50 protein-coding genes and 2 pseudogenes (2 of these 52 running past the window's edge) are annotated in these 57,252 nt (G+C 63.0%); 25 read left to right on the forward strand and 27 right to left on the reverse strand.

The genetic code is table 11. From position 1 onward, the window contains the following. From sixA to ACN6NG_RS07780, 12 genes are all read left to right on the forward strand, one after another. Positions 1-93 carry the end of a phosphohistidine phosphatase SixA gene (sixA, locus tag ACN6NG_RS07725; protein WP_016498712.1) on the forward strand. 366 nt of this gene lie to the left of the window's left edge, so only the last 93 of its 459 coding nucleotides appear in the window; its start codon lies off the left edge, out of view; the stop codon is at positions 91-93. A gap of 101 nt (positions 94-194) precedes the next feature. After that, positions 195-581 carry a hypothetical protein gene (locus tag ACN6NG_RS07730; RefSeq protein ID WP_169725152.1) on the forward strand — a complete coding sequence of 129 codons (387 nt, stop codon included), beginning with the start codon at positions 195-197 and terminating at the stop codon, positions 579-581. A gap of 93 nt (positions 582-674) precedes the next feature. Then, positions 675-1,463: an alpha/beta fold hydrolase gene (locus ACN6NG_RS07735; protein ID WP_016498714.1), complete on the forward strand. Its 789-nt coding sequence runs from the start codon at positions 675-677 to the stop codon at positions 1,461-1,463. After that, the gene (locus tag ACN6NG_RS07740) at positions 1,460-2,314 is read left to right on the forward strand and encodes an alpha/beta hydrolase (protein ID WP_197897854.1); all 855 of its coding nucleotides are present in this window, start codon (positions 1,460-1,462) and stop codon (positions 2,312-2,314) included. Before ACN6NG_RS07735 ends, ACN6NG_RS07740 begins: the two co-directional genes overlap by 4 nt. A 109-nt stretch (positions 2,315-2,423) precedes the next feature. Next, positions 2,424-3,218 (forward strand): DUF4892 domain-containing protein, encoded by a 795-nt coding sequence (locus ACN6NG_RS07745; RefSeq protein WP_016498716.1) that lies wholly within the window; start codon positions 2,424-2,426, stop codon positions 3,216-3,218. Between the two features lie 12 nt (positions 3,219-3,230). Next, positions 3,231-4,283, forward strand: coding sequence for an AI-2E family transporter (locus ACN6NG_RS07750; protein ID WP_063424481.1), 1,053 nt, complete (start codon positions 3,231-3,233; stop codon positions 4,281-4,283). 232 nt (positions 4,284-4,515) lie between these two features. Then, positions 4,516-4,605, forward strand: coding sequence for a K(+)-transporting ATPase subunit F (kdpF, locus tag ACN6NG_RS07755; RefSeq protein WP_003251485.1), 90 nt, complete (start codon positions 4,516-4,518; stop codon positions 4,603-4,605). Between the two features lie 9 nt (positions 4,606-4,614). After that, positions 4,615-6,309: a potassium-transporting ATPase subunit KdpA gene (gene kdpA / locus ACN6NG_RS07760; protein ID WP_197897856.1), complete on the forward strand. Its 1,695-nt coding sequence runs from the start codon at positions 4,615-4,617 to the stop codon at positions 6,307-6,309. A gap of 9 nt (positions 6,310-6,318) precedes the next feature. Then, positions 6,319-8,373, forward strand: a complete 2,055-nt coding sequence (gene kdpB, locus ACN6NG_RS07765) for a potassium-transporting ATPase subunit KdpB (RefSeq protein WP_016498719.1) — start codon at positions 6,319-6,321, stop codon at positions 8,371-8,373. 10 nt (positions 8,374-8,383) lie between these two features. Further along, positions 8,384-8,941, forward strand: coding sequence for a potassium-transporting ATPase subunit KdpC (kdpC, locus tag ACN6NG_RS07770; RefSeq protein WP_016498720.1), 558 nt, complete (start codon positions 8,384-8,386; stop codon positions 8,939-8,941). Between the two features lie 132 nt (positions 8,942-9,073). Continuing rightward, positions 9,074-11,728: a sensor histidine kinase gene (locus ACN6NG_RS07775; protein ID WP_063424476.1), complete on the forward strand. Its 2,655-nt coding sequence runs from the start codon at positions 9,074-9,076 to the stop codon at positions 11,726-11,728. Beyond that, positions 11,725-12,420 (forward strand): response regulator, encoded by a 696-nt coding sequence (locus ACN6NG_RS07780; RefSeq protein WP_049277298.1) that lies wholly within the window; start codon positions 11,725-11,727, stop codon positions 12,418-12,420. Before ACN6NG_RS07775 ends, ACN6NG_RS07780 begins: the two co-directional genes overlap by 4 nt. A 103-nt stretch (positions 12,421-12,523) precedes the next feature. Here the strand turns inward: ACN6NG_RS07780 and ACN6NG_RS07785 are convergent, their stop codons facing one another. The 9 genes and pseudogenes from ACN6NG_RS07785 to gloB form a co-directional block, all read right to left on the reverse strand. After that, entirely contained in the window at positions 12,524-13,429 is a 906-nt protein-coding gene (locus ACN6NG_RS07785) for a LysR family transcriptional regulator (RefSeq protein WP_197897857.1), read from the reverse strand. A 362-nt stretch (positions 13,430-13,791) separates the two neighbouring features. Beyond that, positions 13,792-16,722, reverse strand: coding sequence for an aminotransferase (locus tag ACN6NG_RS07790; RefSeq protein ID WP_474313397.1), 2,931 nt, complete (start codon positions 16,720-16,722; stop codon positions 13,792-13,794). Positions 16,723-17,117: 395 nt separating this feature from the next. Continuing rightward, positions 17,118-18,728: an ABC transporter ATP-binding protein gene (locus ACN6NG_RS07795; protein ID WP_059395954.1), complete on the reverse strand. Its 1,611-nt coding sequence runs from the start codon at positions 18,726-18,728 to the stop codon at positions 17,118-17,120. A 1-nt stretch (position 18,729) separates the two neighbouring features. Then, the gene (locus ACN6NG_RS07800) at positions 18,730-19,749 is read right to left on the reverse strand and encodes an ABC transporter permease (RefSeq protein ID WP_016488246.1); all 1,020 of its coding nucleotides are present in this window, start codon (positions 19,747-19,749) and stop codon (positions 18,730-18,732) included. Position 19,750: 1 nt separating this feature from the next. Then, complete coding sequence (locus ACN6NG_RS07805) at positions 19,751-20,824, reverse strand: microcin C ABC transporter permease YejB (RefSeq protein WP_016498730.1); 1,074 nt, start codon at positions 20,822-20,824, stop codon at positions 19,751-19,753. A gap of 1 nt (position 20,825) precedes the next feature. Beyond that, complete coding sequence (locus ACN6NG_RS07810; RefSeq protein WP_063424469.1) at positions 20,826-22,661, reverse strand: extracellular solute-binding protein; 1,836 nt, start codon at positions 22,659-22,661, stop codon at positions 20,826-20,828. Continuing rightward, on the reverse strand, positions 22,658-24,487 hold the full coding sequence (locus ACN6NG_RS07815; RefSeq protein ID WP_474313453.1) for an extracellular solute-binding protein: 1,830 nt from the start codon (positions 24,485-24,487) through the stop codon (positions 22,658-22,660). The genes ACN6NG_RS07810 and ACN6NG_RS07815 overlap by 4 nt, the downstream gene beginning before the upstream one ends. Before the next feature lie 66 nt (positions 24,488-24,553). Then, positions 24,554-25,963: pseudogene (locus tag ACN6NG_RS07820) on the reverse strand (lytic transglycosylase domain-containing protein); the annotation flags it as partial. 100 nt (positions 25,964-26,063) lie between these two features. Next, positions 26,064-26,843, reverse strand: coding sequence for a hydroxyacylglutathione hydrolase (gloB, locus tag ACN6NG_RS07825; protein WP_063424465.1), 780 nt, complete (start codon positions 26,841-26,843; stop codon positions 26,064-26,066). Between the two features lie 85 nt (positions 26,844-26,928). Between gloB and ACN6NG_RS07830 the strand changes: the two genes are divergently transcribed. From ACN6NG_RS07830 to ACN6NG_RS07845, 4 genes are all read left to right on the forward strand, one after another. Then, complete coding sequence (locus ACN6NG_RS07830) at positions 26,929-27,702, forward strand: class I SAM-dependent methyltransferase (RefSeq protein WP_016498735.1); 774 nt, start codon at positions 26,929-26,931, stop codon at positions 27,700-27,702. A 15-nt stretch (positions 27,703-27,717) separates the two neighbouring features. Continuing rightward, on the forward strand, positions 27,718-28,164 hold the full coding sequence (rnhA, locus tag ACN6NG_RS07835) for a ribonuclease HI (protein ID WP_016498736.1): 447 nt from the start codon (positions 27,718-27,720) through the stop codon (positions 28,162-28,164). Between the two features lie 51 nt (positions 28,165-28,215). After that, complete coding sequence (gene dnaQ, locus ACN6NG_RS07840) at positions 28,216-28,974, forward strand: DNA polymerase III subunit epsilon (protein ID WP_474313399.1); 759 nt, start codon at positions 28,216-28,218, stop codon at positions 28,972-28,974. 175 nt (positions 28,975-29,149) lie between these two features. Beyond that, positions 29,150-31,399: an Orn/Lys/Arg family decarboxylase gene (locus tag ACN6NG_RS07845; RefSeq protein WP_474313454.1), complete on the forward strand. Its 2,250-nt coding sequence runs from the start codon at positions 29,150-29,152 to the stop codon at positions 31,397-31,399. Here ACN6NG_RS07845 and ACN6NG_RS07850 read toward each other — a convergent pair. After that, on the reverse strand, positions 31,383-31,601 hold the full coding sequence (locus tag ACN6NG_RS07850) for a hypothetical protein (RefSeq protein WP_016488235.1): 219 nt from the start codon (positions 31,599-31,601) through the stop codon (positions 31,383-31,385). The genes ACN6NG_RS07845 and ACN6NG_RS07850 overlap by 17 nt on opposite strands. 157 nt (positions 31,602-31,758) lie before the next feature. On the opposite strand from ACN6NG_RS07850, the gene chrR reads away from it, so the two are divergent. Further along, positions 31,759-32,319 carry a class I chromate reductase ChrR gene (gene chrR, locus ACN6NG_RS07855; RefSeq protein ID WP_063424463.1) on the forward strand — a complete coding sequence of 187 codons (561 nt, stop codon included), beginning with the start codon at positions 31,759-31,761 and terminating at the stop codon, positions 32,317-32,319. A gap of 120 nt (positions 32,320-32,439) precedes the next feature. Here chrR and ACN6NG_RS07860 read toward each other — a convergent pair whose 3' ends face one another. Next, the gene (locus tag ACN6NG_RS07860; RefSeq protein WP_474313402.1) at positions 32,440-34,512 is read right to left on the reverse strand and encodes a TonB-dependent receptor family protein; all 2,073 of its coding nucleotides are present in this window, start codon (positions 34,510-34,512) and stop codon (positions 32,440-32,442) included. A 220-nt stretch (positions 34,513-34,732) separates the two neighbouring features. Here ACN6NG_RS07860 and ACN6NG_RS07865 point away from each other — a divergent pair, with 220 nt between their 5' ends. The 3 genes from ACN6NG_RS07865 to ACN6NG_RS07875 are packed head-to-tail and all read left to right on the forward strand — an operon-like array spanning position 34,733 to position 35,695. Then, positions 34,733-34,981: a helix-turn-helix domain-containing protein gene (locus ACN6NG_RS07865; RefSeq protein ID WP_063424459.1), complete on the forward strand. Its 249-nt coding sequence runs from the start codon at positions 34,733-34,735 to the stop codon at positions 34,979-34,981. Positions 34,982-34,992: 11 nt separating this feature from the next. Further along, positions 34,993-35,340 carry a head completion/stabilization protein gene (locus tag ACN6NG_RS07870; protein ID WP_353456834.1) on the forward strand — a complete coding sequence of 116 codons (348 nt, stop codon included), beginning with the start codon at positions 34,993-34,995 and terminating at the stop codon, positions 35,338-35,340. Beyond that, positions 35,333-35,695, forward strand: coding sequence for a hypothetical protein (locus tag ACN6NG_RS07875; RefSeq protein ID WP_063424455.1), 363 nt, complete (start codon positions 35,333-35,335; stop codon positions 35,693-35,695). Before ACN6NG_RS07870 ends, ACN6NG_RS07875 begins: the two co-directional genes overlap by 8 nt. Here the strand turns inward: ACN6NG_RS07875 and ACN6NG_RS07880 are convergent. Beyond that, positions 35,692-36,084 (reverse strand): helix-turn-helix domain-containing protein, encoded by a 393-nt coding sequence (locus tag ACN6NG_RS07880; RefSeq protein WP_197897862.1) that lies wholly within the window; start codon positions 36,082-36,084, stop codon positions 35,692-35,694. The genes ACN6NG_RS07875 and ACN6NG_RS07880 overlap by 4 nt on opposite strands. A 179-nt stretch (positions 36,085-36,263) precedes the next feature. Here ACN6NG_RS07880 and ACN6NG_RS07885 point away from each other — a divergent pair, with 179 nt between their 5' ends. After that, positions 36,264-36,527, forward strand: a complete 264-nt coding sequence (locus ACN6NG_RS07885) for an Ogr/Delta-like zinc finger protein (RefSeq protein ID WP_063424451.1) — start codon at positions 36,264-36,266, stop codon at positions 36,525-36,527. An 81-nt stretch (positions 36,528-36,608) separates the two neighbouring features. Here ACN6NG_RS07885 and nuoN read toward each other — a convergent pair whose 3' ends face one another. The 15 genes and pseudogenes from nuoN to ACN6NG_RS07960 form a co-directional block, all read right to left on the reverse strand. Beyond that, positions 36,609-38,078, reverse strand: coding sequence for an NADH-quinone oxidoreductase subunit NuoN (gene nuoN, locus ACN6NG_RS07890; RefSeq protein WP_063424448.1), 1,470 nt, complete (start codon positions 38,076-38,078; stop codon positions 36,609-36,611). Positions 38,079-38,085: 7 nt separating this feature from the next. Further along, a complete protein-coding gene (gene nuoM, locus ACN6NG_RS07895; protein WP_016498748.1) occupies positions 38,086-39,618 on the reverse strand; it encodes an NADH-quinone oxidoreductase subunit M in 1,533 nt (510 codons plus the stop codon). A gap of 40 nt (positions 39,619-39,658) precedes the next feature. Further along, the gene (nuoL, locus tag ACN6NG_RS07900; RefSeq protein ID WP_016498749.1) at positions 39,659-41,512 is read right to left on the reverse strand and encodes an NADH-quinone oxidoreductase subunit L; all 1,854 of its coding nucleotides are present in this window, start codon (positions 41,510-41,512) and stop codon (positions 39,659-39,661) included. Then, positions 41,509-41,817, reverse strand: coding sequence for an NADH-quinone oxidoreductase subunit NuoK (nuoK, locus tag ACN6NG_RS07905; protein ID WP_003251446.1), 309 nt, complete (start codon positions 41,815-41,817; stop codon positions 41,509-41,511). Before nuoK ends, nuoL begins: the two co-directional genes overlap by 4 nt. Positions 41,818-41,820: 3 nt before the next feature. Further along, positions 41,821-42,321, reverse strand: coding sequence for an NADH-quinone oxidoreductase subunit J (gene nuoJ, locus ACN6NG_RS07910; protein ID WP_016488224.1), 501 nt, complete (start codon positions 42,319-42,321; stop codon positions 41,821-41,823). Positions 42,322-42,331: 10 nt separating this feature from the next. Continuing rightward, positions 42,332-42,880, reverse strand: a complete 549-nt coding sequence (gene nuoI, locus ACN6NG_RS07915) for an NADH-quinone oxidoreductase subunit NuoI (RefSeq protein ID WP_003251442.1) — start codon at positions 42,878-42,880, stop codon at positions 42,332-42,334. A gap of 11 nt (positions 42,881-42,891) precedes the next feature. Next, on the reverse strand, positions 42,892-43,899 hold the full coding sequence (gene nuoH / locus ACN6NG_RS07920) for an NADH-quinone oxidoreductase subunit NuoH (protein WP_012273297.1): 1,008 nt from the start codon (positions 43,897-43,899) through the stop codon (positions 42,892-42,894). Next, positions 43,896-46,610 (reverse strand): NADH-quinone oxidoreductase subunit NuoG, encoded by a 2,715-nt coding sequence (gene nuoG / locus ACN6NG_RS07925; protein ID WP_474313404.1) that lies wholly within the window; start codon positions 46,608-46,610, stop codon positions 43,896-43,898. The genes nuoH and nuoG overlap by 4 nt, the downstream gene beginning before the upstream one ends. A gap of 133 nt (positions 46,611-46,743) precedes the next feature. Beyond that, positions 46,744-48,123, reverse strand: coding sequence for an NADH-quinone oxidoreductase subunit NuoF (gene nuoF / locus ACN6NG_RS07930; protein WP_063424442.1), 1,380 nt, complete (start codon positions 48,121-48,123; stop codon positions 46,744-46,746). After that, positions 48,120-48,617 (reverse strand): NADH-quinone oxidoreductase subunit NuoE, encoded by a 498-nt coding sequence (gene nuoE / locus ACN6NG_RS07935; RefSeq protein ID WP_019470486.1) that lies wholly within the window; start codon positions 48,615-48,617, stop codon positions 48,120-48,122. The genes nuoF and nuoE overlap by 4 nt, the downstream gene beginning before the upstream one ends. Before the next feature lie 2 nt (positions 48,618-48,619). Next, positions 48,620-50,401: an NADH-quinone oxidoreductase subunit C/D gene (gene nuoC, locus ACN6NG_RS07940; protein ID WP_016498752.1), complete on the reverse strand. Its 1,782-nt coding sequence runs from the start codon at positions 50,399-50,401 to the stop codon at positions 48,620-48,622. A gap of 79 nt (positions 50,402-50,480) precedes the next feature. Then, entirely contained in the window at positions 50,481-51,158 is a 678-nt protein-coding gene (locus ACN6NG_RS07945) for a NuoB/complex I 20 kDa subunit family protein (RefSeq protein ID WP_012313769.1), read from the reverse strand. 10 nt (positions 51,159-51,168) lie between these two features. Beyond that, positions 51,169-51,582, reverse strand: coding sequence for an NADH-quinone oxidoreductase subunit A (locus ACN6NG_RS07950; protein WP_003251427.1), 414 nt, complete (start codon positions 51,580-51,582; stop codon positions 51,169-51,171). A 381-nt stretch (positions 51,583-51,963) separates the two neighbouring features. Then, positions 51,964-52,626: a lysoplasmalogenase gene (locus ACN6NG_RS07955; protein ID WP_474313405.1), complete on the reverse strand. Its 663-nt coding sequence runs from the start codon at positions 52,624-52,626 to the stop codon at positions 51,964-51,966. Positions 52,627-53,090: 464 nt separating this feature from the next. After that, positions 53,091-53,450: pseudogene (locus ACN6NG_RS07960) on the reverse strand (isocitrate lyase); the annotation flags it as partial. Between the two features lie 358 nt (positions 53,451-53,808). Between ACN6NG_RS07960 and ACN6NG_RS07965 the strand changes: the two are divergent. The 4 genes in view from ACN6NG_RS07965 to ACN6NG_RS07980 are tightly spaced (at most 23 nt apart) and all read left to right on the forward strand, a layout consistent with a single transcriptional unit that may run on beyond the window. Then, positions 53,809-55,056, forward strand: coding sequence for an aminotransferase class I/II-fold pyridoxal phosphate-dependent enzyme (locus ACN6NG_RS07965; protein ID WP_403007925.1), 1,248 nt, complete (start codon positions 53,809-53,811; stop codon positions 55,054-55,056). Next, the gene (locus ACN6NG_RS07970; protein WP_474313407.1) at positions 55,053-55,883 is read left to right on the forward strand and encodes an HpcH/HpaI aldolase/citrate lyase family protein; all 831 of its coding nucleotides are present in this window, start codon (positions 55,053-55,055) and stop codon (positions 55,881-55,883) included. The genes ACN6NG_RS07965 and ACN6NG_RS07970 overlap by 4 nt, the downstream gene beginning before the upstream one ends. An 11-nt stretch (positions 55,884-55,894) precedes the next feature. Beyond that, entirely contained in the window at positions 55,895-56,419 is a 525-nt protein-coding gene (locus tag ACN6NG_RS07975; RefSeq protein ID WP_403007919.1) for a MaoC family dehydratase, read from the forward strand. Between the two features lie 23 nt (positions 56,420-56,442). Beyond that, positions 56,443-57,252, forward strand: the 5' portion of a protein-coding gene (locus tag ACN6NG_RS07980) for an ornithine cyclodeaminase family protein (protein ID WP_474313408.1). 192 nt of this gene lie beyond the right edge of the window; only the first 810 of its 1,002 coding nucleotides appear in the window; the start codon lies at positions 56,443-56,445; its stop codon lies off the right edge, out of view.

Here is a 57,252-nt window from a genome sequence, read left to right on the forward strand (position 1 = left end):
GCCGCCATGAGCACCGCCAGCCTGGCGGAGCTGGAAGGGGAGTGGCCCTTGGCTGGGCTGATGACCCTCCGAGCGATCAGCCCACCGGTGTGATTCCCCGGCAAATCGATAAGGCAACTGGCATTTTTGTCAGTTGCCGCACTTGATGGCCCCTTGCTAGCGTTGCCTCAAAGCAATCAGGCAGGGAGCAGCGGATGAGCGGTGAAATGCGGGAGCTGTTGAGTTCCCTGGACCTGCAACCCACCGTAGACAAGGTGGAGCAAGGCATTACGCTGGACTTTGCCCAGTACAGCCTGCTGCGCGATTCGGCCGACGCCAAGCTCTACCAGTTGCTGCACAAGGTCAACCGCAACGGCAACCTGGAGCCTGCTACCAGGCAGCAAAGCGAGCGGGACCTGCGCACGCTGCAGGACGCCTGCCTGCGAGTCTCCCACCTGCTACAAACCAGTTGCCTGGCCTTGCGCCGTCTGCAACTCGACTTTCAGGACCAGCGCCTGGCCCGTGAGGCGCTGGAAAGCCAGTTGGCCTACATGCAGGCCTGCTTGCGCCGGTCTTTGGCCAGTTTCGACCGCTCGGCGTGACCTGATAGCCCTCGTTGATGACCTTTCCGAATGTTGCTGAATCGCGCCCCGATGCCGACAATGAGCCATCATCTTCCGTCCGGACCAGGCGCCATGTCGCAGCAGATCTTCTTCGCTCATGCCAACGGTTTCCCTTCGGCCACGTATGGCAAGCTGTTCGCTGCCCTGGCGCCGGACTACCAGGTGCGGCACCTGGCCCAGCACGGCCACGATCCGCGCTTTCCGGTAGACGACAACTGGCAGAGCCTGGTCGATGAGCTGCTGCATCACCTGGCGCAGCAGGACCAGCCCATCTGGGGTGTCGGGCATTCGCTGGGAGGAGTGTTGCACCTGCATGCTGCCTTGCGTCGCCCCGAGTACTACCGCGGGGTAGTGATGCTGGACTCGCCGGTGCTCACCCGTGCCGACCAGTGGCTGCTGCGCACCGCCAAGCGTTTCGGTTTCATTGACCGCATTACCCCGGCCGGCCGCACGTTGGGGCGCCGCGAAGTTTTCAATGACCGCGACAGTGCCCGGGACTATTTTGCTGGCAAGTCACTGTTTCGCCATTTTGACCCCGACTGCCTCGAAGCCTATGTAGAACATGGCCTGCAGGCGATGGAGCAGGGGCTGCAACTGCGCTTCGATCCGGCCACCGAAATCAGTATCTACCGCAGCATCCCGCACACCAGCCCCGCGCCCGCACGGCAGTTGCAGGTGCCGCTGGCCATGGTGCGCGGCGAGCGCAGCAACGTCATTCGCCGTCACCACACCCTGGCGGTGCGCGGTATGCCCAAAGGCGAATACCACAGTGTGCCCGGCGGCCACATGTTCCCGCTGGAGCGCCCGACCGACACCGCCAGCCTGATCAAGGGCCTGTTCGACCGCTGGAGCCAGGCATGAGCGCGCAGGTGCAGGAAGTGCGCCTCAGCCTGGGCCATATCGAACTGGCGGCTCACCTGTTCGGCCCCGAGGACGGGCTGCCGGTAATTGCCCTGCATGGCTGGCTGGATAACGCCAACAGTTACGCCCGCCTGGCGCCGGAACTGAAGGGCCTGCGCATCGTCGCCCTGGACCTGGCCGGGCACGGTTACTCGGAACACCGTCCGCCTGGTGCCGGCTATGCCCTGGCCGACTACGCCCACGACGTGCTGCGGGTTGCCGAGCAGCTGGGTTGGCAGCGTTTCGCCCTGTTGGGCCACTCGCTGGGCGCAATCATTTCGGTACAACTGGCCGGCGCCTTGCCCGACCGGGTCAGCCACCTGGCGTTGATCGACGGCGTCATCCCGCCGACCGGTGCCGAGCAGGACGCAGGCGAGCGCTTGGGGATGGCACTGCAAGCCCAGTTGCGGCTGGATGGCAAACGCAAGTCGGTGTACGCAACGCTGGAAGAAGGCGTGCATGCGCGGATGAAAGGCATGGTCGCGGTCAGCCGCGAGGCTGCAGAATTGCTGGCGCAACGTGGCCTGATGCCGGTACCCGGTGGCTACAGCTGGCGCAGTGACAGCCGCCTCACCCTGCCATCGCCGGTGCGCTTGAGTGAAGCCCAGGCCATGGCCCATGTGCGCCGGGTGAGTTGCCCGGCGCTGTTGGTGGTGGCCGCCGACGGCATGCTGGCGCGCCACGCCGCGTTGCTTGAGCAGCTACCCTTTGAGCAGGTGACGCTGCCCGGTGGCCATCACCTGCACCTGAATGATGAGCAGGGCGCGGCCCTTGTCGCAGACTGTATCAATCGCTTCTTTGGCTTTGCTTGACTTGCACCGGACAAGTGTCGAGGCTTGGCGGGTTGAACAGGGAGACAACCATGCAACTGCCAGACATCCTGGAGCTTCACTTCGGCGCCGCGCGCCGCCTGGTTCGCCAATGAGCGCGCCTGTTGCCATCCGTACTGCTGTCGCCGCCTGCCTGGCGCTGGCCAGCCCTTTGTTGTGGGCGGGCAGCCTGCCGGTGCCGGTGGACGCAAAGGTCGTTGACCAGCGCCCGGCCGTGGAGCAGGAGCGCGTCTACCCCATGGGCCCGCTGCGCAAGATCAGCGGCCGCCTGCGGGTCGAAAACAAGGTCGAGAGCCGCGGCCAGGTCAGCTCGGTAACCTACGAACTGCCAGTCGAACGGACTGCCCGTGAAGCCTTCACCAGTGCCCGCGAAGAGCTGCAGCGTGACGGCGGTTACCCGTTGTTCTGGTGCCAGGGCCGCGATTGCGGCGAGGCCAGCCTGTGGGCCAACGATGTGTTCGCCAATGCCCGCCTTAACGGTGGCGACGAGCAGCAGGCGTTCATCCTGCTGCGCCGCTCGGCAGAAGAGGCCGACACCCTGGTCGCGCTCTACAGCGTCACCCGTGGCAACCGCCGCGCCTACCTGCATGTGGAGGAGTTCGTCGCCGGCAGCCCGCTGGGCGAGCTGCTGCCAACCGCCGCCACGGTGCTGCGCGAAATGCGTGACACCGGCAAGCTCGACTACCCTGACCTTGCTGCACCGCAAGACACCTGGGTGAACCTGCTGGCCCGTAGCCTGAACCTCGACAGCACCTTGCGCGCCAGCCTCAGTGGCGCCCAGGCCGAAGCCTGGCGCGAGGCGCTGGTCAAGGCCGGTGTGCGCAATGGCCGCCTTGAGGTCGGCAGTGCGCCTACAGACGGCCTGCACCTTGAACTGATCCGTTGAACGAGCGCCCCCATGGTTAACAACGATCGCCTGCTGGTCCAGATTCTGCTGCTGGCGTTACTGGGCGCCGGCCTGTGGGTGATGGCACCGTTCATTTCGGCATTGCTGTGGGGGGCCATCCTGGCCTTTGCCAGTTGGCCGTTGATGCGCTTGCTGACCCGTGTGCTGGGCGGGCGTGAAACCCTCGCGGCAAGCCTGCTGACCACGGCCTGGATCCTGATCGTGGCACTGCCGCTGGTGTGGCTGGGGTTCAACCTGGCCGATCACATTCGCGATGCCACGGCGTTTGTACGTGACGTGCAGGTCGATGGCCTTCCCGATGCGCCGGCCTGGCTGGGTGGCATTCCATTCGTGGGCGAGCGGCTGGTCAACGGGTGGCAATCGCTGGACCAGCAGGGCGCGGCCTTGCTGGCCTCGGCCAAGCCCTACTTCGGGCAAGTGGGCAACTGGTTGCTGGCGCGCAGTGCGCAGATCGGCAGCGGTGTACTGGAACTGACCCTGAGCCTGGTGTTCGTGTTCTTCTTCTACCGCGACGGGCCGCGTCTGGCAGCCTTCGTGTTGCGCTTGCTGCACCGCCTGATGGGCGAGCGCGGCGAGTATTACCTGGAGCTGGTAGCCGGTACCGTGCAGCGGGTGGTCAACGGGGTGATCGGGACGGCGGCCGCACAGGCGCTGCTGGCGCTGATCGGCTTCCTGATTGCCGGGGTGCCCGGGGCGATCGTGCTGGGCCTGGTGACCTTCATGCTCAGCCTGATCCCCATGGGCCCGCCACTGGCCTGGATCCCGGCCACTGCCTGGCTGGTGTGGAAGGGCGAGTACGGCATGGCGGTGTTCCTGGGTATCTGGGGCACCTTCGTCATCAGTGGCGTGGACAACGTGCTCAAGCCGTACCTGATCAGCCGTGGCGGCAACCTGCCGCTGGTGATCGTGCTGCTGGGTGTATTCGGTGGCTTGCTTGCCTTTGGCTTCATTGGCCTGTTCATCGGGCCGACCTTGCTGGCGGTCGGTTACAGCCTGCTGCTGGACTGGAGCCGTAACGCCGCACAGCAGCCGCCACAGCAGTAAGCCTGTAACGGCCTCTTCGCGGGCACGCCCGCTCCCACAGGTACTGCACAGTCTTCATGGCCTGGGTTGCACCGGTGGATTCACCGGCGAAGAGGCCAGCACAGGCAGCCCAACAAGCTGATTTTTACGCATTCTTTATACCTCCCCCCATCCCCAGATCTCGCCCCTTTACGCCCCTCCCTAAGACAATTTCCTCAAAGCGGCCCAAGCCGTAACACGGGGAGAACCACTCATGAACATGCTCGACGGGCTGTCACTGCTGCTGGCAGTGGCCTTGGCGTTTTATCTGCTGGTGGCGCTGCTGCGCGCCGATCGCAGCTAGGGAGCGACCATGCACAGTTACGATTTCGCCTTGCTCCTGGCGTTCTTTGCCATCGTGCTGCTACCGGCACCCTGGCTTGGGCGGTTCTACTTCAAGGTCATGGAAGGCCAGCGCACCTGGCTGTCGCCACTACTCGGCCCGGTCGAGCAAGCTTGCTACCGGCTGGCGGGGGTGAACGCCAGCCAGGAGCAGAACTGGCGGCAGTACACCCTGGCCCTGCTGGCCTTCAACCTGGTCGGGTTCCTGCTGCTGTTCGCCGTGCTGTTATTGCAGGGCTACCTGCCGCTCAACCCGCAGCACCTGCCGGGCCAGGAATGGTCGCTGGCGTTCAATACCGCCGTCAGTTTCGTGACCAACACCAACTGGCAGGCCTACAGCGGTGAGGCCTCGGTCAGCTATTTAAGCCAGATGCTCGGCCTGACCGTGCAGAACTTTGTCAGTGCTGCCACCGGCCTGGCCGTGCTGGTTGCGTTGTGCCGTGGCATTGCCCGGCGCAGCACCTCGACGCTGGGCAACTTCTGGGTCGACATGACCCGTGCCACCCTCTACTGCTTGCTGCCGCTGTGCTTGCTGTTGGCGCTGTTGCTGGTATGGCAGGGCGTGCCGCAGACCTTTGCCGACTATGCCCATGCGCTGACCTTGCAAGGTGCTGACCAGACCATTCCACTGGGGCCGGCTGCCAGCCAGATCGCTATCAAGCAATTGGGTACCAATGGTGGCGGCTTCTTCGGCGTCAACTCGGCGCACCCGTTCGAAAACCCCACGGCCTGGAGCAACCTGTTCGAGGTGGCTTCGATCATCCTCATTCCGGTGGCCTTGGTGTTCACCTTCGGCCACTACGTGAAGGACCTGCGCCAGAGCCGCGCCATCCTCGCCTGCATGCTTGCCCTGTTCCTGATCGGTGGCAGCACGGCGTTGTGGTCCGAGCATCAACCCAACCCGGCGCTGCAGAGCCCGCAGGTGCAGCAGACCGCCCCACTGGAGGGCAAGGAAAGCCGCTTCGGCACCACCGGTTCGGTGCTGTGGACGGTCACTACCACCGCGGCCTCGAACGGCTCGGTCAACGCCATGCACGACAGCCTGAACCCGCTGACCGGCATGGTGGCGATGGTCAACATGATGGTCGGCGAGGTGATCTTCGGCGGCGTCGGGGCGGGCCTCTACGGCATGCTGCTGTTCGTCCTGATCGCGGTGTTCCTGGCCGGGCTGATGATTGGCCGCACCCCGGAATACCTGGGCAAGAAACTCCAGGCCCGTGAGGTGCAGTTGCTGGTGGCGACCCTGCTGGTGATGCCGGTCGGCGTGCTGGTGCTTGGCGCCATTGCTGCCAGCCTGCCAGGCCCGGCGGGGGCGGTCACCAATCCGGGGGCGCATGGTTTCAGCCAGCTGCTGTACGCCTATACCTCGGGCACGGCCAACAACGGCTCGGCGTTCGCCGGTTTTGGCGCCAATACGGTGTACCACAACCTGATGATCGGCCTGGCCATGCTCATCGGCCGCTTTGGCTACATCCTGCCGATCCTGGCCTTGGCCGGCAGCCTGGCGGCGAAGAAAAGCGCGCCGCAGGGGCAGAACAGCTTCCCCACCCACGGCCCGCTGTTCACCGGCCTGCTGCTGGTGACCATCCTGCTGGTCGGTGGCCTGACCTTCCTGCCGACCCTGGCCCTTGGGCCAATCGCCGAACACCTGAGCCTGGGTTTTTGAGGACCGATCATGAACATGCCCATTCCTGAAGTGAATACCCGGCACACTGCCAAGGACCAGACCCGCTTCGCCGCGCTGTGGCGCCCGGCGCTGGTGCAGGCGTTTGTCAAGCTCGACCCGCGTCAGCTCAAACGCTCGCCGGTGATGCTGGTGGTGGCCCTGACCGCAGTGCTCACCACCGTGCTGTGCTTCGCCCCCGGTAACGGCGTGAGCACGGGTGTTGCCGTGCAAATCGCCCTGTGGCTGTGGTTTACCGTGCTGTTCGCCAACTTCGCCGAAGCCCTCGCCGAAGGCCGTGGTAAGGCCCGCGCCGACAGCCTCAAGGCCGGTAGCCAAGGCCTGACTGCCCAGCGTCGCCAGCGTGATGGCAGTTACGAGACGGTTGCTGCCAGCGCGCTGCGCAAGGATGACGTGGTACGCGTGGTAGCCGGCGAGATGATCCCCGGTGACGGCGAGGTGCTTGAAGGTATCGCGGCGGTCAACGAGGCCGCCATTACCGGCGAGTCTGCACCCGTGATCCGCGAGTCCGGCGGCGACCGCTCGGCGGTCACCGGCAACACCCGGTTGGTCTCCGACTGGCTGCTGATCCGTATTACCAGCAACCCGGGCGAGTCGACCCTGGACCGCATGATTGCCCTGGTCGAAGGTGCCAAGCGACAGAAGACTCCCAACGAGATCGCCCTCGACATCCTGCTGATCGGCCTGACCCTGATCTTCCTGATCGTGGTGGTGACCTTGCAGCCGTTCGCCCAATTTGTGGGGGGCAGCCTGCCGCTGATCTTCCTGGCTGCGCTGCTGGTGACGCTGATACCCACCACCATCGGCGGGCTGCTGTCAGCCATCGGCATCGCCGGCATGGACCGGCTGGTGCGGCTGAACGTCATTGCCCGCTCGGGCCGTGCAGTGGAAGCCGCCGGTGACGTGCATACGCTGATGCTCGACAAGACCGGTACGATCACCTTCGGCAACCGCCGCTGCAGCGCGCTGCATGCAGCACCGGGCATCGCTGCCAAGGAACTGGGGGAGGGCGCCTTGCTGGCCTCGCTGGCTGACGATACCGCCGAGGGCAAGTCGATTGTCGAGTACCTGCGCCAGTTGCACGACTTCGTCGAGCCTCCCGCCGGTCAGTTCGAAGCCGTGGCCTTCAGCGCCGAAACGCGCCTGTCGGGCATCGACTACCAGCAGCACCGCTACCGCAAGGGCGCGGTAGATGCCGTGCTGGCGTTCGTCGGCATGCAACGCCTGGAAATGCCCCCGGCGCTGGCCCGCGAAGTGGAACGTATTGCCCAGAGTGGCGGCACACCACTGCTGGTGTGTATCGACAAGCGCCTGCTTGGCGTGATCCACCTCAAGGACGTGGTCAAACCCGGCATCCGCGAGCGCTTCGCCGAACTGCGCAAGCTGGGCATCCGCACGGTCATGGTGACCGGCGACAACCCGTTGACTGCCGCTGCCATCGCCGCCGAAGCGGGCGTGGATGACGTACTGGCCGAGGCCACCCCCGAGAAGAAGCTGGCGCGCATTCGCCAGGAGCAGAACGACGGTCGCCTGGTGGCCATGTGCGGCGACGGCGCCAACGACGCCCCGGCACTGGCCCAGGCCGATGTGGGCATGGCCATGAACGACGGCACCCAGGCCGCGCGCGAGGCGGCCAACATGGTCGACCTGGACAGCGACCCGACCAAGCTGCTGGATGTAGTACAGGTCGGCAAGGAGTTGCTGGTGACCCGCGGTGCGTTGACCACGTTCTCTATTGCCAACGACGTGGCCAAGTACTTCGCCATCCTGCCGGCACTGTTTGCGGCCATCTACCCGCAGCTGGGCGTACTCAACCTGATGCACCTGGCCAGCCCACAGAGCGCGATCCTGTCGGCCATCGTGTTCAACGCGCTGATCATCATCGTGCTGATCCCGCTGGCGTTGCGTGGCGTGCGGGTGCAGGCGGCCAGTGCGGCGCACCTGTTGCGGCGCAACCTGCTGATCTACGGGCTGGGCGGCATTCTGGTGCCGTTTGCCGGGATCAAGCTGATCGACCTGCTGCTCAACGCCCTGAACCTGGTCTGAGGAGGCCGCCATGAATGCTTATGTACGCCCGGCGTTGAGCCTGGCCCTGTTGATGACGCTGGTGACCGGCGCACTGTATCCGCTGGCAGTGACCGGCATCGCCCAGGTTGTTTTTCCGGACCAGGCCAATGGCAGCCTGGTGCGGGATGACCAGGGCCAGGTGCGCGGTTCGGCACTGATCGCCCAGGAATTCAAGGGTGATGGCTGGTTCCATGCACGGCCGTCGGCAGGCGCTTACGCCACGGTGGCCAGCGGTGCCAGCAACCTTTCGCCAAGCAACCCGGCGCTGGCCGAGCGGGTCAAGGGGGAGGCGGCTGCGCTGTATCAGGTGCAGCAGGGGCCGGTGCCGCAGGCGTTGCTGACCACCTCGGGCAGCGGCCTCGACCCACACCTGCCACCGGAGGCCGTTGCCTATCAGATCCCACGTGTGGCGGCGGCGCGGAAACTGCCGGTGGAGCGCTTGCAAGCCTTGCAGGAAGAGGCCACCCTCCACCCATTGATCGGCCCACCAGTGGTCAATGTACTGGCGTTGAACAAGGCCTTGGAAAAGCTCGCAATTACCAAATGAAATTGAAGCGGTAGCAGGGACCCTGTGGGAGCGGGTCACCCGCGAATGCGATAGTGCTGCCAGCAACGCATTCGCGGGTGAACCCGCTCCCACAGTTACGGTGCTTGCCCCTGAAATAGCAAAGGATGAAACATGAGTGATTCCGCCCGCGCAGATGCGCTGTTGGCTAACCTACCGCGCACCGGCCGGGGTCGGCTGAAGGTGTTCCTTGGCGCCGCCCCCGGCGTCGGCAAGACCTTCGCCATGCTCCAGGCCGCCCACGGCCAGCAACGTCAGGGTGTGCAGGTACTGGCCGGGGTGGTGGAAACCCACGGCCGTGCTGAAACCGAAGCGCTGCTCGCCGGCCTTCAGCAGCAGCCGTTGCTGCGCAGCCAGTACCGTGGCGTCACCCTTGAGGAAATGGACCTCGACGGCCTGCTCAAGGCTGCGCCGGCCTTGGCTCTGGTCGACGAACTGGCCCACACCAACGCCCCCGGCAGCCGCCACGCCAAGCGCTGGCAGGACGTGCAGGAGCTGCTGGCCGCCGGCATCGACGTGTACACCACGGTCAACGTCCAGCACCTGGAAAGCCTCAACGACAAGGTGCGCGACATCACGGGCGTACAAGTGCGTGAAACCCTGCCGGACTGGGTGCTGCAGGAAGCCTTCGAACTGGTGCTGATCGACCTGCCACCCCGCGAACTGCTCGAACGCCTGCGCGAGGGCAAGGTGTACGTGCCCGAGCAGGCGCGGGCGGCCATCGATGCGTACTTCTCGCAAACCAACCTCACTGCCTTGCGCGAACTGGCCATGCAAACTGCCGCCGCGCAGGTCGATGCCGACCTCGCCGACGGCTATCGCCAGCGTGGCCAAGAGGCCCCGGCCTTGCGCGGGCGGCTTCTGGTAGGCGTGGACGGCGACGACCAGGCCGAACGCCTGGTGCGCCATGCCAGCCGCGTGGCGCAACGCCGCCACCTGCCTTGGAGCCTCGTGCATGTGGACAACGGCCGCCTGCGCGACGAAACCGCGCGTCACCGCTTGCAGGCCGCGCAGCAGCTGGCCGAGCGCCTGGGCGGTGAGGTGGTGCTGCTAAGGGCTGGCGAAGTGGCGCGCACGTTGATCCAGCATGCCGCCGAACGGCGGGCCAGCCTGGTGCTGGTGGGGCAGTCCCGTGACCGCCTGCGTCGTCGCCTGTTCGGTGCCGGTGTGGCTGCGCGGCTGCTGCGCGAAAGCCATGGGCTGGAAATCAACGTGCTGGACCGCGACGTGCAGCCGCACGCACCGCGGTCGGCGGTGCGGCGGGTGTGGGTGTGGCGCCACTACCTGCTGGCGCTGCTGGCCACGGTCATGGCGGCGGGGCTGGCCTGGGCGGTGTCGAGTGTGCTGGCGCTGCCAAACATCTCGCTGGTGTTTCTGGCTGCGGTGTTGCTGGTGGCGGTGCGCAGCAGCCTGGGGCCTGCGCTGGCGTGCGCCGCGTTATCGTTCCTGACTTACGATTTTCTGTTCATTCCACCCAATTTCTCGTTCAGCATCCAGCGCGAAGAAGACGTGCTGACCTTGGTGTTCTTCCTGCTGATGGCCGCGCTTACCGGCAACCTGGCCGCGCGCCAGCGCCGCCAGTTGCAGGCGCTGCGCGAAACTCAGGCGCAGACCAGCCAGTTGCTCGACCTGTCGCGCCGACTGACCGTGGCCACCGACCGCCAGGCCGTGTTCAATGCCGCCGGCCAGCATCTGGACGGCTGGCAAGACATGCAGGTGTGCCTGCTGGAGCGCAACGCTGAAGGCCAGCTGCAGGTGGCCAGCGGCGAAGCCTACGCCTTCAGCGACACCGAACGGGCTGCCGCCGATTGGGCCTGGCAGCACGGCCAGGCCGCTGGCCATGGCAGCGACACCTTGCCCAATGGCCGCTGGTGGTGGTGGCCGCTGGCGGTGGACGAACAGCCTTTGGCACTGCTGGGGGTGCGCCCGCGCAACGGGCAGCCGCTCAACGACCCACGCCGGCGTCTGCTGACGGCCTTGGGCCAGCCACTGGCTCAGGCCCTGGCCCGCGCCCGTCTGGCCGAGCAGTTGGAGGCTGCGCGCCTGCATGGCGAAACCGAGCAGCTGCGCAGCGCCTTGCTGGCGTCAGTCTCCCACGACCTGCGCACGCCGTTGACCGCCATGCGCGGCAGTATCGACAGCCTGCTGGCGTTGGGCGAAGCGATCCCGCCTGAAGACCGCCGCGAGCTGTTGGAGGGCACCCGCAACGAGGCCGAACGCCTCGACCGCTATATCCAGAACCTGCTGGACATGACCCGCCTGGGCCATGGTGGCCTCAAGCTTGCCCGCGACTGGGTAGCCCCGGGCGATATCGTTGGCAGTGCGCTGAACCGCCTGCGCGTCGTGCTGGCGCCGCTGCGGGTGCACACCGACGTACCGGCCGAGCTGCCGTTGCTGTTCGTGCATGCGGCGCTGATCGAACAGGCGCTGGTCAACGTGCTGGAAAACGCCGCACGCTTTTCCCCGGGCAATGGTCGGCTTGAGCTGCAAGTGGCCGTGCATGAAGACCAGTTGCGCTTTACCGTCAGCGACCAGGGCCCGGGTATTCCAGTCGCCGACCGCGAGAAGATTTTCGACATGTTCTATACCGCTGCCCGTGGTGACCGCGGCGGGCAGGGCACAGGCCTGGGCCTGGCAATCTGCCAGGGCATGATCGGCGCCCATGGCGGGCAGATTCTGGTGGGCGAAGGCATCGATGGCCAGGGCACCGGCATCACTTTATGCTTGCCGCTACCCCCTCAACCTGAAGCCGAAAGCGAAACCCCATGAGCCAGTCCGCTACCCTGTTGGTCATCGACGATGAACCGCAGATCCGCAAGTTCCTGCGCATCAGCCTGGCCTCGCAGGGCTACAAGGTGCTCGAAGCCGCTACCGGCCAGGAAGGGCTGGCCCAGGCTGCACTGGGCAAGCCGGACCTGGTGGTGCTCGACCTGGGCCTGCCGGACATGGACGGCCAGCAGGTGCTGCGTGAACTGCGCGAATGGAGCGCGGTGCCGGTGATGGTGCTGTCGGTGCGCGCCAGTGAAGTGCAGAAGGTGGATGCGCTGGACGGCGGGGCCAACGACTACGTGACCAAGCCGTTTGGCATCCAGGAATTTCTGGCGCGGGTGCGGGCCTTGCTACGCCAGGTGCCACAGGCCGGGGGCTCGGAAGTGGCAGCCAGCTTTGGGCCGCTGACCGTGGATTTTGCCTTTCGCCGGGTGACCCTGGACGGTGTGGAGGTGGCGTTGACGCGCAAGGAGTATGCCTTGCTGGCGCTATTGGCCGGGCACCCAGGGCGGGTGATTACCCAGCAGCAACTGCTCAAGGATGTCTGGGGGCCTACCCATGTAGAGAATACCCACTACCTTCGGATCGTGGTCGGGCATCTGCGGCAGAAGCTGGGCGATGACCCCACGGCGCCACGGTTCATCATCACCGAGGCAGGGGTGGGGTACAGATTGGTGGCGCCGATAGCCTGACCCGCTTCCACAGCAACGAGCTCATTGCCCCTGTTCTATACGTGACAGCGCAGCCTAAAGGCCTGGGCAATCTCCAAAAGGGCAGCGACGCCTGGAAGGGGCTTCACGCCCTGGGTGGCTCCTTCTCGAACAGCTGGCGCATTACCTCCAGGTAGCGTCGAGCGCCCAGGCCCAACGGGCGTGACTTGATCCAGATGATGTCTACCCACAGGCGCAGGCGGCTGGCCATGTTGTCAAAGCGCACCTCGGCCAGTGCACCGGAAGCAATCAGCGGTTCAACCAGCGGCTGCGGCAGATAGGCCCAGCCCAGCCCGGACTGCACCAGGTCCAGCGTGGCCAGGTAGCTGTCGGTCAGCCAGATGCGCCGCGACAGCACCATGCGCGGGTCCGACCCGGTGGCCTTGCCTGAGGCCACGATGATCTGCCGTTGTTCGGCAAAGGCCTCTTCAGGCAGTGGCGTTCCGCTGTTCTGCCCGGCCGGATGGCGCGGTGAGGCGACGGCCACCAGCAGTTGGCTGCCTGCTTCGAGGAACGACTCACGTTCGTCGATGCCAGGCCGTTCGAACACCAGTGCAAGTTGCACACTGCCGTCATGCAACAGGCGAATGGCTTCGGTCTGGGTGGCGGAGCGCACTTCGATTTCCAGGCTGGGAAATTCCTGGGCGAGGGTTTCCAGTGGCTGGCTCCAGCGGCCAGTCTGTAGCTCGGGCGCCACGGCGATGGTCAGGCGTTTTTCCAGGCCCTTGTGCAGTTGCAGGGCCTGGGCATCCAGCAGGTTGAGCTGGCAGATCACCTGCCTGGCCTGGGGCTCAAGCGCCAGGGCGGCGCTGGTGGGCAAGGCTTTGCGCGTGGCCCGGTCGAACAGCGGCAGGTCCAGCTCCGCTTCCAGTTGGGCGATTGCCATGCTTACGGCCGAAGGCACGCGGCCCAGCTTGCGCGCGGCGGCGGAGAACGAGCCGGCATCCAGCACCGCGAGGAAAATTGCCAAGGAGTCGCTGGAGAAGGCCATGGTCGGTGAACCTGATGTTGGGGCGCTGTGAGCGAATAGTAATGGATGGAATTGCCAAGGGTAGGGCTTGAAGTATTCGGTGTTTGTGAGATCGAGCGCCGCCCGCGCGGCGCATCGCGAGCTGCGCTCGCTCCTACGTTTGTTTCGGGCCAATAATACCTGGGGCACTTGCGCGCGAACGCTTTGGTGTATGACTCAGTATTGCGTCGTACGAGCAAGGCGGTCGCGCGCGCTTGTCACAGGCGTTACTGGCCAGAAACTAATGTAGGAGCGAGCGCAGCTCGCGATGCGCCGCGCGGGCGGCGCTCGACCTCACAGGCGACGAACTTCCAAGGGCCAACGCTCCAGCCTCACCCAGATCTCTACAGCCCTTCGCCCAGCACTCGGTCAATGCAGTCGACAAAGTAGTCCACGCTCGCCCGGGTGGTGCACATCGGTGGCTTGATCTTGAGGATATTCAGGTAGTCCCCGGTCGGCTGCATGAAGATGCCCAGGTCACGCAGGCGATTGCACAGCGTCATGGTCTCTTCGGTGGCCGGCTCCAGGGTTGCGCGGTCGCGCACCAGCTCCAGCCCCAGGTAGAAGCCCGAGCCATGTGCCGCCCCGGCCAGTGGGTGCTTGTCGACCAGCGCCTGCAGGCGGGCCTTGAAGTAGCGCCCGGTGTCGCGGGCGTTGTCCCACAGGCCTTCTTCCTGCATCACGTCCAGCACCGCCATGCCGATGCGGCAGCTGACCGGGCTGCCACCGGCCGAGGAGAAGAAGTAACCCTCGGCCTCCAGCGCCTCGGCGATTTCGCGGCGGGTGATGACCACGCCCAGCGGCTGGCCGTTGCCCATGCCCTTGGCCATGGTGATGATGTCGGGCACCACACCCTGCTCCTCGAAACCCCAGAAGTATTCGCCCAAGCGGCCATAACCCACCTGCACTTCGTCGGCGATGCATACCCCGCCACGGGCGCGGACCTTGGCATATGCATCGCTCAGGTAGCCGGCTGGCAACGAGATGCCGCCAGCATTACCGTACACCGGCTCGCAGATGATGCCCGCCAGCTGGCGGTCACGGGCATCCAGGTCAGCCAGTTTGGCGTCGACGTCCTGCAGGTAGTCCGCGGCGCTGTCGGCACCGCGGAAACGCCCGCGGAAGGTGTTCGGTGCCTCGACCGGGTGCACCCAGTCCGGGCGGGTTTCCAGGGCTTGCGGGTTGTCGGCGATGGACGTGGAGATGGCATCGGTGGCCACCGACCAGCCGTGGTAGGCCTCCAGCACGCTGAGCAGGTCACGCCCGCCGCTGTAGGCCCAGGCCAGGCGAATCGCCAGGTCGTTGGCTTCGGTGCCGCTGTTGACCATGAACACCCGGTCGAAACCTTCGGGTGCCAGCGCCAGCAGGCGCTCGGAGAACTCGGTGATGGCGGCGTAGTGGAAGCGCGAGTTGGTGTTCAGCAGCGACCACTGCCGCGCCGACTCGGCGACCATGCGCGGGTGGCCATGCCCTAGCACCGCGACGTTGTTGAGCATGTCCAGGTATGAACGGCCCTGCATGTCGATCAGGTAGTTGCGCCAGCCGCGTTCGATGTGTGGCGGCTGCGCGTAGTAGTGCTTCTGCGAGCGGGCGAAGCTGGCGTCGCGGCGGGCCAGCAGGGCTTGCGGATCGGGTAGCGGCTCGGCATCGCAATCGAAGCCCAGCAGCGCGGCTGGCGACGGGCACAGGGCCAGCCAGGCGGCAGCGTGTGATGGGGTGGCGAAGAACGGCGGTTGGATGCCGATGTCCAGGCACAGCTGTACGCTGAGGAAACCACAGCTGCTGCCCAGGGGCTGGCCTTTTTCCATGGCCTGGCCGTCTGCCGGTACGTTTTCCAGGCCCTGCAGCCACAAAGCCCAATGCGCGGTGCGCAGGCAGCCACGGCCGTCGCCATGGCGCTGCCAGGTGCCGGGTGCTGGCGCTTGCACCAGGGTACCGTTGGGCAGGTGCAGCTCCACGCCGAGGGCGCAGGTGGCGGGCTCTTCGGGGCGGTCGATGTGGGTTTGCGACAGGCGATATTGCCCGTGCAGGCTGCAGGCCGGAGCGGCTTGCGAAGCCAGCAGACGCTGGTCGAAACCGGGCTGCTCCCAGTTGCCGGCCTCGCAGTGTGTGCTGAGTACCCCCAGGTCCACCCGTGTTACGGCCTGCCCGGCCAGCTCGGGGAGCAGGGGTGCGCAACCGTTGAAGTCCGGCGCCTTGGGTTGCAGGCCCGCAGCCTGCAGGATGGCCGCCTCCATCAGGGCGATGGGCACGGCGGTGGCAGTGTCGAAAATTTCCCATTCGTGAGCAATGTTGTCGCGGGTGTACTGGTTGCCCGGGTCGACGGTGAGCTGCTTTTCACTGCTCAGCACCAGTACGGCAGCGCGGTTCAGCACCAATGGCCACAGCGCGCGCAGTTCGGCCTCGGTCAACGGGTTGAGCGCCTGGTAGGCCTGCACGGCTGGCAGGATGCGCAGTGGGTCGCCCTCGGCGTGGTGCAACAGCGCAGCGCAGCTTACCGACAGGTCGGCGATGCGCCAGGTGCGCAGCAGGTCGCCGAAATCGATCACGCCTTGCAATTGCCACTGGCGCTGGGCATCACGGGCCCACACGGTGTTGTCGTCGGTGATGTCCAGGTGCACGGCCTGGCTTGGCAAGTGATCAACCAGCGGCATCAGGCGCTCTCGGGCCTGGCGGGTGGCGTGTTCGATGCGGGCGCGCTGCCCGCTGTCCTGCAGTACCGGCAGCAGATGATCGATCAACGCCTGGGCATGCTGCGGGTCCCATTGCAGGGTGCGCGCAAGGCCTGGGTGGTCGAAATCGGCCAGCGCCTTGTCCAGCTTCGCACAGAGCCCGCCCAGCTCAGCCATCAGGTGTGGCTCCATGTGCTTGAGACGGGTCAGCGGCTGGCCTTCGATGTAATCGAGCAGCCGCAGGCGCAGTGGTTGTTCGTCGATGTCCAGTTCCAGCAACCCCATGCCGTTGTGGGCCAAGCGTACGGCGGGTACCGGCAAACCCTGCTCGCGCAGGAAGGCCAAGGCGGCGTGCTGCGCTTCAAGTTCCAGCTGGGCATAGCTGCCATGGCAGGCCTTCAGCACATAGCCACCCTTGGGCGTGGTCACGCGAAAGTTCAGGTCTTGCTGGCTGCCCAGCACCGAAAGGTTGCCGGCAACGCCGTAGTGGGCCTGAAGCACGGCGTGGGCCTGGGTTTCGCTCAGCGTTGGGCTGGGCCGGCCGGAGCGCTGTATCAGCGTGGCCAGGGCAGGGGAAGCGGGCGGGTGTTGTGGGCTGGACATGGCTCTACCGTTGGTACTTGGGGTTGACGGTGAAGAATTTATGCCCGAATCGATTGATGATGGAAGACGATTGTTGTCAGAAAAATTGATAACTAGGCTGAGTTGTAGAAAATCAATGGGGCCGCTTTGCGGCCCTATCGCGACACAAGGCCGCTCCCACAGGTACTGTGCAAGTCTCGAAACCTGGGATGATCCTGTGGGAGCGGGCATGCCCGCGAAGGGGCCGGCCTTTGCAGCACGTTGATCAGCCTTAGGGCGAAGTTCTGGGCTCAGCGGGCATCTGTACCTGGAGCAATGCCGACTCAAGCAAAACCCGCAGCGCCTCCAGCTCATGCATCGAGGTCATCACCAGGATCGAAGCCGGGGATTTTGGCCGAAGCAGCAGCCCCCCAAAGCTAACCAACGGCATTCACCTCTAAAAACGCCGCCTCCAGCAACTGCCGTGTATACGGATGCTGCGGCGCATGGAAGATCGCCTGCGCATCCCCTTGCTCCACCACCTGCCCATGCTTGATCACCATCAACTGGTGACTCAGCGCCTTGACCACCGCCAGGTCATGGCTGATGAACAGGTACGTCAGGTTGTACTTCTGCTGCAGGTTACGCAGCAATTCCACCACTTGCCGCTGTACGGTGCGGTCCAGCGCGGAGGTGGGTTCGTCCAGCAGGATCAGTGCGGGCTTCAGCACCAGCGCCCGGGCAATGGCGATGCGCTGACGTTGCCCGCCGGAAAACTCATGGGGGTAGCGATGGCGCGTGCGCGGGTCCAGGCCTACTTCCTCCAGGGCCGCGATAATCGCCGCTTCCTGTTCCTGCGCGGTGCCAATGCCGTGAATGCGCAGCCCTTCACCCACAATGTCCGCCACGCACATGCGCGGGCTCAGGCTGCCAAACGGGTCCTGGAACACCACCTGCATTTCCCGCCGCAGCGGCCGTACGGCCTTCTGGTTCAGCCCTTGCAGGTTCTGCCCATGGAAGCGGATGCCGCCCTGGCTGGAAATCAGCCGCAGGATCGCCAGGCCGAGCGTCGACTTGCCCGACCCGGACTCCCCGACTATCCCCAGTGTCTGCCCTTGCGGCAAGCTGAAGTTGACCCCGTCCACAGCCTTCACATGGTCAACCGTGCGCCGCAGCAGCCCCTTCTTGATCGGGAACCACACCTTGAGGTCATCCACCTCCAGTAGTGGCGCGCCCACCGGGTTGTGCGCCGGCAGCCCGCTGGGCTCGGCATTTATAAGCATTTGGGTGTAGTGGTGCTGTGGCGAGCTGAACAGCGTGGCGCATTCGGCTTGCTCTACAATTTGCCCGCGCTGCATCACGCACACGCGGTGGGCGATGCGACGCACCAGGTTCAGGTCATGGCTGATCAGCAGCAGCGCCATGCCCAAGCGCGCCTGCAGTTCCTTGAGCAGGTCGAGAATCTTCAGCTGCACGGTCACGTCCAGCGCCGTGGTCGGCTCATCTGCAATCAGCAGTTCCGGCTCGTTGGCCAGTGCCATGGCGATCATTACCCGTTGGCGCTGCCCGCCCGACAGCTCGTGGGGCAGGGCCTTCAAGCGCTTGTGCGGCTCGGGAATGCCGACCAGGTCCAGCAGCTCCAGGGTACGTGCGGTCGCTTCCTTGCCGGTCAGGCCCTTGTGCAGCAGAAGGATTTCGTTGATCTGCTTCTCGATGCAGTGCAGCGGGTTGAGCGAGGTCATCGGCTCCTGGAAGATCATCGCAATGCGGTTGCCGCGAATGCGCTGCAGGGTCTTCTCGTTCTGCTGCAGCAGGTCCTTGCCTTCGTAGCGGATGCTGCCGCTGGGGTGGCGGGCCAGGGGGTAGGGCAGCAGGCGCAGGATCGAGTGCGCGGTGACCGATTTGCCCGAGCCACTTTCGCCCACCAGCGCCAGCGTCTCGCCTTTGCGGATGTCAAAGCTGATGCCATCCACCACCCGGTTGACCTGGTCCCCGGTCACGAACTCCACGGCCAGGTCCCGCACTTCGATCAGGTTCTGTTCACTCATGTCACTTCCTCGGGTCGAAGGCATCGCGGGCGGATTCGCCGATGAACACCAGCAGGCTCAGCATCAGCGCCAGCACGGCGAAGGCGCTGATGCCCAGCCACGGCGCTTGCAAGTTGGACTTGCCCTGCGCCACCAGCTCGCCCAGCGATGGCGAACCGGCAGGCAGGCCGAAGCCGAGAAAGTCCAGGGCGGTGAGGGTGCCGATCGCGCCGGTGAGAATGAATGGCATGAAGGTCATGGTCGAGATCATGGCGTTGGGCAGGATGTGCCGGTACATGATCGCGCCGTTGCGCATGCCCAACGCACGGGCGGCGCGCACGTATTCAAGGTTACGCCCACGCAGGAATTCGGCGCGTACCACGTCCACCAGGCTCATCCACGAGAACAGCAGCATGATACCCAGCAGCCACCAGAAGTTGGGCTGCACGAAGCTGGCCAGGATGATCAGCAGGTACAGCACCGGCAGGCCCGACCAGATTTCCAGAAAGCGCTGCCCGGCCAGGTCGACCCAGCCGCCATAGAAACCTTGCAAGGCACCGGCGATGACGCCGACGATGGAGCTGGCCACGGTCAGGGTAAGGGCGAAGAGTACCGAAATGCGGAAGCCGTAGATCACCCGCGCCAGCACGTCGCGGCCCTGGTCGTCGGTGCCCAGCCAGTTGTCCGTGGAGGGTGGCGCCGGGGCGGGCACGCGCAGGTCGTAATTGATGCTCTGGTAGCTGAACGGGATTGGCGCCCACAGCACAAAGCTGTCTTTCTTGGCCAGCAGTTCGCGGATGTACGGGCTCTTGTAGTTGGCCTCCAGCGGGAATTCGCCGCCGAAGGTGGTTTCCGGGTAGCGCTTGAACGCCGGGAAGTACCATTCGCCGTCGTAACGCACGGCAACGGGCTTGTCGTTGGCGATCAGCTCCGCGCCCAGGCTCAGGCCGAACAGGATCAGGAACAGCCACAGCGACCACCAGCCACGGCGGTTGGCCTTGAAGCGCTCGAAGCGCCGGCGGTTGAGGGGGGACAAGGCCATGTCAGTGCTCCCGGCTGGCGAAGTCGATGCGTGGATCGACCAGGGTGTAGGTCAGGTCGCCGATCAGTTTCACCACCAGCCCCAGCAGGGTGAAGATGAACAGGGTGCCGAAGACCACCGGGTAGTCGCGGTTGATGGCCGCTTCGAAACTCATCAGGCCTAGGCCGTCGAGGCTGAAGATGACCTCGATCAGCAATGAGCCTGTGAAGAAGATGCCGATGAACGCCGACGGGAAGCCGGCTATCACCAGCAGCATGGCGTTGCGGAACACGTGGCCGTACAGCACCCGCGGCCGGCTGAGGCCCTTGGCCTTGGCGGTGACCACATATTGCTTGTTGATCTCGTCGAGGAAGCTGTTCTTGGTCAGCAGGGTCATGGTGGCGAAGTTGCCGATGACCAGCGCGGTGATCGGCAGTACCAGGTGCCAGAAGTAGTCCAGCACCTTGCCGGTGGTGCTCAGCTCGTCGAAGTTGTTGGAGGTGAGGCCACGCAGCGGGAACCAGTCGAAGTAGCTGCCTCCGGCGAACAGCACGATCAACAGGATGGCGAACAGGAACGCCGGGATGGCGTAGCCGACAATGATCGCCGAGCTGGTCCACACGTCGAAGTGGCTGCCGTGGCGCACCGCCTTGGCGATCCCCAGCGGGATCGACACCAGGTACATGATCAGCGTGCTCCACAGCCCCAGCGAGATCGACACCGGCATCTTCTCGACAATCAGGTCGATCACCTTGGCATCGCGGAAGAAGCTGTCGCCGAAGTCCAGCTGGGCGTAGTTCTTGATCATGATCCACAGGCGCTCGGGCGGCGACTTGTCGAAGCCGTACATGCGCTCGATTTCGGCGATCAGCGCCGGGTCTAGGCCCTGGGCGCCGCGGTAGTTGGAGCCGGCCACGGAAACCTCGGCGCCGCCACCGGCAATGCGGCTGGTGGCGCCCTCGAAGCCTTCGAGCTTGGCGATCATCTGCTCTACCGGGCCACCGGGGGCGGCCTGGACGATGATGAAGTTGATGACAAGGATACCGAACAGGGTCGGGATGATCAGCAGAAGGCGCCGCAGGATATACGCCAGCATGTTAGTTGGCCTCGTCCGCAGGGGCGTCGTTCACCGCCGGGGTTACCCCGGGCTTGATCCACCAGGTGTCGATGCCGATGTCGTACTTGGGCGACACTTTCGGGTGGCCGATGTGGTTCCAGTAGGCCACGCGCCAGGTCTTGATGTGCCAGTTGGGAATCACGTAGTAGCCCCATAGCAACACGCGGTCGAGGGCGCGGCAGTGGTCGATCAGGCTCTGGCGAGAGTCGGCGTTGATCAGCTCTTCCACCAACTGGTCGATGGCCGGGTCGCGCAGGCCGATGAAGTTGCGGCTGCCGGGGTTGTCGGCGGCGGCACTGGACCAGAATTCGCGCTGCTCGTTGCCCGGCGAGTTGGACTGTGGGTAGCCGCCCACGATCATGTCGTAGTCCCGTGAACGCAGGCGGGTGATGTACTGGGAAACGTCGACCCGGCGGATGCTCAGGTCGATGCCCAGGTCGGCGAGGTTGCGCTTGAACGGCAGCAGAATGCGTTCGAACTCGGTCTGCGCCAGCAGGAACTCGATGCTTACCGGCTTGCCTTGGGCGTCGACCATCTTGTCGTCGACGATTTTCCAGCCGGCTTCCTGCAGCAGCTTGTAGGCCTGGCGCTGCTGCTCGCGGATCATGCCGCTGCCGTCGCTGACAGGGTTCTTGAAGGCCTCGGAGAATACCTGGTCAGGGACTTTGCCACGCAGGGGCTCGAGGATTTTCAGCTCGTTGGGGCTGGGCAGGCCGTGAGCGGCCATTTCCGAGTTGTCGAAGTAGCTGCCGGTGCGGGTGTAGGCACCGTTGAACAGCTGCTTGTTGGTCCACTCATAGTCCAGCAGCAGGCTCAGCGCCTGGCGCACACGCACGTCCTGGAACACCGGGCGGCGGATGTTGAAGATGAAACCCTGCATGCCGGTGGGGTTGCCGTTGGGCAGCTCTTCCTTGATCAGGCGGCCTTCCCGCACGGCGGGCACGTTGTAGGCGGTGGCCCAGTTTTTCGCACTGACTTCCAGCGCATAGTCGAACGCCCCGGCCTTGAGCGCCTCCAGGGCAACGGTGGTGTCACGGTAGGAGTCGAAGGTCATGGCATCGAAGTTATAGAACCCGCGATTGATCGGCAGGTCCTTGGCCCAGTAGTCCTTGACCCGCTCGTAGCGCACCGAGCGCCCGGCCTTGACCTCGGCAACCTTGTACGGGCCGCTGCCCAAGGGGATTTCCAGGTTGCCGCGGTTGAAGTCGCGGTTTGCGTACCAGTGCTTGGGCAGTACGGGCAACTGGCCGAGAATCAGCGGCAGCTCGCGGTTGCCCTTGTGCTTGAACCTGAACAGCACCTTCAGCGGGTCTTCGGCGACCACTTCGGCGACGTCGGCGTAGTACTGGCGGTACAGCGGCGCACCGTCCTTGATCAGGGCATTGAAGGTGAACACTACGTCTTCGGCACGCATCGGGTGGCCGTCGTGGAAGCGGGCTTCGGGGCGCAGGTAGAAGCGCACCCAGCTGTTGTCCGGGGCTTTCTCGATCTTGCCGGCCACCAGGCCGTACTCGGTGAACGGCTCGTCCTGGCTCTGGCGCATCAGGGTGTCGTAGATGCTGCCGATGTTCTCGGCCGACACGCCTTTGTTGATGAACGGGTTGAGGCTGTCGAAGCCGCCGAAGCTGGACTGGCGGAAGGTGCCGCCCTTGGGGGCGTCGGGGTTGACGTAGTCGAAGTGCTTGAAATCGGCAGGGTACTTGGGTGGCTCGTCGTACAGAGTGAGCGCGTGCTGCGGTGCGGCCAGGGTGGGAAGGCTCAGGCAGGCGAGCAACAGGCTGCATGCCAGCCGGCGCAGACGGTGCGTTGGCGTCATTGGGCTTTCTCCGAAGTCTTGATCCACCAGCTGTTCAGCCCAAGGGTGTAGGGCGGTGTGGTGACGAAGGCGAACCGGTTGCGGTAGGCCAGGCGATGGTTGTCGAGGTACCAGTTGGGGATCATGTAGTACTGCCATGAGAGCACGCGGTCCAGGGCGCGGGCGGCGGCGACCTGGTCGTCGCGGCTGCGTGCGGCAAGCAGGGTGTCGAGCAGGTGGTCGACCACCGGGTCCTTGACCCCAGCATAGTTCTTGCTGCCCTTGGTGGCGGCCTGGCTGGAATGGAAGTACAGCCACTGTTCAAGGCCCGGGCTCAGGGTCTGGTTCAGGGTCATCAGAATCATGTCGAAATCGAACTGGTCCAGACGTTGTTTGTACTGGGCACGGTCCACGGTGCGCAAGCGTGCATCGATGCCGATGCTGGACAGATTTTCGACATAAGGTTGCAGGATGCGTTCAAGGTTGGGGTTTACCAACAGCAGTTCCATGCGCAGTTGCTGGCCCTTGCTGTCGACCAGGCGCTGGCCGTTCAGCTTCCAGCCAGCCTCGGCAAGCAGGCCCAAGGCCTGGCGCAGGGTCTGGCGGCTGATGCCGCGGCCATCGGTGTGGCTGACCTTGTACGGTTCGCTGTACAGCTTGGCCGGTAACTGGTCACGGAACGGCGCCAGCAACAGCCACTCCTTGCCGGTGGGCAGGCCACTGGCAGCGAACTCGCTGTTGGGGTAGTAACTGGTCGAGCGGCGGTAGGCGCTGCTGAACAGGGCGCGGTTGGTCCACTCGAAGTCGAGCATCAGCCCCAACGCCTGGCGCACCCGCGGGTCGCTGAAGGTGGCCCGACGGCTGTTCATGAACAGGCCCTGGGTTTGCGTGGGGATCTGGTGCGGGATCTGCGCCTTGATCACTTCGCCACGGCGCACGGCCGGGAAGTTGTAGCCGTTGGCCCAGTTCTTCGCCTGGTGCTCGATGTAGATGTCGAATTCGCCAGCCTTGAACGCTTCGAAGGCCACCGTGGCGTCGCGGTAGAACTCGTATTCCACGCGCTTGAAGTTGTACTTGCCACGGTTGACCGCCAGGTCCTTGCCCCAGTAGTTCTTGACCCGCTCGAACACCAGACGGCGCCCGGGTTGTACCTGGGTGATGCGGTAGGGGCCGCTGCCCAAGGGGGGCTCGAAGGTGGTGGCCTTGAAGTCGCGTTTTTGCCAGTAGTGCTTGGGCAGCACCGGCATTTCGCCCAGGCGCAGGATCAGCAGCGGGTTGCCGGCGCGCTTGAACACGAAACGGATGCGCAGCGGGCCGAGGATGTCTACCCGTTGCACTTCCTGCAGGTTGGTGCGGTAGATCGGGTGGCCGTCCTTGAGCAGCGTGCGGTAGGAAAAGGCCACGTCTGCCGAGGTGATCGGCTGGCCGTCGTGCCAGCGGGCTTCCGGGCGCAGGTTGAACACCACCCAGCTGCGGTCCTCGCTGTATTCGACCGAACGGGCGATCAGGCCGTAGCTGGAGGTCGGCTCGTCACCCGACGGGTCGTACTGACCGGTGCCGACCATCAGCGGCTCGTTCAGCTCGCTGATGCCGTACTGCTGGAAATTGGGCGTGGTGATCGGGCTCGACCCCTTGAAGGTGTAGGGGTTGAGGGTATCGAAGGTGCCAAAAGCCATGGCGCGCAAGGTACCGCCCTTGGGCGCTTGCGGGTTGACCCAGTCGAAATGGGTGAATGTGGCTGGGTACTTGAGCGTGCCGAACTGCGCGTATCCGTGGCTTTCGCTCACCATCGCGGCTACGGGGAAGCTCAAGGCCAGGCTGATTGACAGCAGGAGGGGACGTATCAAGTCGGCATCCGATCCAGAGGCGTTGGGCTTTGATCGGGTACAGTAACAGCTTGGTGGGGTTGGAAAAAGAGTGCGGCCAGAGGATTGCAAAGGGCCGCTGCGTGGGTTCCAGCGCTTGAGGTGCTGCATTTCCACGTTGAAGCGTTTGGCCACCAGGTACAGCGAGTCGCCCTTGCGCACCTTGTACTGGGTGGAGCGCTTGCCGGATGCCGCTACCCGGTTACCGGCGGCGCTCGGCCCTTTGCCACCGCGCAGGGCCAGCACCTGGCCGGCCCGCAGGCTGTTGCCGGACAAACGGTTCCAGCGCTTGATGTCACTGACCGAGACGCGATTGGCCTTGGCGATCGCGCCCAGGTTGTCGCCGCGTTTGACCCGGTAGCTGCGCGCCGCCACCGGTGCCTTGGCTTCGGCCACGGCGCGGGCGAACACGGCCTTGTTCGGTTGCAGGCTGACCAGTTGCTCGGGCTTTAGGTTGGACAGGCTGTCGCTCAGCAACTGCGCCTTGGCCGTCGGCACCAGCAGTTGTTGCGGGCCGTCCACGGTCATGCGCTTCTTGAAGGCCGGGTTGAGCTGGATCAGCTCGTCCTCGTCGATGTTGGCAAAGGCCGCCACCCGCGACAGGTCCAGGCGATCATTGATGGCGACCGCTTCGAAGTAGGGCTCGTTGGCAATCGGGTTAAGGTTCACGCCATAGGCTTCAGGCGTGAGCACCACCTGCGACAGGGCCAGCAGCTTGGGCACATAGTCGCGGGTTTCCTGAGGCAGCGGCAGGTTCCAGTAGTCGGTTGGCAGGCCGAGCCGTTCGTTGCGCTCCATGGCGCGGCTCACCGTGCCTTCGCCGGCGTTATAGGCGGCCAGGGCGAGCAGCCAGTCACCGTTGAACATGTCGTGCAGGCGGGTCAGGTAGTCCAGTGCGGCGTTGGTCGACGCGGTGATATCGCGGCGGCCATCGTAGAAATTGGTCTGGCGCAGGTTGAAGTGGCGGCCTGTCGCTGGCATGAACTGCCACATGCCGGCAGCACTGGCGCGTGAATAGGCCATCGGGTTGTAGGCACTTTCGATGGCGGGCAGCAGGGCAAGCTCCAGCGGCATGTCGCGCTCTTCAAGACGCTCGACGATGTAGTGCAGGTAGAGGCTGCCGCGCTCGCCGGCACTTTCGATGAAGGTCGGGTTGCTGGCGAACCACAGGCGCTGCTGCTCGATGCGCGGATTGACGTCGATGCTGTCCTGCAGGGCAAAGCCCTGGCGCATGCGCTCCCAGACATCCTGCGGTGCCTGCTCGGCCGGCTTGACCAGCAGCGGTGCAGGCTTGTGCTTGATCCGCGCCTGGTAGTTGTGCGCGCGAACGCTTTCGGATTCGTCAAGCTGACGGGTGCTCTGGCAGCCCACCAGGGTGGCGGCCAGAGCCAGCGCACTGATTTGGGCCAGGCGCGTCAGGGCGACGGAATGAGAGGTTCTGCGGCTACGGGAAGACATCGGCTGAGACAGGTATCCGGGCGAAAAATTTCGGCGATTCTAGAAACCGCTCCGGGCCTGGTCAACCTTTGACCATCGATTGCGATATATCTTGAGGTTATCAGAAGGTGTCCTTCCAAGACCTCAAGGCAGCAAAAACAGTGACCTGCGAGTCGTTTGGATGTCCCTTCCATTCGTCTGCTTTTTGTTTAACTAATGTTTCAGAGGTACGCAGGAAGGGGTTGGTCAGGCGTTCCAGGCCGATCGTTGATGGCAAGGTGATGCGATTGTCGGCGCGTAAACGGGTAACGTCCTCGAACCGCTTTAGAACGTGCTGGTTGGTGGGTTCCACCGCCTTGGCAAAACGGAGGTTGCTGAGGGTGTATTCGTGGGCGCAGTACACTTCGGTATGGGCCGGCAGTGCCGCCAGGCGGGCGAGAGCCGGTTGCATCTGTTCGGGTGTACCCTCGAACATGCGCCCGCAGCCGGCGGCGAACAGGGTGTCGCCACTGAACAGCACTGGCGTTGCCGGTTGGTCGCTGAAGAACGCGATATGCCCCAAGGTGTGGCCAGGGACTGCCAGTACCTGGAACGTCACGCCTAGCACCGTCACCTGGTCGCCTTCGTCCAGGGCCACGTCGCGGCAGGGAATCCGCTCGTTGGCAGGGCCGCACACCCGTGCGTTGGTCAGTTGCCTGAGCCGTTCCACGCCGCCGACATGGTCGTTGTGGTGGTGGGTGATCAGGATGTCGCTGAGCACCCACTCGGGGTTGGCCGACAGCCAGCGTTCCACCGGGCCGGCGTCACCCGGGTCGACCACCGCGCAGCGGCGTTTGGCAGTATCCTGTAACAACCAGATGTAGTTGTCGGAGAAAGCGGGGAGAGCATCGATCTGTATCATGGTGCGGATCCGATTCGCCAAGCGTGGCACATGAAGGCATCTTAGCCGCGATGGCGCGGTGGGAGAACCTTCGAGGGAGAGCGCAATGACCGACCAAGCTTTTGCCCAGGCTGACCCGGACTGGGTCAAGCTGATCAGCCTGGCCCGTGAGTGGTTCAATGGCCCGATCGGCCAACTGATGCTCAAGGAAGAGGAAAAGCTGCTGGAAGAAGAGCTCGGCCGCTTCTTCGGGGGCTACCTTGTGCACTACGGCCCCTGTGCGGAGCCGCCGCCCAGTGCCCCCCAGGTGCAACGCAACGTGCGCCTTGGGGCGCCGCTCCCGGGCGTGGAAATTGCCTGTGAAGAGCAGGCCTGGCCGCTGAGCGAGCACGCCGCCGATGTGGTGGTGCTGCAGCATGGCCTGGATTTCAGCCTGTCGCCCCATGGCTTGCTGCGCGAGGCCGCCAGCGCCGTGCGCCCGGGCGGGCACCTGCTGATCGTCGGGATCAACCCGTGGAGCAGTTGGGGCATGCGCCATTTCTTCAGCCATGGAGCCTTGCGCAAGGCGCGCTGCATCTCGCCGTCGCGGGTAGGCGACTGGCTCAACCTGCTGGGCTTCGCGCTGGAGAAACGCCGCTTCGGGTGCTATCGTCCGCCGCTTGCTTCACCGGCCTGGCAGCAGCGCCTGGCGGGTTGGGAGCGGATGGCCGGCGGCTGGCAGAGCTCCGGTGGCGGGGTGTACCTGCTGGTGGCGCGCAAGATGGTGGTGGGCCTGCGGCCGTTGCGCCCGGAACGCCGCGAGCCGATGGGCAAGTTGCTGCCGCTGCCGCTGGCCAAGGTGAACCGCACGGCGGTCAACCCTGAAACTGACAAGCACTGAATTCAAGAGTGGTACATGAGCGATAGCGTCGAAATGTTTACCGATGGTGCCTGCAAAGGCAATCCTGGCCCAGGTGGCTGGGGGGTCCTGATGATCTACAAGGGCGTCGAGAAGGAACTGTGGGGCGGCGAGCGTGAAACCACCAACAACCGCATGGAGCTGATGGCGGCGATCCAGGGCCTGATGTCGCTGAAGCGCGAATGCGAGGTGGTGCTGACCACCGACTCGCAGTACGTGATGAAGGGCATCAACGAATGGATGGTCAACTGGAAGAAGCGCGGCTGGAAGACCGCAGCCAAGGAGCCGGTGAAGAACGCCGACCTGTGGCAGCAGCTCGATGAGCAGGTCAACCGCCACAAGGTGAGCTGGAAGTGGGTGCGCGGCCATATCGGCCACCCTGGCAACGAACGCGCCGACCAGCTGGCCAACCGTGGGGTCGATGAGGTGCGCGCCCAGCGTTGAGCTGGGGTACAATCGCGGCCTTTGTAACTGATGCAAGTTGGAGCGCCCCGCGTGGAGCAGCAGCAAGATAAACGGTTTGTCATTCTCGATACCGAAACCACGGGTATGCCGGTCAGCGAAGGCCACCGGATCATCGAGATCGGCTGTGTCGAGGTGCTCGGCCGGCGCCTTACCGGGCGGCACTTCCATGTCTACCTGCAGCCGGACCGCGAGAGTGACGAGGGCGCTATCAACGTCCACGGCATCACCGACACCTTCCTGGTCGGCAAGCCACGCTTTGGCGATGTAGCCGAGGAATTCTTCGAATTCATTCAGGGCGCCACGCTGGTCATCCATAACGCGGCGTTTGACGTTGGCTTCATCAACAACGAATTCGCCTTGTTGGGCCAGCAGCATCGCGCTGATATTTCGCAGCATTGCACCATTCTCGACACCCTGTTGCTGGCGCGCTCGCGCCACCCAGGGCAGCGCAACAGCCTGGATGCTCTGTGCAAACGCTACGACATCGACAACTCAGGCCGTGAGCTGCACGGCGCATTGCTCGACTCGGAACTGCTGGCTGACGTCTACCTGGCGATGACCGGTGGCCAGACCAGCCTGTCGCTGGCGGGCCATGGCGCAGACGCCGAGGGTGATGGGCAGGGCGCTGGCGGCAGCGAGATCCGCCGGATTGTCGGGCGGACGCCGGGGCGGGTGATCATGGCCACTGCTGAAGAGCTGGAGGCGCATGCCGAGCGGTTGGCGGCTGTTGCCAAGTCGGCGGGTGGGCCATCGATGTGGCAGGCCCTTACCGAGGCAGCGGCTGGCTGATTTATAGCCTGTACCGGCCTCTTCGCGGGTGAACCCGCTCCCACAGGTACTGCGCAAGGCTTGAGTGCAGTGGGGTTCCCTGTGGGAGCGGGCGTGCCCGCGAAGAGGCCGGCCCTGAGAACACAGGTTCAACTACCCTGAAATGGACGCCATGTCCTTCGGAGGTAGCCACCTGATGTACAAGGACCTCAAGTTCCCGATCCTCATCGTCCACCGCGCCATCAAGGCGGACAGCGTTGCCGGCGAGCGCGTGCGGGGCATCGCCGAGGAGCTGCGCCAGGATGGCTTCGCCATTCTCGCCGCCGCCGACCACGCCGAGGCCCGGCTGGTTGCCGCCACCCACCACGGCCTGGCCTGCATGCTGATCGCTGCCGAAGGCGTTGGCGAGAACACCCACCTGCTGGAGAACATGGCCGAGCTGATCCGCCTGGCCCGCCTGCGCGCACCCAGCCTGCCGATCTTCGCCCTGGGCGAGCAGGTAACCCTGGAAAACGCCCCCGCCGAAGCCATGAGCGAGCTCAACCAGCTTCGCGGAATTCTTTACCTGTTCGAAGACACCGTGCCGTTTCTCGCCCGCCAGGTGGCGCGCGCCGCACACACCTACCTCGACGGCCTGCTGCCGCCGTTCTTCAAGGCCCTGGTGCAGCACACTGCGCAATCCAACTATTCCTGGCACACCCCAGGCCATGGCGGCGGCGTGGCCTACCATAAAAGCCCGGTGGGCCAGGCTTTTCACCAGTTCTTCGGGGAAAATACCCTGCGCTCGGACCTGTCTGTTTCCGTGCCGGAACTCGGCTCGTTGCTCGACCACACCGGGCCGCTGGCAGAAGCCGAAGCCAGGGCGGCGCGCAACTTCGGCGCTGACCACACCTTCTTCGTCATCAACGGTACTTCCACCGCCAACAAGATCGTCTGGCACGCCATGGTCGGTCGCGACGACCTGGTGCTGGTGGACCGCAACTGCCACAAGTCGGTAGTACACGCGATCGTCATGACCGGCGCCATTCCGCTGTACCTGTGCCCGGAGCGCAACGAACTGGGCATCATCGGCCCGATCCCGCTCAGTGAATTCAGCCCCGAGGCAATCGCGGCGAAGATACTGGCCAACCCCCTTGCCCGCGATCGTGGGCAGCGAATCAAGCTGGCGGTAGTGACCAACTCCACCTATGACGGCCTGTGCTACCACGCCGGGATGATCAAGCAGAGCCTGGGTGCAAGTGTGGAGGTGCTGCATTTCGACGAGGCCTGGTTCGCCTATGCGGCGTTTCATGACTTCTTCACCGGGCGCTATGCCATGGGCACTGCCTGCACGGCAGACAGCCCGCTGGTGTTCAGTACCCATTCCACCCACAAACTGCTGGCCGCCTTCAGCCAGGCCTCGATGATCCATGTGCAGGACGGGGCCAGGCGTCAGCTGGACCGTGACCGCTTCAACGAAGCGTTCATGATGCATATCTCGACCTCGCCGCAGTACAGCATTCTCGCCTCGCTGGACGTGGCCTCGACCATGATGGAAGGGCCGGCCGGGCATTCGCTGCTGCAAGAGATGTTCGACGAGGCGCTGAGTTTTCGTCGTGCCCTGGCCAACCTGCGCGAGCACATTGCTGCGGATGACTGGTGGTTCAGTATCTGGCAGCCGCCGCGCACCGAAGGTACCCAGCGCCTGGCCGCGCAGGACTGGTTGCTGCAACCGGGGGCGGAGTGGCATGGCTTTGGCGAGGTGGTGGACGACTATGTGCTGCTCGACCCGCTCAAGGTGACCTTGGTGATGCCGGGCCTGAGCGCGGGGGGTGTGCTGGGCGAGCATGGCATCCCGGCGGCGGTGGTCAGCAAGTTTCTCTGGGAGCGGGGGCTGGTGGTGGAGAAAACCGGCCTGTACAGCTTCCTGGTGCTGTTCTCCATGGGCATTACCAAAGGCAAGTGGAGCACTTTGCTTACGGAGTTGCTGGAGTTCAAGCGCCACTATGATGGCAATACAGCCCTGAGCAGTTGCCTGCCGAGTGTGGTGGCAGCCGATGCTTCACGCTACCAGAGGATGGGGCTGCGCGACCTGTGTGAGCAATTGCATGACTGCTACCGCGCCAATGCCACGGCCAAGCAACTGAAGCGGCTGTTCACGCGCTTGCCGGAGGTGGCTGTGAGCCCGGCCCGGGCCTATGACCAGATGGTGCGTGGCGAGGTGGAGGCGGTGCCGATCGAGGCGCTGCTGGGGCGTGTGGCAGCGGTAATGCTGGTGCCGTATCCGCCTGGTATTCCATTGATCATGCCGGGCGAGCGGTTCACCGAGGCGACCCGCTCGATACTCGATTACCTGGCCTTTGCCCGGGCATTCAACCAGGGCTTCCCCGGTTTTGTCGCCGATGTGCATGGCCTGCAGAACGAGAGCGGCCGTTACACCGTGGACTGCATCACGGAATGCGAATGATCTCGACGCCGCTGCGCGCCAGTTCGAAACGGTTTTCACCGAGGTGGTTGACCTTGTCGCCGATGGCCAGGCGGTAGGTGGTGATGGGGGCGCCCAGCGTGCTGCCGTCAAGTTGCAGGGTTGACTCCTGGAACTCGTGCACGGGGTAGATACGGCCTTCGGCGTCACGGGCGTGGAATTGGCCGACCATTACTGCTGCCATTTGGGTGGAAACCTCTGAATTACGTAGAAAATGTCTGAAGGCATAGACCGTGGAACAGCCTCGGAAGTTTTCACCCTGCGGAAAAAAAACCAAAGCGCCGAGGAACGGTCATCTATAACTACAACGTCCCTTTACCCAGCAAAGGTTGGAAATTGCCATGAGCCAGGTGTATTCGGTAGCGGTTGTCGTGGGTAGCTTGCGCAAGGAGTCGTACAACCGCAAGGTCGCCCGCGCACTTTCGGAGCTGGCGCCGTCCAGCCTTGCCCTGAAGATCGTCGAAATTGGCGATTTGCCGTTGTACAACGAGGACGTCGAGGCCGAAGCGCCGCCGGAGGCGTGGAAGCAGTTTCGCGAGGAGATCCGTCGCAGTGATGCGGTGTTGTTCGTCACGCCAGAATACAACCGATCAGTGCCTGGCTGCCTGAAAAATGCCATCGATGTGGGCTCGCGGCCGTACGGGCAAAGTGCCTGGAGTGGCAAACCGACGGCGGTGGTGAGTGTATCGCCCGGGGCCATTGGCGGCTTTGGCGCCAACCATGCCGTGCGCCAGTCGCTGGTGTTTCTGGACATGCCGTGCATGCAGATGCCCGAAGCCTACATTGGCGGTGCCGCAAGCCTGTTCGAGGACTCGGGCAAGCTCAACGACAAGACCCGGCCGTTCTTGCAGGCGTTTGTCGACAAGTTTGCTTCGTGGGTGAAGCTGAACAGGGCGGTTTGACGCGGTCTTTGCAGGAGCAGTGCGCTGCGAAGAGGCCGGCACAGACGCATACTGATGCGTGATCTGTACCGGCCCTTTCGCAGCACAAGGCTGCTCTTACAGAACGGTGCGCTGCATGCTCTAGCGGAAGCTGTAGGAAACGCCGGCATAAACGCCAAACCCTTCGCCCGGCGTAGAGCGGGCGTTGTCCTTGCCGGCATCGTTGTAGGTGGGTGTCACCGTGGCCGCATAGCGCTTGTTGGTAAGGTTGCGCAGGTCCAGCCAGGTCTGCCAGTCGTTTTTGGGTGAATCCCAGCCCAGGCGCGCGCCGAGCAAGGCATATTCATCGGCGTGGTAGCTGTTGGCATAGTCCACCTGCACCTTCGACGCCATTTGTGTGTTGACCCCGGCATAGAAGCCACTCGGCCAGTCATAGCGCAGTTCGGCCTGGTAGTAGTGCATGGGGATGCCGGGCAGGCGGTTGTCGCCAAACTTGTCGTCATTACGGTAGTGGAAGTCGCTGAAGGTATAGGCCTGGCGCAAGCTCAGCTTGCCGGTGCCGGCGCTTTCCCAAAGGGTGCTGTCGAGGCCGGCCTCCACGCCCTGGTGCACGGTAGCGCTGGCGTTGAACTCCGAGGTGAAGTTAGGCACCACCTCCACGGCCAGCAGTTCGTGGCGCACTTGCGAGTAGTACCAGGCAAGGTCCCAGCGGCCAAGCGCCGAGTCGCCACGCGCGCCCAGCTCCAGGGTAGTGGCAGTCTGGTTCTGCATCTCGATCGGCTGGATCTGTTTGCCGCCTGTGCTGGGCGCGCTCCAGATCAGCGACCACGGGTGTGGCGGTTCTACCGAGCGGCTGAGGTTGCCGTACACCTGCAGGTCCGGGCGGATGTCGTAGCGCAGCCCCAGGCGCGGTGCGTAGTCCCAGTCATGCATGCTCACCTTGCCACCTTCGGCCGGGTAGGTCACGGCACTTTCGCGGCGGGTGTAGATCATCGCAAGACCCGTGGTCAGCCACAGGTCCGGGACCAGTTCCAGGTCGTTGCCGACATGCAGCACGGTGTCCGAGCCCTGGTAGGTGAAGTCACGGGTGCGCGCGCCGAATACATCGCCATCGCGGGTAAATTGTGAAGCGCCACTGTTGGGCAGGTGCTTGGTGGTGCGCCAGCCGATGGTGGTCTTGCTTTCGTGACCAAGCAGCGTGTCGCGGCGGAAATAGTTCAGCGTGCCGCTGACATCGGTATAGGCCACCTTCAGGCGCATCGGACCTTCACGCAGGTCCATCGGGTAGTCGTGATAGACCAGGCCGGCTTCCAGGCGCGCATCGTCGTCGAGGTAGAAGGTGGTCTTGTTGCCCACCCAGGTGCTGCCTGGTTGCGGGCGGCTGTCGTCGCGGGCCAGGTAAGCCGGGTTGGCCGCACGCGGGTGGTGCTTGATCTGGTCTTTGGTCAGGCGCCCGGCCAGTTCGTTTTCGGTCTCCCGGTAGCGCAGGTAGAAGCGGGTTTCCAGGTTCGGGTTGAAGCGGTAGCCGACATTGGCAGCAATGCCCTTGGCACTGCCGCTGCTGTGCGCCTGATAGCCGTCATATTCCGAGTCGGTCAGGGCCACGTAGTAGTCGAGATTGCCCAGCACTTGCCCCGAGCTGATGTGCCGGTGCTGGTAACCGCGGCTGCCGACCTCGTAGCGCACCTGCAGCGGCGCGGCGTCGTAGCCGGTGTGGGTGACGTAGTTGATCGCGCCGCCCAGCGCCAGGGCACCCTGGTCGAAACCATTGGCGCCCCGCAGCACTTCGGCACGGCTCAGCCATAGCGGCTCGAACAACTCGTAGGGTGTACCGCCCGGGCCAGTCAGTGGCAGGCCGTCGAACATCGTGTACACCCCGGAGCCATGGGCCCCCGGCGCGCGGTTGATGCCCGAGCCGCGGATCGACAGTTTGATGCCATCGTTGCCCGCCGATTGGGCGAATACGCCGGGCTGGTAGGCCAGCACGTCCTGGTTGCTGGCCACTCGGCCTTGCCCCACGCTTTGCATGTCCACCAGGTTGCTGGCGCCTGGCACCTCCCGCAGGCGTTCGCTGGCAGCTGTCAGGTCGTTCTGCTCCTCATCGGTGATCAGCACCTGGCCCAATTCGACCGAGGATGCTGCCAGGGCGGGCTGGGCGGCAACAAAGGCAGCCAGCAGGCCAAGGCAGGACGATGGGGAAAAAACGGAACGCATTGTACGACTCCAGGCGAAAGACGAATGGACAACGGCGTTGAGACGAGCGAAATGCCGCTTGGAGCACGAAGAAACTCAGCAAATCTTGCACTGCTTTCGTCAGACGCTTTTGTACGAAAGTTCTTTACAAGCCGGACCGGTGGAGCGAGGCGGCATGGGCTTCGTAAGGTGGTTGCAGACCGGCAGCGATGCCTCGCTCAATCACCCGTGGAGTACCAGCATGACTGACAACGCACTACACCCACAGCAACCCCCGGCGCACGCCCCGGTTCGCCTGACGCCACGTGAACGGCAAGTGCTGTTGTGGTGTGCCTACGGCAAGAGCTCGTGGGAGATCGGCCAGATCCTTGAATGCAAGGAGTCGACGGTTAACTTCCACGTGTCCAACATCCTGCGCAAGTTCGATGTGCCTACCCGGGTGGCGGCAGTGATCAAGGCCATTCGCTACGGCATGCTGGCCGAGCAATGAGGGGGTGAGGTATGAGCAACGACCCTCGGTTACCGCGTTATGCCGACAGCCATGACCCGTTCTGGCCACGGGTGGACCTTGGCAGGCTGCGTGAGCGCCTGAACCTGACATGGCCCGTAAGTGAGGCCGCCCTGGAAGTCGCCGCACGTTGTGCCGCCATCGATGCAGCACGGGAATTTGCGCGCTGGCGCGCGGTGTTGCGAGAGCGGGGCTACAAGCGCCTGGAGGATGTGGCCGGGCATGACCAAGGGCGCGCTTTGCGGGTGTGCTACATCCGCTTTGTCGAAGCCGCGGTTATGTACAGCCTCGGCGTAAGCTCATATCTGCGCACTGTGCGTCGGGGGGCGGCTCATGCCTGAGGCATCTGTTATCGACAGCTTGGCCCTGGGGCTGATTGAACTGCTGAGCGTGGATGGCAGTGTGTTGTTTGCCGCGCTGCTGGGGGCTTTGCTGGTGGGCGCGGCGCGCGACCGCTTGATCACCAGTGCGACCAGTCGCCTGACGCTGGGCAAGAAGCTGTTGCTGGTGTTCGTGACCGTGGGTGTGGGGCACCTGTTCGAGCCGCTGGTTTCGTCATTGGCGCCCTTGTTGACCCGTGGCATGGCGGCATTCGTTGCTGCCGTGGTGGTGATCCCCATCAGCCTCAAGGTCATGGTCTGGCTGGATACGCTCGATCCGCGCGAACTCATGCAGCGCTGGCGGCGCCGAGGTTAGCCGCTGGCGGCTTTGGGCAAGTGACTGGTCAGTTCGCTCAATTGCTGTTCCAGCTGCTGGATGCGTTGCTTGTCCTTGATGAGCAGCAGGATGGCCTGGCGATCACCTGGCGCCAACGTGCGCAGGCGGTCGAGCATGTCGAACTCCCAGCCTGCCTCACTTTGGCATACCGAGCGTTGGTCCCCTTCGCCCAACAGCAACCAGTCCAGTGAGCACGCATGCTGTCTGGCTAGATCTATGCAAATTGAGTATGGAACGCTGTCGCGAACTTTCCAGCTGCTCAGTGTCTGCGGGCTGACCGACAACGCACGAGCCAGCTCGGCATCAGTCTGGGTGCCAGTAAGAAGCTTAAGGCGCGTGAGCACCTCAGCAAGTACGTGAGTACTCATAACAAATATCCATGACTGGTTTAATGATATTCCATGGGCTTAAACTACTCGTTATGAATACAGCCCTGCGTTTTAAGGAGCACTTCTGCAATGAGAACCATCAAATTGAAGAATACACCCACAGTTGCAGCCAATACTGACACACAGGTTGGCCTGGGCAATGCTAGCAGGTACTTGTCGTGAGTACTTACAAGCTGGTTTGCCCGCATTGCCATAGCCGGATGCGCATACGCACTAGCGAAGGGCGCCATATTTTCTTGCGCATCGCTTATTTGCAATGCACCACTGAAGCGTGCGGCTGGTCAGTACGCGCCGAATTCGAAATGACCCATGAACTATCCCCCAGCGGGATGCCCAATCCGGAAGTGTACCTGCCTTCGGCCAATGGCGATTTGCGCAAGGCCGCTCTGCCTGGGGCAGGCCAGGCCAGCGCGGGTGAGTGAGGCTTCATAGGGGGCAGGCAAATAAATGCGCCGATAAAAAAACACCCCGCATAGGCGGGGTGTTTTGTATTGCCGAGGCGATCAGCCGATCAGTTGCAGGCCGGCTTGCTGAACCAGTTCCAGCAGCGGCTGCGGGTAGACGCCGAGCACGAAGGCAACAATGGCGATGGCCAGCAGCATGACGCCACCGGTGCGCTGTTCCCACTTCAGCGGGGCGTCGTGGCGACGCAGGTTAGGCTCGACCAGGTACAGGGTGACCATGACGCGCAGATAGTAGTAAACGCCGATGGCGCTACCGATCACCAGGGCACCGACCAGCCACCACAGGTGCGACTCGACGCCGGTGGCGATGATGTAGAACTTGCCGATGAAGCCAGCGGTCAGCGGGATACCCGCCAGCGACAGCATCATCACGGTCAGTACCGCGGTCAGGTACGGACGGCGCCAGAACAGGCCGCGGTACTCGTACAGGGCATCGGCGTCACGCCCGCCATAAGGCGAGGACATCAGGGTAATGACACCGAAGGCACCCAAGCTGGTGATCACGTAGGTGACCAGGTACACGCCCATGGCTTCCAGGGCCAGGCCCTTGCTGGCAACCAGGGCAATGACCAGGTAGCCAAAGTGGGCGATGGACGAGTAACCCAGCAGGCGCTTGAGGTTGCTCTGGGTCAGCGCCAGCAGGTTACCGACCAGGATCGAGGCCACGGCAATCACCGCCAGTACGGTGCTCAGCACGCCGCTGCTGGCAGCAGGGGAGAGCATGAACAGGCGCACGACAACGGCGAATACTGCAACCTTGCTGGCGGTTGCCAGGAACGCGGCGACCGGCGCCGGGGCGCCTTCGTATACGTCAGGGGTCCACAGGTGGAACGGTACCAGCGACAGCTTGAAGGCCAGGCCGACCAGCATCATGCCCAGGCCCAGCTGGGCCACCAGGCTTGGCATGCTGGTGGTTGCCAGGGCTTTGCCGATCTGGTCGAAGCTCAGGCTACCGGCATCCGCGTACAGCAGGGCCATGCCGAACAGCAGGAAAGCGGAGCCTGCGGCCGACAGCACCATGTACTTGATGCCGGCTTCCAGTGATCGCTTGTTGAAGAAGGCGTATGCCACCAGGCCGTAGACCGGTACCGACAGCAGCTCCAGGCCGATGAACAGTCCGGCCAGGTGGTTGGCGCTGACCAGCACCAGGCCACCGAGGGCCGACATCAGCAGCAGCAGATACAGTTCTTCACGGTTGCCCGGGAAGCCCTTGGCGCCTTCGCCGAGGTAGGCGTGGGCCAATGTCACGCACGCTAGCGTCGCCACCAGGATGATCGCCATGTACAGGCAGGCGAACTTGTCGATGGTGATCAACGGGGTGACCGCCAGCGGCGCTACTTTCAGCGCCGGCAGGATCGACAGCAGGGCCAGGTTCAGGCCCACGGTGGACAGCAGGAAGGTCTGCGAGTGGTTGCGCTTCCAGGCGATCGCCAGCATCACCACCACCGTGGTGATGGTGGTGATCAGCATCGGCGCCAATGCGATGAAGTGTTGAGTGGTGAATTCCATAGCGCTCTTACCGGGCCGAAGCGAGTTGAGTGAAAGCGGAACCGAGCCACTGCTGCACACCACTCATGGTGGCGGCAGAGGTGTCGAGGAACGGCTGCGGGTACACGCCCAGCAGGATCAGCAGTACCGCCAGGCCCAGCACCATGATCAGTTCGCGACCGTCCATGCCGGCCAGTACGGTATCGGCCTTGGCCGGGCCGAAGTAGGCGCGGTGGATCATGATCAGCGAGTAGACCGAACCGAATACCAGGCCGGTGGTGGCGATCACGGTGATCCATGGTACGTGCGCGAAGCTGCCGATCAGGATCAGGAACTCGCCGACGAAGTTGCCGGTACCCGGCAGCCCCAGGGATGCTGCGGCGAAGAACAGGCTGATCGCCGGCAGGTAGGCGATGCGGTGCCACAGGCCGCCCATCTGGCGCATGTCACGGGTGTGCAGGCGTTCGTACAACTGGCCGGACAGGATGAACAGCGCGGCAGCCGACAGGCCGTGGGCCAGCATCTGAATCACCGCACCTTGCAGAGCCTGCTGGCTGCCGGAGTAGATACCGATCAGCACGAAGCCCATGTGCGAGACGCTGGAGAAGGCGATCAGGCGCTTGATGTCGGTTTGCGCAAAGGCCAGGAAGGCACCGTAGAAGATACCGATCAGGCCCAGGGTCATGGCGATGGGCGCGAACTCGGCCGAGGCGTTCGGGAACAGCGGCAAGGCGAAGCGCAGCAGGCCGTAGGCCGCGGTCTTCAACAAGATACCGGCCAGGTCGACGGAGCCTGCGGTCGGTGCCTGGGCGTGCGCATCAGGCAGCCAGGAGTGGAACGGTACCACCGGCAGCTTCACCGCAAAGGCGATGAAGAAGCCCAGCATCAGCACGTATTCGACACCGGCTGGCAGCTCGGCCTTGAGCAGGTCGCTGTAGTTGAAGGTGAGCACGCCGGTGGTGTTGTAGTTGACCAGCACCAGGCCAAGGATCGCCACCAGCATGATCAGGCCGCTGGCCTGGGTGAAGATGAAGAACTTGGTCGCCGCGTAGATCCGGGTCTTCTTGCCGTCTGCCGAGCTGTGACCCCAGAGCGCGATGAGGAAGTACATCGGCACCAGCATCATTTCCCAGAAGAAGAAGAACAGGAACAGGTCCAGTGCCAGGAACACACCGACCACGCCGCCCAGAATCCACATCAGGTTGAGGTGGAAGAAGCCGACGTGGCGCTGGATCTCTTTCCAGGAGCACAGTACCGACAGCACACCGAGCAGGCCGGTCAGCAGGATCATCAGCAGCGACAGGCCGTCGAGGGCCAGGTGGATGCTGATGCCGAACCGCTGGATCCACTGGAGTTTGTATTCCAGGGCCCAGGCCGGCTCGGCGCCCGGAGCGGGGGCGAGGGTGTAGTCGCCGGTCGCCCACAGCCACAGGCCGATGCCGAGCAGCAGGGACATGGTCAGCAGCGCAATCCAGCGCGGCAAGGTGGCGCCGAAGCGCTCACCCAGCCAGCACAGGAAGCCGCCGATGAAGGGGATCAGGATCAGCCAAGGCAAAATCATGACGGGTTGGTTTCCTTTGGCAAAGTCGCAAGATTCATTGTCATACCGCAGCCACTAGCACGGCACCGAGCACCAGCACGGCGCCCACGGCGATAGAGGCGGTGTACCAGCGCAGTTGGCCAGTCTCGGTCTTGCTCATGGCGACATGACCGCCACGCGCCATCCGCGGAATCAGGCCGATGCTGCGGTCTACCGGGTCCTTGCGCAGGATGTGGCAGATCAGCAGGTACGGTTTGACGAAAAGCTTGTCGTAGATCCAGTCGAAGCCCCACGCGGCGAACCACCAGGCCGATAGGGCGCGACCGATGCCGCTGTTGGCGACGGCGCTGACGAAGCTGCGCTTGCCTAGGAACAGCAGGGCCGACAGCAGGATACCGGCGATGGCGATGGCACCCGAGGTGATCTCCAGCGCGTGCTTGGCTTCGCCACCGGCGTGGCCGGCGCTTTCAGGCAGCACGCCTGCCAGCGGCGGGGTGATCCAGGCACCCACGAAGGTCGACAGCACGATCAGCACGCCCAGCGGCAGCCAGTGGCTGATGCCGTGGCCCGCGTGAGCTTCGGTCTTGGCTTCGCCGTGGAAGGCGATGAAGATCAGGCGGAAGGTGTACAGCGAGGTCATGAACGCACCGACCAGGCCGGCGTACAGCAGGCCGGTGTTGCCGCTGGCGAAGGCTTCCCAGAGGATCTCGTCCTTGGAGTAGAAGCCCACGGTCACGATCGGCAGGGCGGCCAGGGCAGCACCACCGACCACGAAGCTGGCGTAGGCCAGTGGCAGTTTCTTCCACAGGCCGCCCATCTTGAAGATGTTCTGCTCGTGGTGGCAGGCAACGATCACCGCACCGGAGGCAAGGAACAGCAGGGCCTTGAAGAAGGCGTGGGTCATCAGGTGGAAGATCGCCGCGTCCCAGGCGCCAACGCCCAGGGCCAGGAACATGTAGCCGATCTGGCTCATGGTCGAGTAGGCGAGGATACGCTTGATGTCGGTCTGTACCAGAGCGGCGAAGCCGGCCAGTACCAAGGTCACGCCACCGACAACACCTACAAGGTGCAGGATGTCCGGCGCCAGCAGGAACAGGCCATTGGTACGGGCGATCAGGTACACGCCCGCGGTCACCATGGTTGCAGCGTGGATCAGTGCCGAAACCGGGGTTGGGCCTGCCATTGCGTCGGCCAGCCAGGTCTGCAGTGGCAGCTGGGCCGATTTACCGACCGCACCGCCCAGCAGCATCAGCGTTGCCAGCACCATCCAGGTGTCGCCAGCCTGGAACTTCTGCGGTGCCAGCACCAGCAGTTCCTGCACGTTCAAGGTACCCAGCTGGGCAAACAGGATGAACAGGCCGATGGCCAGGAACACGTCGCCGATGCGGGTAACGATGAACGCCTTCAGTGCCGCGTTGCCGTTGTTGCGGTTGCTGTAGTAGAAACCGATCAGCAGGTACGAGCACAGGCCTACGCCTTCCCAGCCGAAGTAGATGAACAGCAGGTTATCGCCGAGGATCAGGAACAGCATGCTGGCGATGAACAGGTTGGTGTACGAGAAGAAGCGCGAGTAGCCGGCTTCGCCACGCATGTACCAGGACGCAAACAGGTGGATCAGGAAGCCGACACCGGTAACCACGCCGAGCATGGTGACCGACAGGCCGTCCAGGTACAGGGTGAAGTTCGGCGCAAAGCCGTCCACCGACATCCACTGCCACAGCAGTTGGCTGTACGCGCCGCCTTCAGGTGGCGCGACATTGAACTGCCAGATGACATAGGCGGCGGTAGCCGCCGACAGGCCCACCGAGCCGACGCCGATCAGGGCGGACAGGTTCTCCGAGAACCGCCCGCGCGAGAACGACAGCAGCAGGAAGCCGACGAGGGGGAAGACGAAAGTCAGGAAGAGAAGGTTCATCCGCGCATCTCACTGGCAGCATCGATGTCGAGAGTGTGGAAGCGGCGATACAGCTGCAGCAGGATGGCCAGGCCAATACTGGCCTCGGCGGCTGCCAGGCTGATCACCAGAATGAACATCACCTGGCCGTCGGGCTGGACCCAACGGGCCCCGGCGACGACGAACGCCAGGGCAGAGGCGTTCATCATGACTTCCAGGCTCATGAGTACGAAGAGGATGTTGCGGCGGACCATCAGGCCAACCAGACCTAAGCAGAACAGGATACCGGCGACCGCCAGGCCATGCTCGAGAGGGATAGCACCCATGATTTACTCCTTCGCCTCGTTGCGGCCCAGGTGGAAGGCGGTGACGGCTGCAGCCAGCAGCAGCATCGAGGCCAGTTCGACCACCAGCAGGTACGGCCCGAACAGGCTGATGCCCACTTCTTTAGGGCCCACGGTAGTGCCGCTGATGCCAGCGCCGCTCGGGGCGACGAACAGCACGTACAGCAGTTCCAGCAGCAACAGGGTGCCGAGGATCACCGGCCCTGCCCAGATGCCGGGCTTGAGCCAACCGCGCTCCTGGGCCACCGAAGCCGGCCCCAGGTTAAGCATCATCACCACGAACACGAACAGCACCATGATGGCGCCGGCGTAGGCGATCACTTCCAGGGCGCCGGCGAACGGCGCACCCAGGGAGAAGAAGATCATGGCCACGGAAATCAGCGAAATGATCAGGTAAAGCAAGGCGTGCACGGGGTTTGTGCCGGTCACCACCCGAAGGGTGGAGACCACGGCAATCCCGGATGCGAAGTAGAAAGCGAATTCCATCTTTCTGTCCTTATGGGAGCAAGCTCTTCACGTTGATCGGTTCGGCTTCGTTCTGCGCAGAGCCTTTCGGCTTGCCAGCGATTGCCATACCCGCAACACGGTAGAAGTTGTAGTCAGGGTTCTTGCCGGGGCCGGAGATCAGCAGATCTTCTTTCTCGTACACCAGGTCCTGACGCTTGAACTCGGCCATTTCGAAATCCGGAGTCAGCTGGATCGCGGTGGTCGGGCACGCTTCTTCACACAGGCCGCAGAAAATGCAACGCGAGAAGTTGATGCGGAAGAATTCCGGGTACCAGCGACCATCCTCGGTCTCGGCCTTCTGCAGCGAGATGCAGCCAACCGGGCAGGCCACCGCGCAGAGGTTGCACGCTACGCAGCGCTCCTCGCCATCGGGGTCGCGGGTGAGGACGATGCGGCCGCGGTAGCGCGGCGGCAGGTACACGGGTTCTTCGGGGTACTGCAGGGTGTCGCGCTTGCGGAACCCGTGGGAGAACACCATTGCCAGGCTGCGCAGCTGAGTGCCGGTGCCCTTAACGATGTCGCCGATATACTTGAACATGGGTCAAATCCTCACTGGGCCGCGACGGCTGGCGTGTTGTAGAGCACGATCGCAGCGGTCACCAGCAAATTGATCAGGGTCAGCGGCAGGCAGAACTTCCAGCTGAAGTCCATCACCTGGTCATAGCGCGGGCGCGGGATCGAGGCGCGCAGCAGGATGAACAGCATGATGAAGAACGCGGTCTTCAGGGCGAACCACAGGAACGGCACTTGCGGCAGGATGCCGAACGGGCCGTGCCAGCCACCGAAGAACAGGGTTACCAGCAGCGCCGAGATGAGGATGATGCCGATGTACTCACCGACGAAGAACATGCCCCATTTCATGCCGGCATACTCGATGTGGTAGCCGTCGGCCAGTTCCTGTTCTGCTTCCGGCTGGTCGAACGGGTGACGGTGAGTCACGGCGACGCCAGCGATGAAGAAGGTGCAGAAGCCGAAGAACTGCGGAATGATGAACCACAGGTTCTGCGCCTGGTACTCGACGATGTCGCGCATGTTGAACGAGCCTACCTGCACCACCACGCCCATCAGCGCCAGGCCCAGGAACACTTCGTACGACACGGTCTGTGCCGAAGCACGCAAGCTGCCCAGCAGGGCGTACTTGTTGTTCGACGACCAGCCGGCGAACAGCACAGCGTAGACCGACAGGCCGGCCATGGCGAAGAAGAACAGCAGGCCGATGTTCAGGTCGGCAACGCCCCAGCCCGGTGTGATCGGGATGATCGAGAAGCCGATCAGCAGGGCGCTCATGGCCACGACCGGCGCCAGGGTGAAGATCATCTTGTCGACGAAAGGCGGGTTCCAGTCTTCCTTGAAGAACATCTTCAGCATGTCGGCAGCGATCTGGAACATGCCGAACGGGCCAACGCGGTTCGGGCCGTAGCGGTCCTGCCACCAGCCCAGCAAGCGGCGCTCGACGAAGCTGAGCAGGGCGCCGCAGACCACCACGGCCAGCAGCACCACGATAGCCTTGACGACCTGGATGATCACGTCGATCACTTCGGGGGTGAACCAGCTCATTGTGCTGCCTCCTGCAGACCTTCGACGGATGCACCGAAGATGGCAGGCGGGATGCCGGCCAGGCCTTTCGGCAACGCGACCAGGCCAGCGCCCAGTTCTTCATTGATGCGCAGCGGCAGGCGCAGGGCCACACCGGCAACGTTCAGGCTCAGCAGAGCACCGTCGTTGACACCCAGACGGTCGGCTTCGGACTTGGCCAGGGCAACGTAGGCAGCCGGGATGCGCTGTTGCACCGGGGCGGCGCGCGACGAGCTTTCTTCGCTGCCGAACAGGTGGAAGAACGGCACGGCAGTCCAGGTGCCACGGGTCGGGTTGAACGCACCTGGAATGGCGTTGAACCAGCTCAGGCGATCGCCTTGCGATTCGATCAGGCGCACGCCCGGGTCACCGGCACGCAGGTGGCCACCGACCTCGTCCTGGAACTTGTTCCAGGCTTGCGGCGAGTTCCAGCCCGGCGACCAGGCAAACGGCACTTGCTGGCGCGGTTCAACGGAGCCCGAGTAGCCTTCCATCGAGAAGGCGAACGCGGTGTCCTTGTCTTGCGGGGTACGCGGTTCGTGCACGCTGATGTTGGCGCGCATGGCGGTACGGCCGGAGTAGCGCAGTGGCTCACGCGCCAGCTTCATGCCCTTGATGCGGAATGCGGCGCTGGGTGCGGCATTGACGATACCGGCCAGTTGCGGCGCGGCTTCGGCGCAGGCGCTGGTAACGTGGTCCAGCTGGGTCCAGTCGACCGGCTTGTTTAGCAGGGTGGCACGCAGGGCGTGCATCCAGCGCCAGCCTTCGTGAATCTGGATGCTGCTGTCCAGGTATTGCGGGTCGAACACCTGGAAGAAGCGCTGGGCACGGCCTTCCTGGCTGACCAGGGTACCGTCGCCCTCGGCGAACGAGGCCGCTGGCAGTACCAGGTGGGCACGGTCGACAGTGGCGGTCTTGGAGTGGTCGGCAACGATCACCACCTTGGCTGCAGCCAGGGCAGCGTCGACCTTGGCGGCCGGTACGCGGGCGTACAGGTCGTTTTCCAAAACGACGATGGCGTCGGCCTTGCCGCTGATGACCGCGTCCAGCGCGGCGTCGACGGATTCGCCACCGAGCATGGCCAGGCCGATGCTGTTGGCCTCAGGCACCACCAGGCTCAGCGAGCCGTTCTTCTCACGCAGCTTCAGGGCTTTGGCGATGTTGGCGGCGGCTTCGATCAACGCCGGGTCGGCCAGCGAGGTGCCGGCTACAACCAGTGGGCGCTTGGCGGCGACCAGGGCATCGGCGATGCGTTGGGCCAGGGCCTTGGCTTCGTCGTCCAGGCCGGCGACTGCCGGTGCACTCGGGTCGATGGCGTGGGCCACGGCGAAACCGATGCGGGCCAGGTCGGCCGGGGCGGCGTGCACGCATTCTTCGGCGACGTCGTCCAGCTTGGTTTCAGCCAGGGAGGCGATGAACAGCGGGTACAGCGCGTGCTGGCCGATGTTCTTCACCGCGGCGTCGAGCCACGGCTGCACTTTCATGGCTTCGGCCATGGCCTCGGCCTTGCCTTTGGTGGCCTGGCGTACAGCCAGAGCGACGCGGGCAGCGGTCTGGGTCAGGTCTTCACCGAGCACGAACACGGCGTCGTGGTCTTCGATGTCGCGCAGGGTAGGCACCGGCAGCGGGCTGTTGTTCAGCACGTTCAGGGCCAGGCGCACGCGAGCCAGTTCGCCAGCTTCCATGCCGGAGTAGAAGTACTCGGCACCGACCAGCTCACGCAGGCCGTAGTTGCTTTCGAGGCTGGCGCGTGGCGAGCCGATACCGACGATGGTACGGCCGCGCAGCAGGTCGGAGGCCTTGTCCAGGGCGGCGTCCAGGCCCAGCTTGGTGCCGTCGGCCAGGTGTGGCTGGCGTGGGCGGTCCTTGCGGTTGACGTAGCCGTAGCCGAAGCGGCCGCGGTCGCACAGGAAGTACTGGTTGACCGAGCCGTTGAAGCGGTTTTCGATACGACGCAGTTCGCCGTAGCGCTCGCCGGGGCTGATGTTGCAGCCGCTGGAGCAGCCATGGCAGATGCTTGGGGCAAACTGCATGTCCCACTTGCGGTTGTAGCGCTCGGAGTGGGTCTTGTCGGTGAACACACCGGTCGGGCAGACCTCGGTCAGGTTGCCGGAGAATTCGCTTTCCAGCACACCGTCTTCGACGCGGCCGAAGTACACGTTGTCGTGGGCGCCGTATACGCCCAGGTCGGTGCCACCGGCATAGTCCTTGTAGTAGCGCACGCAGCGGTAGCAGGCAATGCAGCGGTTCATCTCATGGGCGATGAACGGGCCGAGGTCCTGGTTCTGGTGGGTACGCTTGGTGAAACGGTAGCGGCGCTCGTTGTGGCCGGTCATTACCGTCATGTCTTGCAGGTGGCAGTGACCGCCTTCCTCGCACACTGGGCAGTCGTGCGGGTGGTTGGTCATCAGCCATTCGACTACGCTGGCGCGAAACGCCTTGGACTCGTCATCTTCGATGGAAATCCAGGTGCCGTCGGAGGCAGGGGTCATGCAGGACATGACGATGCGACCACGGGTGTCGTTCTCGTCGGTGTACTGCTTGACCGCGCACTGCCGGCAGGCGCCAACGCTACCAAGCGCCGGGTGCCAGCAGAAATAAGGGATGTCGAGGCCTAGCGACAGACACGCCTGTAACAGGTTGTCTGCACCGTTGACTTCGAGCGCTTTGCCGTCTACGTGGATAGTGGCCATTGTTCAAAGTTCTTCGTTGGCCCGCGTGAGCGGGCGTGGCTAATGGAAATCGGTGAGCTTGCGACACGCCGCGAATGAATCGGGCCTGCCGGCAAGCTGGCGAGTGGCACGGACCACCTGCCTAATCATCTTGTTATGCGCCGACCACGATCGGCCCGGCCTGGATTGGCTTGGCCAGGTCTGGGCGGAGGGTGTCACCCGCGGATGCTGGAGCGACACCGGCCTCGAACTCGGACCGGAAGTATTTGATGGCACTGCCCAGCGGCTCGACGGCACCCGGTGCGTGAGCACAGAAGGTACGGCCTGGGCCGAGGAAGTTGACCAGACCCAGCAGCGTCTCGATGTCTTCGGCGCGGCCTTGCCCGTTTTCCAGTGCACGCAGCATCTTCACGCTCCACGGCAGGCCGTCACGGCATGGCGTGCACCAGCCGCACGACTCGCGGGCGAAGAACTCTTCCATGTTGCGCAACAGCGAGACCATGTTGACGCTGTCGTCCACCGCCATGGCCAGGCCTGTGCCCATACGGGTGCCGACCTTGGCGATACCACCGGCGTACATCTGCGCGTCGAGGTGCTCGGGCAGCAGGAAGCCGGTACCGGCGCCGCCTGGCTGCCAGCACTTGAGCTTGAAGCCGTCGCGCATGCCACCGGCGTAGTCTTCGAACAGCTCGCGGGCGGTGACGCCGAACGGCAGCTCCCACAGGCCCGGGTTCTTCACCTTGCCAGAGAAGCCCATCAGCTTGGTGCCGTGGTCTTCGCTGCCTTCACGGGCCAGCGACTTGTACCAGTCGTTGCCGTTGGCGACGATGGCCGGCACGTTGCACAGGGTTTCGACGTTGTTCACGCAAGTCGGCTTGCCCCACACGCCGACGGCGGCAGGGAAGGGCGGCTTGGAGCGCGGGTTGGCGCGGCGGCCTTCCAGCGAGTTGATCAGTGCGGTTTCTTCACCGCAGATGTAGCGGCCGGCACCGGTGTGCACGAACAGCTCGAAATCAAAACCGGAGCCCAGGATGTTCTTGCCCAGCAGGCCGGCGGCCTTGGCTTCATCAATGGCGCGGTTGAGGTTTTTTGCAGCGGTGGTGTATTCGCCACGCAGGAAGATGTAGCCACGGTAGGCCTTCAGGGCGCGGGCGCTGATCAGCATGCCCTCGACCAGCAGATGGGGCTGTTGCTCCATCAGCATGCGGTCCTTCCAGGTGTTGGGCTCCATTTCGTCCGCGTTGCACAGCAGGTAGCGGATGTTCATGGATTCGTCTTTGGGCATCAGGCCCCACTTCACGCCAGTGGGGAAGCCTGCGCCGCCACGGCCCTTGAGGCCGGAGTCCTTCACGGTCTGCACGATGTCGTCTTGCGACATCTCGCCCAGGGCCTTGCGGGCAGCAGCGTAGCCGTTCTTGGCCTGGTACTCGGCCAGCCATACAGGCTCGCCGTCGTCACGCAGGCGCCAGGTCAAAGGGTGGGTTTCGGCCGAGCGCGCAATGCGGTTGGCCGGGCCGAAGGAAGTAATGGTCATACGTAACCCTCCAGCAGTTTGGTGACGCCAGCGGGCTGCACGTCGCCAAAGGTGTCGTCGTCGATCATCAGCGCCGGGGCCTTGTCGCAGTTGCCCAGGCAGCACACCGGCAGCAGGGTGAAGCGGCCGTCGGCGGTGGTCTGGCCGAGGCCGATGCCCAGCTCGCTCTGGATCTGGCTGACGACCGATTCATGGCCGCCGATGTAGCAGACCATGCTGTCGCACACGCGGATGATGTGGCGGCCGACCGGCTGCCGGAAGATCTGGCTGTAGAAGGTGGCTACACCCTCGACATCGCTGGCCGGGATGCCCAGCACGTCGCCGATGGCGTGGATGGCGCCGTCCGGCACCCAACCACGTTCCTTCTGGACGATCTTCAGGGCTTCGATGGACGCCGCGCGCGGGTCCTCGTAGTGATGCATCTCGTGCTCGATGGCCGAGCGCTCTGTTTCGCTCAGGGCGAAACGGTCTGTCTGGATAAGCGTGCTGTTCATGCTTAGCGGTCCACGTCAGCCATAACGAAGTCGATACTGCCCAGATACGCAATGAGGTCGGCAACCATGCTGCCTTTGATCACCGAAGGGATCTGCTGCAGGTGCGGGTAGCTCGGAGTACGGATCCGGGTGCGGTAGCTCATGGTGCCGCCATCGCTCGTCAGGTAGTAACTGTTGATGCCCTTGGTCGCCTCGATCATCTGGAACGACTCGTTGGCCGGCATCACCGGGCCCCACGAGACTTGCAGGAAGTGCGTGATCAAGGTTTCGATGTGCTGCAGGGTGCGCTCTTTCGGCGGCGGCGTGGTCAGCGGGTGGTCCGCCTTGTACGGGCCTTCCGGCATGTTGCGCAGGCACTGGTCGATGATGCGGATACTCTGGCGCATCTCCTCGACACGGACCATGCAGCGATCGTAGGCATCGCCGTTGTGGGCCAGCGGTACTTCGAACTCGAAGTTCTCGTAGCCGGAGTACGGGCGTGCTTTACGCAGGTCGAAATCGCAACCGGTGGAACGCAGGCCGGCACCGGTGGTGCCCCATTCCAGGGCTTCCTTGGTGTTGTACGCGGCAACGCCAATGGTACGGCCCTTGAGGATGCTGTTCTGCAGGGCAGCCTTGGTGTACTCGTCGAGGCGCTTTGGCAGCCAGTCGACGAAGTCCTTGACCAGTTTCTCCCAGCCGCGCGGCAGGTCGTGGGCGACGCCACCGATGCGGTACCAGGCCGGGTGCAGGCGGAAACCGGTGATCGCTTCGATCACGGTGTAGGCGCGCTGGCGGTCGGTGAAGGTGAAGAACACCGGGGTCATGGCGCCCACGTCCTGGATGTAGGTACCCAGGAACAGCAGGTGGCTGGTGATGCGGAAGAACTCGGCCAGCATCACACGAATTACGTCGACCTTCTGCGGCACCTTGATGCCTGCCAGCTTTTCCACCGCCAGTACGTACGGCAGGTTGTTCATCACCCCGCCGAGGTAGTCGATACGGTCGGTGTAGGGGATGAAGCTGTGCCAGGACTGGCGCTCGGCCATTTTCTCAGCGCCACGGTGGTGGTAGCCGATGTCCGGTACGCAGTCGACGATCTCTTCACCGTCCAGCTGCAGGACGATACGGAACGCACCGTGCGCCGAAGGGTGGTTGGGGCCGAGGTTGAGGAACATGTAGTCCTCGTTGGCGCCCTGACGCTTCATGCCCCAGGCTTCCGGGTTGAAGCGCGCCGACTCTTCTTCAAGCTGTTGCTTGGCCAGGGTCAGGCTGTAGGGGTCGAACTCGGTGGCACGGGCCGGGTAGTCCTTGCGCAGCGGGTGGCCTTCCCAGGTGGGCGGCATCATGATGCGGCTGAGGTGCGGGTGCCCGGCAAAGTCGATGCCGAACATGTCCCACACTTCGCGCTCGTACCAGTTGGCGTTTGGCCAGATACCGGTCACGGTCGGCAGGTTCAGGTCGCCTTCGCTCAGCGACACCTTGATCATCACGTCGCTGTTACGCTCGATCGACAGCAGGTGGTAGAACACGCTGAAGTCGGCGGCCGGCAGGCCACGGCGCTGGGTGCGCAGGCGTTCGTCGACGCCGTGCAGGTCGTACAGCATGCTGTAAGGCTTGGCGACACCGCGCAGGAAGCTGAGCACCTCTTTGAGCTGGGCGCGTTTGACCCACAGCACGGGCATGCCGGTGCGGGTTTCCTGGGCGACGAATGCTTCGGCGCCAAAACGGTTGTTCAGTTCGACGACCACATCCTGGTCGTCAGCCTTGTAGGGCGGAATAAAAATAGCGTTGTCCGCTGTCATGGTCTCGGTCGCTTTGGGTCAACGTTAAGAATGAAGCCAGGCCGCCGGCTCCAGGGGGAGCGGGCGGCAGGTCGCTGGATCAGACTTCGTCGGGGCTGCGCAGGTTGGTTACTGCAATGCGCTGCTCACGACGCAGGTCTTTCTGGGCTGGCATCTCGGCACGGTAAATACCTTGATCACCAACAACCCAGGAAAGCGGGCGTCGTTCTTGGCCGATCGACTCCTGCAGCAGCATCAAACCTTGCAGGAAAGCCTCAGGGCGTGGCGGGCAGCCAGGCACATAGACGTCCACGGGGAGGAACTTGTCGACCCCCTGAACGACCGAGTAGATGTCGTACATGCCACCGGAGTTGGCGCACGAACCCATGGAGATGACCCATTTCGGCTCGAGCATCTGCTCGTAGAGGCGCTGGATGATCGGCGCCATCTTGATGAAGCAGGTACCGGCGATGACCATGAAGTCGGCCTGACGCGGCGAGGCCCGGATGACTTCGGCGCCGAAGCGGGCGATGTCGTGGGGTGCCGTGAAGGCCGTGGTCATTTCCACGTAGCAGCAGGACAGGCCGAAGTTGTACGGCCAGAGGGAGTTCTTGCGACCCCAGTTGACCGCGCCACGCAGCACATCTTCGAGTTTCCCCATGTAGATGTTCTTGTGGACCTGGTCCTCTAGCAGTTGGTCGGTGACGGTTTCCCGTTCACCTACCGGGTACTGCTCGTTAGGCGCATCCGGATCGATTCTGGTGAGATTGTATTGCATTGCCAAAGCCTCATTGTTTCAGCTTCGCTTGCCGCTTGCGGCGACCTTCGGGAGCCCAGTCAAGAGCACCGACGCGCCATAGGTAGACAAGACCTGCCAACAGAATTGCTATGAAAACGAGAGCTTCGACGAACCCGGTCCAGCCGCTTTCGCGGACGGACACAGACCATGCAAAGAGAAAGAGGGCTTCGATATCGAAGATCACGAACAGCATCGCGACCAGATAGAATTTGGCGGACAGACGCAGGCGGGCGCTGCCGACGGGCAGCATGCCGGATTCGAAGGGTTCGTTCTTGGCGCGACCCCAGGCCTTGCTACCGAGCAGGCTGGACAGGCCGAGCATGAAGGCACACAGGCCGACGACACCCAGGAGGAAGATGGCAAAGCCCCAGTTGTGGGCGATGAGTCCTGCCGAATCGGACATGCTAGAGATCCTTATACAGAGACCCAGCTCTGCAGTCTGAAATAAGTAGAGCGGCGACGTGGTGTCGCAGGTGCAGTGACCAAATGTCGCAGCTGAATCAATCGCGCTGATTTTATGGGTAAACCCGGTGCAAGTAAAATTTCTGTCGCAAATTTATTCGTAGGATTAAGAACAAAAGGCACTCGTAAATGGCTGAAAGCCTTGAAATTCGGGCATTGCGTGCGGTTTTGTTAATTATGTTTCTTGCGACTGGTAACGAATTACAAGTTCCGGAATGATAATTAATATCATTTGACCTGATGCCATGTAATTTGGCTGTTCTGTGCCTTGTAAAGTTCATCCGGCGATTCCCCCTACTTGCAAATGCGAAAGACTCCTGTTCTAACAGCTTTCGACATGGCGCGCACCGCTCTGGGTCAATACTTTGTCGGTCGAGCGTTGATTGGCTGATGAAGCAATCGCCCACTGCCCGAGCCAGTAGGTGAGGATGATCAGGTACGGCGCGGCGGCGAACGGGCTGACGAAGCGGTCGATGCCGATCAGGCTGTCCGAGATCACGAACAGGCCGGCGCCGATTGCGGCCAGCCCGCCACAGGCCAGGGCGCGCCAGAGCATGGCGCTGATGGCCAGGGCGTACAGCGCGACTGGGATCAGCAACGGGCCGAGGCCGTGGCTGGCCAGTACGCCGAGCAGCGCGATGCCGGTGATGGCGCTGAGGATCAGTGCGGGCAGGGCGGGGCGCAGGGTAATGCCGCAATAGCCGCGCAGGTAAGCCAGGTGGGCACAGAGGAAGGCGGCCAGGCCGAATACGAACAGGTCGGCGGGGATGGCCAGCAGTATGTCACCCATTACCGAAAAGCCCAGGCCGAACGAGATCCACTTCCGATAAGGTGTGGCCGGGGCGCCGCGCAGCCAAGCGACAAGCGCCAGGACGGGAACGGGTTTGGCCAGCAGGGCGAGCAGGGTATTGTCGCTGGCCAGTGCATATATATAGAGGGCGACGGCGGCCAGGGCCAGAATCATCAGGTGGCTTGGACGAGGCATGGGCGGTCCTTGCTGCTGTGCTGCCTCAAGCATAGACGTGATCCTGGGTTTTGCTGGTGATGCCTTTGGATTGGGTTAGGGCTGGCATGGGCTTGGCGAAAGCAATGCGGCGCCTGTGAGATCGAGCGCCGCCCGCGCGGCGCATCGCGAGCTGCGCTCGCTCCTACGTTTGTTTTTGGCCAGTAACGCCTGTGGCAGGCGCACGCGACCGTCTTGTTTGTACGGCACGATATCGAGTCATGCCCCAAGGCTTTCGCGCGCAAATCCCATAGGAATAATTGGCCCGAAACAAACGTAGGAGCGAGCGCAGCTCGCGATGCGCCGCGCGGGCGGCGCTCGGTCTCACGGGCGCTGAAGATGCTGTGGCGAACACCTCTCAGCCCAGGCGCATTTTCAAAGGCACGTCAAAAAGAAAGCCCGGAGCTTTCACAAGCCCCGGGCCTTCGTTCAACAGCAGCCCACTATCAGTGGAACTGCTCTTCCTCGGTCGAGCCGGTCAGGGCAGTCACCGACGATGCGCCACCCTGGATCACGGTGGTCATGTCATCGAAGTAACCGGTGCCCACTTCCTGCTGGTGCGCCACGAAGGTGTAGCCTTTGCTGGCGTCAGCGAATTCCTGCTCTTGCAGCTTCACGTAGGCGGTCATGTCGTTGCGGGCGTAGTCGTGCGCCAGGTTGAACATGCCGTGCCACATGTTGTGGATGCCCGCCAGGGTGATGAACTGGTGCTTGTAGCCCATGGCCGACAGCTCGCGCTGGAACTTGGCGATGGTGGCGTCGTCCAGGTCTGGCTTGGCGGTTTCGCACCAGATCATGTGGGGGAAAAGTTGGGTGAAAATAATCAACTAATTTCAAGGTTGGGGAGAAGCTTTGGGTGGGTAGTCAACGCTAAGTGCAACAAATAGTTTCTGAGTGATTGTGGTTGGAGTTTGCCCTTTTCTTGGTGATTTCGAGGTAGGGGGTGTTTGATATTTTCATTGGAAATCACCTGGGGCATGAGTTTTTGCGCGTCTAAATGATATGGTTTTGTTTTGGGGTTGACCTTCGTGGTTGAATGATGCTGGTATTGTACTCGAGGTAAGGCTTGTTGAGGATTAGAAAGTAATAGTTTGTATTGGTTGTTGTAGGAAGTTTCCTTTTTCTTTGTCATAAAAGTATGCGTGCATGCTTATGGGGGTGCTAATGTTCGAGCAAAGAAACCTGTTCATCAATACCGCCCGCACTATTGAGTTGGGTAACGCGTCTTGGGAGCTCGCCCAAGAATCTGGCCTGACAGATCGCAGTGTAGTTCACTGTCCATCCAACCGCCTGCGCGACCAAGATGGGCATGTTTTCATGAATATGTGCTCATGCTCCTATCTGGGGCTTGAGACTGATGAACGACTGTCCCAGCGGGCAGCCCGCTATGTCTTGGACAGTGGTACTGTCAACCTGCCAACCTCGCGCATCCGTATCCGTCTTCGCGAACTGGATGAGCTGGAAGATGCACTGTCATCGCACTTCACTTGTCAAGCATTTACGGCAACTTCCTGCAGTGCCGGAATTGTAGCTACACTGCCGTTGCTCGCCGCCGGCATATTCACCAATGGTGTGCGGCCCTATCTGATTTTCGATAAGCATGCGCACTTTGCATTGAATCAGATGAAAGCCGTTTGCGGTGATGAAACACAGGTCGCCACATGCGCTCATAATGATGTGCAGTTCATTGAAGATATGTGCAAGCGTCACCGTCAGGTTGCTTATGTTGCCGATGGTGCCTATAGCATGGGCGGTAGTGCGCCCGTTAAGCAGTTGCTTGCCTTGCAAGAGAAGTACGGGCTGTTTCTTTATTTTGATGACTCCCATTCATTGAGTGCTTGTGGCAAAAAAGGCGAGGGTATTGTCCGTGGGTTAATGCCAGAAATAAACAACAGGACTATTCTGGTTTACTCGTTGGCCAAGGCATTTGCTGCCAATGGTGGTGGCATCTTCATGTCTAGGCAGGCATCGTATCTGAAGGAATTTCGTCGGTTTGGCGGACCGATGTCCTATTCGCAGTATCTCAACCCTGCTGCGATCGGTGCGGCTATGGCCTCGCTGGAGATCCACCGTGGTGCGGAACTGCAAACCTTGCAGTGTAGACTGGCCGACAATATCAACTTGTTCGACCAGCTGGTGCCAACTGAGTATGCCGGCACACCTTCGCCCATTCGTGTAATGCCCATGGCGAGCCCTGACATGGCTGTCAAGGTTTCCGAAGCGGTGTTTCAGCAAGGCTACTACACCTCCGCAGTCTTCTTTCCGATTGTCGCAAGGGATAAATCCGGCCTGCGGGTTATGCTGCGTGCGGACATGACCGAACTAGACATCCGCAGCTTCTGTTCGATCGTTGCGCAGCAGGTTCAGCAATGGTGCAAGACACAAGAAGGCCGGGTGGAGGTGCGATCATGAGTTCGTTCGCTCCCCGGAGCCTGCTCTACTGCTCGGCCCTCTACCCAGGGCAATACTGCAAAAGCGAGCTGAGCGACGTCAGGGTACTGGACATGGAGGACGGTGTACCCATTGAGCGGAAGGCTGAAGCACGGCAAAACCTTGAGCGATTTTTTGCTGAGCAGTCTTTAGTCGGCATGGCAGTGCGCATCAATCCCCTGCGCAATAACGAGGGGTTACGAGACCTGCTGTTGCTTCAACGGTTGGAGCACCGGCCAAGATATGTGGTTATGACCATGGTGGAGTGTGCGAGCGAGATCGATGTCGTGCGCGCCAATGTAGCCCGCGAGGGCGATATATCACCTTTGGTGTTTGTCACAGTGGAAACCCCTTCGTGCCTGCGTGACATCCATGCAGTGGCGCATCGTGCCGATGGTTTGATCTTCGGCTCTGCGGATTACGCGGCTAGTTTGGGTGTGAATATCGGTGGTTGGGAGAACATGCTGCATGCCCGTTCTTGCATTGTCGCCGCAGCGGCGGCGGCCGGCATTCCTGCATTCGACACTGCTTACTTCCATCTGGATGACGAGCCTGGACTGTTGAGAGAAAGCTTGGCTGTCCGGGACTTGGGCTTTAGCGGCAAGACGGCGATCCATCCGCGTCAGGTGGCTGCCATCAACCAGGTTTTCACTCCTTCGCCAGAGGAAATCGAAAGAGCCCACGCGATTATCGAGGCTTCACGCTGCAGTGACGACAAGATTACCCGGTTAAATGCGCTGATGATCGGGCCACCTTTCGTCAAACAGGCTGCGAAAGTCATGCGGCGAGCCCAAGAAATGGGTCTCTGAGGAGTTCGGCAATGGAACCGATGATAACCGGATATCAACGAATTTCAGCAAACCGCTATCGGGAAGCCCCTGGCTTGTACTACGAGGCGTTTGTAGTCGGCAACCTATTCGAGCACCGCCCCGGTCGGACTGTCACTGAGTTAGATAATCTGTGGCAGTCCCTGATCAATATGAACAACCACCCCTCACACGTCGATGCCCATTATGCACAGCATACTGAATTCGGCCGTCTACTGGTCAACAGTTCGGTCACTTTGGCCATCATCAGTGGGATGACTGTCTCGACCTTAAGTGCACGTGCGATCGCCAACTTGGGCTGGGACGAAATCCGCCTGCCAAACCCAGTGTTTGCAGGTGACACTTTATATGCCGAGAGCGAAGTGCTGGCAAAGCGGCTTTCGGTCTCACGACCAGGGCAAGGCATCGTTACCGTACGGGTCACCGGTCGTAACCAAGATAGCTTGCCAGTAATTACCTACAGGCGAACCTTCCTGGTGCCCTGCGAAGCAAGTTCGCAGAGCTACCAGATTGGTTGATTATGACGGCCGAGGATTCGGGCATGCTTCTACTCAACGCGCAAGATATTCGCGACTGCACTGATATCACGAAGCTCCTGGCTGTGCTGGCGAGGGATTACCGTGCAAGTGTGCGCACGCCGGAAAAGGTACCGCCGCGGCATGTTATCGAGCATCCCGCGCAACAGGCTTTCTCCTTGTTCATGCCTGCTGTCCTTGCTGATAGAAAGGTAATGGGGATCAAGGTGTCGTCCTTCTTTCCGGGCAATGCCAATCGAGGATTGCCTGCTATCAATGGCGCGGTTTTGTTACTCGATTCCGATACCGGCCGCTTGCAAGCTATGCTCGATGGCTGCGCGCTGACCGCACTCCGTACTGCTGCCATGAGTGCGCTGGCCACCGACCGTCTCTGCCCCGTTGCGCAACCGACGTTAGCGGTAATCGGGGCTGGGGTCCAGGCCAAGGCCCACATAGAGGCTATGGCTGAGATCCGGGCACTTCGGAGGGTAAGGGTAGTGGCCAGAGACCTGGATCGCTGCCATGCCTTTGCTGTCTCGATGAGCGAGCAGGTTGGCGTGCCGGTAGAGGCTGTGAAGTCAATCGAGCAGGCACTGTTTGATGCGGATATCGTCTGCACCACCACTTCCCACGATAAGCCATCCCCCTTGATCCAGTCTCATCAACTTAAGCCTGGGGTACACATCAACGCCATCGGGGGGAGCACGCTGCAAGCCTGTGAAGTTGACCCTTGTCTGCTCAGCCAGGCGCTTATCCATGTCGACGACCCGCAGGCGGCAATGCATGAGTCGGGGGAAATCAGCCAAGCCCTGGCTCGCTCGCTGATCACTCCTGAA

Source organism: Pseudomonas sp. TSO6 (genome assembly GCF_056098905.1).

Coding starts and splice junctions, on each gene's coding strand:
- kdpF (WP_003251485.1), top strand. CDS start 4,516: ATGAACATGCTCGACGGGCTGTCACTGCTGCTGGCAGTGGCCTTGGCG.
- ACN6NG_RS07955 (WP_474313405.1), bottom strand. CDS start 52,626: ATGCCTCGTCCAAGCCACCTGATGATTCTGGCCCTGGCCGCCGTCGCC.
- ACN6NG_RS07805 (WP_016498730.1), bottom strand. CDS start 20,824: ATGCTGGCGTATATCCTGCGGCGCCTTCTGCTGATCATCCCGACCCTG.
- nuoG (WP_474313404.1), bottom strand. CDS start 46,610: ATGGCCACTATCCACGTAGACGGCAAAGCGCTCGAAGTCAACGGTGCA.
- nuoM (WP_016498748.1), bottom strand. CDS start 39,618: ATGATTTTGCCTTGGCTGATCCTGATCCCCTTCATCGGCGGCTTCCTG.
- ACN6NG_RS07845 (WP_474313454.1), top strand. CDS start 29,150: ATGTACAAGGACCTCAAGTTCCCGATCCTCATCGTCCACCGCGCCATC.
- nuoC (WP_016498752.1), bottom strand. CDS start 50,401: ATGACAGCGGACAACGCTATTTTTATTCCGCCCTACAAGGCTGACGAC.
- ACN6NG_RS07780 (WP_049277298.1), top strand. CDS start 11,725: ATGAGCCAGTCCGCTACCCTGTTGGTCATCGACGATGAACCGCAGATC.
- ACN6NG_RS07800 (WP_016488246.1), bottom strand. CDS start 19,749: ATGGCCTTGTCCCCCCTCAACCGCCGGCGCTTCGAGCGCTTCAAGGCC.
- kdpB (WP_016498719.1), top strand. CDS start 6,319: ATGAACATGCCCATTCCTGAAGTGAATACCCGGCACACTGCCAAGGAC.
- nuoF (WP_063424442.1), bottom strand. CDS start 48,123: ATGACCATTACTTCCTTCGGCCCGGCCAACCGCATTGCGCGCTCGGCC.
- kdpC (WP_016498720.1), top strand. CDS start 8,384: ATGAATGCTTATGTACGCCCGGCGTTGAGCCTGGCCCTGTTGATGACG.
- nuoL (WP_016498749.1), bottom strand. CDS start 41,512: ATGAACCTTCTCTTCCTGACTTTCGTCTTCCCCCTCGTCGGCTTCCTG.
- ACN6NG_RS07875 (WP_063424455.1), top strand. CDS start 35,333: ATGCCTGAGGCATCTGTTATCGACAGCTTGGCCCTGGGGCTGATTGAA.
- ACN6NG_RS07810 (WP_063424469.1), bottom strand. CDS start 22,661: ATGACGCCAACGCACCGTCTGCGCCGGCTGGCATGCAGCCTGTTGCTC.
- ACN6NG_RS07785 (WP_197897857.1), bottom strand. CDS start 13,429: ATGGCCTTCTCCAGCGACTCCTTGGCAATTTTCCTCGCGGTGCTGGAT.
- ACN6NG_RS07950 (WP_003251427.1), bottom strand. CDS start 51,582: ATGTCCGATTCGGCAGGACTCATCGCCCACAACTGGGGCTTTGCCATC.
- nuoE (WP_019470486.1), bottom strand. CDS start 48,617: ATGAACAGCACGCTTATCCAGACAGACCGTTTCGCCCTGAGCGAAACA.
- nuoJ (WP_016488224.1), bottom strand. CDS start 42,321: ATGGAATTCGCTTTCTACTTCGCATCCGGGATTGCCGTGGTCTCCACC.
- ACN6NG_RS07945 (WP_012313769.1), bottom strand. CDS start 51,158: ATGCAATACAATCTCACCAGAATCGATCCGGATGCGCCTAACGAGCAG.
- ACN6NG_RS07880 (WP_197897862.1), bottom strand. CDS start 36,084: ATGAGTACTCACGTACTTGCTGAGGTGCTCACGCGCCTTAAGCTTCTT.
- ACN6NG_RS07735 (WP_016498714.1), top strand. CDS start 675: ATGTCGCAGCAGATCTTCTTCGCTCATGCCAACGGTTTCCCTTCGGCC.
- ACN6NG_RS07865 (WP_063424459.1), top strand. CDS start 34,733: ATGACTGACAACGCACTACACCCACAGCAACCCCCGGCGCACGCCCCG.
- ACN6NG_RS07730 (WP_169725152.1), top strand. CDS start 195: ATGAGCGGTGAAATGCGGGAGCTGTTGAGTTCCCTGGACCTGCAACCC.
- rnhA (WP_016498736.1), top strand. CDS start 27,718: ATGAGCGATAGCGTCGAAATGTTTACCGATGGTGCCTGCAAAGGCAAT.
- ACN6NG_RS07795 (WP_059395954.1), bottom strand. CDS start 18,728: ATGAGTGAACAGAACCTGATCGAAGTGCGGGACCTGGCCGTGGAGTTC.
- ACN6NG_RS07870 (WP_353456834.1), top strand. CDS start 34,993: ATGAGCAACGACCCTCGGTTACCGCGTTATGCCGACAGCCATGACCCG.
- ACN6NG_RS07750 (WP_063424481.1), top strand. CDS start 3,231: ATGGTTAACAACGATCGCCTGCTGGTCCAGATTCTGCTGCTGGCGTTA.
- ACN6NG_RS07970 (WP_474313407.1), top strand. CDS start 55,053: ATGAGTTCGTTCGCTCCCCGGAGCCTGCTCTACTGCTCGGCCCTCTAC.
- nuoH (WP_012273297.1), bottom strand. CDS start 43,899: ATGAGCTGGTTCACCCCCGAAGTGATCGACGTGATCATCCAGGTCGTC.
- ACN6NG_RS07830 (WP_016498735.1), top strand. CDS start 26,929: ATGACCGACCAAGCTTTTGCCCAGGCTGACCCGGACTGGGTCAAGCTG.
- nuoK (WP_003251446.1), bottom strand. CDS start 41,817: ATGGGTGCTATCCCTCTCGAGCATGGCCTGGCGGTCGCCGGTATCCTG.
- ACN6NG_RS07790 (WP_474313397.1), bottom strand. CDS start 16,722: ATGTCCAGCCCACAACACCCGCCCGCTTCCCCTGCCCTGGCCACGCTG.
- ACN6NG_RS07975 (WP_403007919.1), top strand. CDS start 55,895: ATGGAACCGATGATAACCGGATATCAACGAATTTCAGCAAACCGCTAT.
- ACN6NG_RS07745 (WP_016498716.1), top strand. CDS start 2,424: ATGAGCGCGCCTGTTGCCATCCGTACTGCTGTCGCCGCCTGCCTGGCG.
- ACN6NG_RS07965 (WP_403007925.1), top strand. CDS start 53,809: ATGTTCGAGCAAAGAAACCTGTTCATCAATACCGCCCGCACTATTGAG.
- ACN6NG_RS07740 (WP_197897854.1), top strand. CDS start 1,460: ATGAGCGCGCAGGTGCAGGAAGTGCGCCTCAGCCTGGGCCATATCGAA.
- gloB (WP_063424465.1), bottom strand. CDS start 26,843: ATGATACAGATCGATGCTCTCCCCGCTTTCTCCGACAACTACATCTGG.
- nuoN (WP_063424448.1), bottom strand. CDS start 38,078: ATGGAATTCACCACTCAACACTTCATCGCATTGGCGCCGATGCTGATC.
- ACN6NG_RS07775 (WP_063424476.1), top strand. CDS start 9,074: ATGAGTGATTCCGCCCGCGCAGATGCGCTGTTGGCTAACCTACCGCGC.
- chrR (WP_063424463.1), top strand. CDS start 31,759: ATGAGCCAGGTGTATTCGGTAGCGGTTGTCGTGGGTAGCTTGCGCAAG.
- nuoI (WP_003251442.1), bottom strand. CDS start 42,880: ATGTTCAAGTATATCGGCGACATCGTTAAGGGCACCGGCACTCAGCTG.
- ACN6NG_RS07850 (WP_016488235.1), bottom strand. CDS start 31,601: ATGGCAGCAGTAATGGTCGGCCAATTCCACGCCCGTGACGCCGAAGGC.
- kdpA (WP_197897856.1), top strand. CDS start 4,615: ATGCACAGTTACGATTTCGCCTTGCTCCTGGCGTTCTTTGCCATCGTG.
- ACN6NG_RS07860 (WP_474313402.1), bottom strand. CDS start 34,512: ATGCGTTCCGTTTTTTCCCCATCGTCCTGCCTTGGCCTGCTGGCTGCC.